Below are 57,671 nucleotides of genomic sequence, written 5' to 3' on the forward strand. Positions count from 1 at the left end.
CTAGGAGGCCGCTGAACAACGCCGGTTTTGGGGTTGACGCTCGGCTGGGTGTGTCGGCCGGGCGCCCGGCTGGGTGTGGTTTCTGGCGTTCGAGGGCGTGGGTGGGCGGCGCTGGGCGTGCCCGGGGTGGTGCGGGGCTGTGTCGAGGGCTTCCGCTGTGGTTTCCGGGGGTCAGCCCGCCGGGGTGAGGGCCCAGGTGCCGGTCGGGGTACGCGTGAGGCCGAGTGTGAGTAGCCGGGTGAGGTTGACGGTTGCCATGCGTAGGTGGAGCCACTGGTCGCCCGCGGCCTGGCCGCGGTAGCGCAGCCGGCGGTGGCGGCCGTGGCCGATGAACCAGGCGATCGAGCGTTCGACCATGGGCCGGTGCTGCCGGTAGGTCTCGCGCAGGGGCTGGTCGGTGGCCCACTGCTCGCGGGCGGCGCGCAGGACGGTGTGGTGGGGGTGCAGTTCGAGGGCGCGTCCGGTCCTGTTGGTGGTGCAGCGGGCGCGTAGCGGGCAGCCGCGACAGCCCGCGCCGAACGTGACGTGGCGTTTCGGGCTGATCTTCCTGGTCAGCCCGTTCGGGCAGGTGACCGTGCCGGTCTGCTCGTCGACGGTGAAGTCGTCGAGGGTGAACCCGCCTTCCACCGCGGGGCGCAGCCCGACCGGCCTGCTGACCAGGGTGTGCCCGGCCTGGGCCAGGTCGGCCCGGGCCTGTCCGGTTCCGTAGGCCGAGTCGCCGAGGATCTCCAGGTCGGTGGCCGGTTCGTCGGCGAGCAGGCCGACGGCGACGGCGGCTTCCTGGTTGTCCTCGCCGGTTGCCTTCGTGAGCTTCCCGTCGGTGAACAGGCCGGTGTCCGGCTCGACGACGACGTGGCCCTTGTAGCCGTCCTGGCGGTGGCTGACGGTCTTGTGGACGTGCCGCGCCTGCGGGTCGACGGTGGAGATCACCCGGTCCGGGGCGACCTTCCGCGCGATCCGCCACCGCCCGTCGGTCCCGTCGGAGCCCTCGGCCGGCTCGACGTCCTGCCCGGCGACCAGCGCGAGCAGGCCCAACGCCCCGGTGGCCGTCTCGTCGAGGTCCCGCGCCTCGGCGAACGCGGCCAGCACGGCGCGCGCGTCGCTGACCAGCGCCGAGACCAGGCCATCGCGGGCCGCCGGGTCCTCCCAGTCGATCCGCGGCTTGCCCGCCTGCGCGTAGTCATGCGCCGTGCACCGCTCGGCGACGACCTCGCCGGCACCGGGGACCTGCCGGACGGCCCGGCGGATCGCCCCGACCAGCTGGGTGACCGTGTCCTGGGTCGCGACCGCGTCATCCAACACCATCGAGTCCACCGCCCGGCGGGTCTTCCCCGCCAGCACCCCGGTCTCGGCGACGATGCCCCGCACCGCCTCGAAGATCCGGTTCGGCCGATCCGACCGCGCCAGCCGCCCCCGCCAGTACGTCAACACCGTCGGGTGATAGCCCTCATGATCCAACGGCAGCCCGCAGGCGACCTTCCACCGCAGGTCACACCGCAGCGCCTCCATCGCCTCCCGATCGGAGAACGCGTGCAGGCTCTGCAACACCAGCACCGACGCGGCCACCTCACCCGGCACCGACGGCCGGCCCGTCACCGACGGGAACAGATCCACGAACAGACCCTCGTCGAACATCACCCGACGGTGCTCCGCCAGCAGCCGGTACATACTGCCCGCCACCACCAGATGCCCGACCAGCGCATCGGCGTCCAGCAACTCCCGGTCCGACCGGCTCCTCCCCAACACCAACCAATGATCCCAAACATCATGATCAGCGCCGGGGAGGCGCGCCGACGTTATTCAGCGGTCTCCTAGAGGATGTCTGACACCCCACAGGTTGCGACACCCCAGAGCGGCCGAGGGATGTCGCTGCGTCGGCCTCACTCTCGGCCGTGTTTCGTCGGGGTTCCGTTCCGACGTCTGACTGCTCGCAGGCTTTCCGACCCCCGGGGGGTCGGAAAGCCTGCGTGTCTGTCGTGATCCGGTGCGGCCACCAGCCACTGGGCACGACGCTTGGGTGGGCACGGCAGGCTGGCCAGCACGATCACCTCTGCCGGGAACCGGAACCCGGCGAACTCGGAAGCCAGAACCACGGGACGGACAGGACGACCCACCAGTCGATCATTCCTGAGCGGCTGGCCCGACCGCTGCGCCCCACCAACGCAACAGAGCCCTCGGTGGGCGTCGTATCGGGCCGGCAAAAAGTCTTGCTCTCCGCGCCCGCGGCGGTGTCCACCGGCGTGCAGCCGATCATGGAGCGGCCGCACGCCCCCGAGTCCCTCGACCTCGACCGCGGCGACACCCGCCCCCCTCCGCGTCTAGGCCGTTTCGCCGAGCAGCGCCCGGGCGAGCAGCGTGGCCGTGGTGCTCCGCCAGCGTTCCGGCGACCAGCCGAGGGTGCCCGTGGCGACGATGTAGTTCTCGGCGCTGGTGATCAGGAAGGCGAGATCGGCGGCGTCCTCGACGGTGAGCCCCGGGCGGAGCGCCGCGCGGTCGGCGAGCAGGCCGGCGAGAGCGCGGAACGCGGCGCGGCGCTGGCCCTCGTTCACGTCCCACTGCGCCGCGAGGTCGGGATCGGCGCCGACGGTGCCGCGGACGACGGCGAGCAGCGGCGCCACCCGCCCCATGATCTCGCGGCCGCCGTTCGTCCAGAGCTCGATCACCCGGACCGGGTCGGGCTCGGCGGCCAGCTCCTCGAGCCACGGCCGGTCGAGGAGCGCGACCGGCTCGTCGTCGCCGACGGCGGCCACATCGAGCGCTTCCTTGAGCAGCGTCGCCTTGTTCCCGAAGTGGAAGTAGACGGTCTGCACGGCGACGCCCGCGCGCGCCCCGACCTGGTCGAGCGTCGTCGTGCCGTAGCCCTGGTCGAGGAACAGGTCCGCCGCCGCGGCGACGATCCGCCGCCTGGTCAGCCTGGTCTTCTCGGCCCGACTCGGCCTGTCGTTGACGGGACCACTCACTCGCTAGAGATTACTCTAGTGAATTGCTAGAGTCGACTCTAGTCAAAGGAGGGGCCATGCCCGACCTAGCACCGATCCACCACGTGAAGATCCCGGTCAGCGACGTCCGCGCCAGCAGCGAGTGGTACCTGCGGGTGCTCGGACTGGAGGTGGCGATCGAGTTCACCGAGGACGGCGAGCTCCGTGGCGTCGCCCTGGGGGCTCCAGACGGCACCACCCAGATCGCGCTCCGGCACGACCCCGAGCGCGCCGCCGCCCTCGCCGGCTTCGACCTCGTCGCGCTCGGCGTCCCGACCCGGGACGGCGTCCAGGCCTGGGCCGACCACCTGGCCGCCATCGACCAGGAGCACGGCGGCCTCGTCACCGGCCACCACGGCGGCACCGTCCTCGTCGGCCTCCACGACCCCGACGGCATAGAAATCCGTCTCTACGCCAACTGACCGATCACAGACCGAGAAGGAGAATCTCCATGCGACACACCGACTCCGGCGGCGACGGCGAGCCGCTCGTCCTGATCCACGCAGCAGTCTTCGCCGACTGGTTCGTCCCGTTCGAGCGCGAGCCGGCCGTCGCCGGCCTGCGCCGGATCCGCGTCACCCGCACCGGGTACTCGGACCCCGCACCCGCCGAGCCGCTGTCGGTGGCCGACCACGCCGCCGAGTGCGCGGATCTGTTGCGCCGCCTCGGGACCCGGCGGGCCCGGGTGCTCGCGCACTCCTCCGGCTGCGTGGTCGCGCTGCAGCTGGCGCTCGACCACCCGGAGCTGGTCAGCGAGCTCGTCCTGGTCGAGCCGCCGCTGATCGACCCGCTCCTGCCGCCGCGGGACCGGGCGACGGTCGCCGCCGCGATCGGCCCTGCCCTGGGCGCGGCGATGGGCGCCGCCGCCCAGGGCGACCTGCGCACCGCCTTCGACACCTTCCTGGCGGCGGTGTGCGGACCGGAGCACCGGTCCGTGATCGAGTCCGCCCTCGGCCGAGCCGGCCTGGAACGCGCCGAACGCGACTGCGGCTACTGCTTCGCCGGCGAGGTGCCCGCGCTCGCCGCGTGGCACTTCGACGAGGAGCTGGCGCGCCGGATCGAGCAGCCGGTCCATCTCGTCGCCGGCGGCGAGAGCCCACCCTTCACCCATCGCCTCATCGACCACCTCGCCACGATGTTGCCCGACACCCGCACCACCGTCGTCCCCGGCGAGAACCACCTGCTCCCCCTTCGCGCCCCTGCCGCCCTCGCCACCCTCCTCCCCACCCCGACCCCTGCCCCCTAACCGCTCCGACCGTGCGGCGCGCGTTCCCTCGACTCAGATCTGGTGCGCCGTCCCTCCCGTGCTGCTCTCGCCGCGGGAGGGACAGCGCACCACCCGACGCGTCGACCAGAACCAGGACCGTGAACACGCGATGCCCGCGCGGCCGTGACCAGCACCACCGCACCCACCACCGCACCCACCGCCGCGCCGCCCGGCCGCCGCTGTCGCCCTGCCTGAGGAGAACCCGCCATGGCCCGATTCCTGTTCGCCACGGTTCCCGCCGTCGGCCACACCCTGCCCGCACTACCCATCGCCCGCGCCCTGATCGAACGCGGCCACACCGTGCGCTGGTACACCGGCGTCGCCTTCGCCGACAAGATCACCGCTGTCGGTGCGAGTTTCCACCCGATCACCGATCCCGGCTTCGACTACAGCCTGGACGGGCTCGACCAGCGCTACCCGCGGCGCCGGGAGCTGTCCGGGCTGAAGAAGCTGCAGTTCGACATGGTGCAGGGGTTCTCGAGACCGGTGCCGAGCCAGGTTCGGGACCTGCGGGCACTGTTGCGGGAGGAGCCGGCTGATGCCGTGATCGCCGACACCGGGTTCATCGGCGGGGTGTTCCTGCGGGAGCTGGGCGGACCGCCGCTGGCCGGGTTCGGCGTGAGCGTGCTGCCCTTCACCAACAGGGACCTCGCGCCCCTCGGCATGGGTCTGGCGCCGGCCCGCGGCCCGCTCGGCCGGCTGCGCAACCGGGCGCTGGCCAGCTCCATCCGACGGCTGCTGCTTCGCCCGGTAACCGCCGAGCTCAACCGGACCCGGCGGATGCTCGGCCTGCCCGCGTCGTCCGCCGCGATCTTCGACTATCCGCTGGCCACCCAGCTCTACCTGCAGTTCAGCGCGCCAAGCTTCGAGTACGCCGTCCCCGACGTGCCCAGCCAGGTCGCCTTCGTCGGACCACCGCGGCAGCCGGTCGACCCCGGCTGGCAGCCGCCGGCCTGGTGGCCCGAGCTGTCAGGGCGGCGGGTCGTGCTCGTCAACCAGGGGACGGTCGCGACCGACGCCGACCAGCTGATCCGGCCCGCGCTGGCCGGGCTCGCGGGCGAGGACGTGCTCGTCGTCGCGGCCACCGGAGACGGCGACCCGGCGGGGCTAGCGCCGCTGCCGGCGAATGCACGGGTGGAGCGGTTCATACCGTTCGACAGGCTGCTGCCGCACGTCGACGTGTTCGTCACCAACGGCGGCTACGGCGGTGTGCAGCTCGCGCTCTCGCACGGCGTCCCGATCGTCGGCGCAGGCAAGACCGAGGACAAGATCGAGGTCAACGCGCGGGTGGCCGCGGCCGGTGTCGGGGTGAACCTGCGCACACAGACCCCGGAGCTGGGCCAGATCCGCGCGGCCGTCGCGGCGGTACTCGCCGACTCCCGGTACGCCACCGCCGCGCGCCGGATGCAGGCCGAGATCACGAAGGCGGGACGCGAGATCCGCGCGGCCGAGCTGCTCGAACAGCTCGCCGGAGGGCCGGCGCTGGAGCGGCCCTGGACGGCCCAGGCCGGTGCCGAGGGCGAAGGCGGCCTGCACCACCGAGTAGGTGCCGCCGGCTGAGCGTCGCTCGGCAGGCATCCCCCTCCTCCGGCAGCGGTTCCTCGACCGGCCTTGGGCCCGGGGCTACCCGGCGGGTCGAGGCGCGATGCCTGAGGCTCGGCGGTCATGCCGCCTTCGCGGCCCTGCGGGCGCGGCGGGTGGCCCGGGCAGAGCGGACCAGGTAGGCCGGCGTCGGCGGTACCCAACCCAGCTGGGCGGCGGTGCCCAGGTCATCGGCCGGCCAGGGGCCGCGCTATGTCGTCTCTGGGCGGAACGGTCGTGACCACTCGGCGAATCGCGGCGTCGCGGTCAAGCGACGCGATGATCTCGGTGTACTGCTTCTGGAGCGCGGCCAGCAAGTCGAGGTTCGCTGAGGGCGGATGCGTCTTTCCGTTGCTGAGCACGCCCGACCTCCGTCCGGTTCCGAGCACCTCCGAGTTCGGACGCCCAGCAAGGCCGACCTACCGCAGGACAGCCCCGAGTGAGCTGCACCGCGGCCGGGAAGGCGGCCGTCGGTAGCACCCGAAAAGTAGAGCGCCAACGCATTCCACGAAGAACGAGTCCCGGCTGGCCGACTCGGGGTGGTGCCAGGTGGGTAGGCAGCGGATGTGGTGGTGCTGGAGGTCGCCGAGGAACTGCGGCCGCTGCTGTACGGGTCCTGGCGACGGGCGCGGAAAGGCGGTCTGGTCGGCGGGCTGTCTCCGGATCCGGACGCCACGCTGGGGCACGTCGTGCAGTCGATCGGGGTACCGCTGACCGAGGTCGGAGCGCTGCGGCGGGCCGATGGTGCGGTCCTCGGCCAGTCCAGCCGGCCCGGGCCGGACGAGATCGTGCGGGTCGAGCCGCCGACGCGTCCCCAGCCGCTGGCCGAGCCACGGTTCGTCCTCGACGTACACCTGGGCGCGTTGGCCCGTCGGCTGCGGCTACTCGGCCTGGACGTGGCCTACCGTAACGACGCCGCCGATGACGAACTCGTCGCCCAGGCGATCCGAGAACGCCGGGTGCTGCTGACGCGGGACCGGGGCCTGCTGTTCCGGCGAAGCCTGCCGCGCGGCGCGTATGTCCGCGGCGACCGGCCCGACGACCAGGTACACGATGTCCTTGACCGATTCGCGCCGCCACTGGCGCCACTCACCCGCTGCGTCTCCTGCGGAGACGAACTGCGGTCAGTGCCGAGGGAAGCCGTCCTCGACAAGGTCGAGCCCGGCACCCGCCGCACCGCGGCCCACTTCACCCGCTGCGTCGCCTGCGGCCAGATCTACTGGCGCGGCGCCCACGCCCACCGCCTCGACGCGCTCATCGCCACGGCCAGCACGGGTCGACACCGGTAGCCGATACCGGGCGCTCGCGCGCGTCGCGCCCCCGGAAACCCCAGCCCACCGCTGGATGACCAGCTTGGTCAGGCTGCCGCGCCCAAGGCGCCGGTCTGGCACCGTGGGCTTACCGGGCTGCGGCGAGGGTGGGCAGCGGCCCGCGAGCCAGGTACGTCACGCTGTCAGGCACACCGCGTCGCGCCGTAGCGCCGTGCCTGTGTCAGAGGTTCCACACCCGGGCGGCCTTGCCCGCCACCATCAGTTCTCGCTCGTGCGCGGGGACGCCGGCCATTTGCTCCTCGACAATCTCGCGGGACCGCGGCCAGCTCGTGACCGGGTGGGGGTAGTCCGTCGACCATAGGATGTTCTCAACCCCGAGGCGGTGGCGCAGCAGGTGGACCGCGTCCGCCTCCTCGATGAACGTCAGGCTGACCTGTCGGTGGAAGTACTCGCTCGGCAGCCCGTTGATGGCGGGGAAGTCGTAACCCTGCCGCTTGACCATGTTGTCCACGGCCGACAGCCACCAGGCGACCCAGCCGAGGCCGGGCTCGACGAACACCACGCGCAGGCCGGGGTGTCGCTCGAGGACACCACCCATGATCCACATCCCGAGCGCCTCGGAGGCGGACAGGGCGGCGAGCGGCACCATCACGCCCTTCTGCGGCGTCGGGTCGCGCCGGACCAGGTCGTCCAGGTTCGTGTTGAGGCCGGTGTGGCAGCACACGGGCAGGCCGGTGTCCTCGATCGCGCGGAACAGCGGCGCGTACCGGTCGTCGGGGTATTCCGGCAGACCGAACTCGTTGGGGAACACCGGCAGCTGCAGCGACTTCGCGCCGAGCACGGCGACGCGACGCACCTCGGCGACGGCGGCCTCGATGTCGTGGATGGGGATCTGGTAGGAGATCACCAGCCGTTTCGGGTCCGCGCTGGCGTAGTCGCGCAGCACCTCGTTGAACGCGTAGGTCGCCTCGGCCGCGCCCTCCTTCAGGTCCCCGATGTAGCGGAAGGCGCTGACCTCGGAGTAGACGACCTCCGCGTCGACACCGTCGGTGTCCATGTCGGCCAGGCGGGCGGCGCCGTCGCCGTAGCCGGGACGGGTGAACACCGCGTTCTTTCCGCCGACCGCGCCGTCCGTGTAATGGCGGGCCGGCTCTACGCTCTTGTCGATGTTGAAATATTTCGGGCCTGTCGGAGCAGTTACTCGGCGAGCGATGAAAGGGAGAACCGAAAGCTTCGGGACGGCGAACATCATGCCTTACCCCGGTGAGGCAATGATCGTTCCAAGGACGATCAATCAGGTTGGGAAGTGCACGCTGGGGGTGTGAGCGAGGCGTCTTGGGTCGGGGAAGCCGAGGCTGGTGTAGCCGGGGGCGCGTTTGGTGAGTGATGCGGCGAGTACAGCGGTCAGTTCGTCGTGGTAGTCGTGGACTTCGGCGGTGGTCTTGCCGTCGTGGGGGCGCAGGATGCGGCCGGTGTACTGGACGAGGCGTCCCTTGTAGGAGACGGGCGCGGCGAGGAACAGGGTGTCCAGGGCGGGGCAGTCGAATCCTTCGCCGGCGTAGGGGCCGGTGGCGACGGCGAGCAGGGGCGGACCGCCGGGTTGTGGCGTCAGGCGAGCGAGCGCGGCCGTCCTGTCTTTGGCACCCATGCCGCCGCGGAGCACGACAGGGTCGTGGCCCATGTCGCGCAGCGCGTCGGCGATTTTCTGTAGATGTGCGGTCCAGGTGGTGAGGACCAGGCAGTTTCTGCCTTGAGCCAGGGCGGCGGCGACATCCGCGGTGACTTGGCGGATGCGCTGGCTGTTCGCGATCAGGTCTTTGTAGATCTCGGCCATCCCGCCCGGGGCGGTCGGGTCGGCGTCGCCCGCGTAGCGGTAGCCGGTGGGGTGGACATGCAGCACAGGTGTTGGCCGTCCGTCGGGGGCGCTGCCGGGCAGCATGGGGATGCCATCGGCGGGCTCGTGGGGGCCGGTGATGGTGTGGCGGACCGGGCCGACGTGCAGGGTGATGAGGTCGTCGAGCTTGTCACGCCGGTATGGGGTGGCAGTCAGGCCGAGCCAGCGTCGGGCCGGGATTTGCTTGACCGCGTGGGTGAAGGCTGCGGCCGGAACGTGGTGGCACTCGTCAGCGACGACGAGGCCGTAGCCAGCGGTCAGTTCGGCGATGTCCTCGCGGCGGGCGAGGGTTTGCAGAGTAAGGATGTCGACGGTCCCGCGCAGTTTGGCGCGGCCGCCACCGAGCTGTCCTGCCTTGATCCCCAGGAACTCGGCGATCCGGGTCCGCCATTGGTCCGCGAGTGCCTTGCGGTCCACCAGGACCAGGGTCGGTGTCTGGTGAGCGGCGATGACCGCGCAGGCCATCACGGTCTTGCCGGAGCCCGGCGGCGCGACCAGGACGCCGAGGTCGTGTTCGGTCAGCTTCGTGAGGGCTTCGTGTTGTACGGCGGTGAGTGTGGCGGTGCAGGTAAATGCGTGTGCGATGCCAGTGACCCGTTCGTCGGTGACGTCCAGCCGGCTGCCGGCCTGCTCGGTGAGCGAAGCGACGGTGGGGAGCATGCCGCGCGGCAGGATCAGGCCGCCGTCGAGGGTCTCGTCGTAGCTGTGCAGGAACCGGGGGATGCCGTAGGTGGAAGCGCGCATTCGCTGCCGTTCCTGGAACAACGGATTGTGCATGGAGGCAGCGTGCCGCAGCGTCGCGGCCAGGCCCGGGGTCAGCTCCGACTGCTCGACCCGGATGCCAGCTCCGAGCCGGGCGTGGAGGACAGCGGCGACGGCGGGCCGGGTCACGGTTGAGGTGGGGGAAGCGAGCGTGGTGGCCTCGGCGGCCACGGCGACCCGTCCGACGCGGTCGACGGCACGTCTGAGTTCCTGCGGGGTCATCCGGCCGAGCGTGGACAGGTAGGCCCACTGGTCGGCATGCGGCTCCAGGATGGCCAGGTCCAGGAAGACGGTTGCGCCGTTCTGTCGGGCAGGTTTGAACAGCGGCGCAGCGATCAGGTTTCCCATGCCCCCTGTCGGGAGCATGTCCTGTGACGGGAACAGCCGGTCGTAGCTGGCCAGGCTCAGCCGGCCGCGTAGCGCCATCGCCTCCCGCAACAGTCCGCTACCCAGGCGGCGGGCCGTCTCGGCGGGGACCGGCGAGGTGAAGAACACCCACGCGTGCGCGCCCGTACCCGACCGGGACACCTCCAAGGCGACAGGGACCTGGAGGGCGCGGCCGGCCTTGATGTACATCAGCGCGTCGAACATCGCCTCGGGCCCGTCGAAGTCGGCGGCCAGCCACCAGCAGCGGTCACCGTCCAGCAGCGGGTACACGCCGACGTGCATCTCGCCTTTCAGATGGGCGGCCAGAACGTCGGCGGTAAGCGGAAGGTAGTCGCGGTCCTCGTGTCGGACGCCCTTGCGCCATCCTCCGCGCACCGCCGGGACCCAGCCCGACTTGCCAGTGCGGCGGTTGTCGAACCGGACCGCGTACACGTCCGTGCGGGCGGCGAACAGTGCCCCGAAAAACGCCACCTTCGCCGCGGGCGGGGAGCCGTTGTTCACCAGCCCTGGAGGTGCTTCGAAGAAGGCCGCCTGCGTGGGGCCGGGCGGGGCCGCCTGCTGCGGGGTGAGCTTCAGCAAGCGCAGTAGGCGAGTATTCTCGGCCCGCAACCGCGCCAGCTCAGCCTCGACCTCCGGTGGAAGCTCCGCCACAGTCACAAACTAGTCGTCCCCGCACGCGCGGGGATCTTCCAACGTGAGTACGCCGGTCCGCGATGGGTGCTCGCGGTCGTCCCCGCACGCGCGGGGATCTTCCCAGGGGTGAGGCAGACTCAGACATGGGTCTCCCGTCGTCCCCGCACGCGCGGGGATCTTCCGGGGCTCATGATCTGCGATCCGCTCAGGTCCCGGAACACCCGGTACAACTTCCCGTCGTATTCGCTCTACCCAGAGACCTGAGCTATCGCGGGACCCGTGCCTGCGGCGGGTGGCCGGGCAGGCCGTGCTCGGCGAGCGGGCCGAGGCGCAGGGCCGCGTCCGCGCACCGGCAGGCGAGCTCAGGCAGGGCGCCCAGCGCGCTGCGCCACGCGCCAGGTACGCCACCGCGGTCGCTGTCGTGCAGCAGGATCGTGGCGCCGCCGCGCAGGTCGGGCCCGACGGCGGCCAGGACGGACAGCGGCGTGGCGCCCGCCTCCCAGTCACGTCCACGCGCCGTCCAGAGCACCGGGGTCAGCTCGAGGCGGCGGGCGGCGGCGAGCACCGCGGCCGACAGGATGCCGTGGGGCGGCCGGACGAACCGGGGCGGGCGGCCGGTCGCCGCGGCGACCAGCTCGTGGGTGCGGGCAAGCTGGTCGTAGGTGGACAGCGGGCCACGCAGCAGCATCGGCTTGCGGTCCCAGCCGTGGATGGCCAGCTCGTGCCCGGCGGCGGCCATGTCGACGACGAGCCCCGGCGCGCGGCTGACCGCGTCGCCGAGGACGAAGAAGGTCGCGCGGATCTCGAGCTCCTCGAGGACCTCGAGGAAATGGGGCGTGGAACGCGGGTCCGGCCCGTCGTCGAAGGTCAGCGCCACATGGTCGGCGGCGCCGAACCCGGCAAGGGCGGGGGTGAGCCGGCCACGGACCCCGCGCAGCGCCGTCACCGCGGGCAGCCCGTAGCCCAGTCCCGCCACCACGGCGGCGCCCGCCACGGCCGGCCAGGAAACCACCGCGCCGACCGGCAGCCCCAGGACGCCGACGAGCGCCCGCCGCGCCGGGCCGCGCGGCCCGCCCGCGATGGTCACCGCCTCGCGAGACGCAGTCATCGGGTCGGTCACCGAATCGGCCACCATGTATCGCACTGTGCCATGGCTATCGCGAATAGCCCCTCATCTCACCACCCGGCGCGCCCAAAGCGACACGGCAGTCGCCCTTGCCGCACGGGGCGGCGACGAGCGCGGCGAGGATCAACCGCCCAGGCCGGCGGACGGCGATGGCTGCCGGCGGCGCGGCGAGGTCAGACAGCGCTGGGCGCGTCGGCGACCTCGGCCTCGGTGGGCATGGACGGGCCGGCCCCGAACCGGCCGACCGCGAGGCCGGCGGCCGCGTTCGCCCGTTCGAGGGCCTCCGCCGGGGCCACTCCCGCGGCCAGCGACGCGCCGAGCGCCCCGCAGAAGCAGTCGCCCGCGCCGGTGGTGTCGACCACCGGCACCCGCCGGCCGGGCACGGCAAGCACCTCGCCGCCGATCCGCGCCAGCGCGCCGTCCGCTCCCAGGGTCACCACCACGTCGCCGAGCGGCGTGCCGTCCGGAGCGGCCAGCCGGTCGCCGGAGCGCAGCAGTTCCTCGACCCCCCGCGCGGCGCCGCCCACGCCCGTTCCGATGCCCACCAACTGGGCGAACTCGGTCTCGTTGACGACCAGAACGTCCACGGCGGCGAGCAGCTCCCGGCTCGGCACGCGAAACGGCGCCAGATTGAGAATCGTCGTCGCGCCGGCGGCGCGGGCGGCGCGCGCCGCCGACTCGTTGGTCTCGGCCGGGATCTCGCCCTGCAGCAGCACGACGTCACTCGGGCGGATCGCCGCGTCGGTCACTCTCGTCGGGCTCACAGCCGCGTTGGCGCCGGCGACCACGATGACGGTGTTCTCGCCATCGTCGGCGACCGTGATCAGCGCGGTGCCCGATGGGCCGCGCTCGGTCCGGACCCACGCGGTGTCGATGCGTTCGGCGTCGAGGAAGCCGGATAGCACGGTCCCGAAGCCGTCGGCGCCGACCGCGCCGACGAGCACCGTCGGGGCGCCGAGCCGGCGGGCGGCCACGGCCTGGTTGGCGCCTTTGCCGCCGGGCACCTGGTGCACCGAGCCGCCGGCGAGTGTCTCGCCGGGCGCCGGCAGCCGAGGCACCGTCACCACCACGTCCATGTTGATGGAACCAATGACGACGACCCGCCCGCGCTCAGCCACGCCTCATCCTCGCCCGCCTGCCTGGCCGGGCACATGCGGTGGCCTTCACATGAGCCCAGCCCGTCCGGCCCACGCGGCCGGGGTCGGGCACGGCGTGATCAGGCCGCGGTGGCGAGGTCGTGCAGCGCCGTGACCGTGCGCCAGTTGCGGGTGGTGGCCGTGACCGCGAGCCGGCGCTCGATCGCGGTGTTGTTGAGCTTGGTGCGCCCGTAGCCGTGCGGGCAGTGCAGGTAGACCTCCCGCCCGACGACGGCGACGTCCTCGCCCTCGGCCGTGAGCGCGGCGAGCCCGGCGACGCGGGCCTTGTCAGGCTGGTCCGCCAGGAACGTGACGTGCAGTTTGGTGGGGTCCGGCTCACGGTCAAGGAACGGGTTGCCGGCGGCCAACGCGGCAAGTTCGTCCCGGTTGCGCAGCAGGACCGTGGTGCGCACGCCGATCTCCCGGTCGATGCGGGCCTCGATGTCCGCCGCTAGCGCCGACCGGGGTGCCTCGGTGCCGAACAGCACGTTGCCGGTCCGCAGATAGGTCGAGATCCCCGCATACCCGAGTCCGGAGAAGATGGCGTGCAGGTCAGCCATGCCGACCTTGACGCCGCCAACATTGATCCCGCGCAGCAGCGCCGCGTAGGTGGTCACCAGCCTCCTTCCGGCCCCCCACGCGGCACTCTACGAGCACGAGGCACCCGCTCTCGGCTAGTTCACCGATCCGACAGAATCCGCGCGGACCCCCTAGCGCCGAGGCGCAGCCGCCGAAGCCGCCCCGGCGGCCCGGCCGGTGGGCTCGCCCGCGCTGGCCGGGCCGGCAGGGCTTCCCGGGCCCGCGGACCGCCTCGAGCCGGTGCCAGCCGACGCCGAACCCGCCTCGCCCACCGCGGCACCGCCCGGCGCCGGGGTGACGCCCCGCGCCGCGCCCGAACTGTTCCGCGCAGCCCCCGGGGCCGCACCGGTCGCGCTCGCCGCCTTGGTCACTCCGGCCGCCTTGGTCGCTGTGGTCGCCTTCGTTGCCTTGGTCACGCCGGCCGCCCTGGTCACTTTGGCGGCGCCAGCAACCCCAGTCCCCTTGACGGCGCCAGTCACACCGTTCCCCTTGGTGGCACTGGTCCCCTTGGCGGCGCTGGCCGCGCGACTCCCCTTGACGGCACTCGCCGCGCCGGTTGCCCCACTCCCCTTGACGGTGTCAGTAGCACCGCTTCCCTTGGCGGCACTCGCCGCGTCACTCGCCTTGACGGCGGCGGCTCGTTCGGTGTCCTGGCGCGCGGCGGCCGCCGGGGCCGAACTTGCCGTGGTTACGGCGGCGGTCGCGGGAACCGCCGCGGCCGCGGCGGCCCTGGCGGCCACCGGCGTCCGGAGTGCCGGCGGCTGGCGCGCCTTCCCGCGCGCCGCGGCCGCCGGCGTCGCATCCGACCTGGGCGACGGAATCTCGGCCGACGTCGCATTTCCGGACCGGCCGGCTCCAGCCGCCGACGTGCCGGCCGTGGCGCCTCGTGCCCTGGCCGCGCCGGTCCTAGCCGCGCTGGTCTGGGTTGTGCTCGCTCCCGTGGCCCTCGTCGCGGCCGAGCCAGTCCCCGCGGCGCTCTTCGTCCTGGCCGTTCCCGTCCCGGTCGCACTCTTCCCAGCCGCGCTCTTCCGGGCGGCGCTCGCCGCGGCGGCGCCATGGGTGAGCGTGCCTCGGGCCGCGGCGTCGCCGCTCGCCGCCACGCGAGGACGGGGCACCCCGCCGGCCCGGCCGCGGCTCCCGTCCAGCATGCGCTGGACCGCGAGATCGGCGAACGCCGCGATCGTCAACGCTGGGCCCACGCCAAGCGGCCCGGGCAGCGCGGCGCCGTCCAGGACGTACAGGCCGGGGTGATCGAAGACCTGGCCAAGCCCGTCGACGACGCCGTCGCGCGGGTTGTCTCCCATCGGGGCACCGCCGAGCGGGTGCGCGGTGACCCGACGGCGCGGCGTGGCCAGCGGGTGCGACTCGAGCCGGCCGCCGAGGCCGTCGGCCAGCCGCGCCATCGCCGCGCGCATCCGCTCGGCGTCCACATCCCGGTCCGCGCCGGCGCGTTCGAGGCCGAGCCGGTCGCCGTCCAGCCGCAGCACTCCGTCGGCCGCGGGCCGGCCCATGGCGAGCAGGGGCAGGACGGCTTCCCCGTCCGCGCCGGCCTCGGCGAGCCGGGACAGCTGTCCGCGCAGGTCGTCCGGTCCACCGCGCAGCCGCTCGGCGGCCCAGTCTCGGGCGAGCCGCAGTGGATGGACCAGGCTGCCCCGCAGGCCACCGCCACCTCCGCCGGCGGCGGCCCGGTGGCCCGCCAGTAGCCAGGAGACGAACGTGGGTACGCCGGCGTCCTGGATGTGGAAGCCGGGCTCGCCGTCGGGCCCGTCCGGCACCGCCACGGCCGAGGTGACGGTCGGGGCGGCGCCCAGCGGCCAGAGAGAGCCATCCTCGCGGCGGGCGCCAGCCACCAGCCCGAGCGCGTCGCCGTTGCCGCTGAAGCCGTGCCCGAGCATCGGGCTGAGCCCCGGCAGCGCGGCCCGGCTGCGTAGCAACAGGTAGGTGGAACCGAGCGCGCCCGCGGCCAACACGACCCGCGCGCAGCGCACCGTACGCGCCGGCAGCATGGCCAGGTCACGCGACGTGCCGTCGACGGCGCCGTGGTGCTCGGCGTAGGTGACGACCCAGCCGCCGCCGTCGTCCGGCGCGATCGCCAACACCTCACAACGCGTGCGGATCTCCGCGCCGTGGTAGGCCGCCGCCGACAGGTAGGTGTGGTCCAGGCTGTTCTTGGCCCCGTGGTTGCAGCCGAGGACGCAGTCGCCGGCGAGCTGGCAGGTCGCGCGGGCGCGGCCGTGCACGTTGCCGTAAGGGGCTTCGGGGAGCGCGAGCCCAGGCGCGGTGACGCCGAGGGCGGCGAAGCTGACCGCGAGCGCCGGCTGCCGCCATTCCAGCCCCATCCGCTCGGCCGCGGCGCGCAGCGCGGTGGTCCGCTCGGTGGCCTCGTAACCGGGGCGCCCGGCCGGGAATGGCGCCGCGCCGAGCATCTTCTCCACCGCGTCGTAGTGCGGTTCGAGGTCAGCGCGGCTGATCGGCCACGGCCGACCGGCGGCCGCCCGGCGGCGCGAGCCTGCGCCCGCCGACCCGCCGGCGCCGCGGGTCCGGCTCGCGGCTTCGGCGCCAGCGCGACCGCCGGTCGCGGCCCCCCCGCGGCTCGCCCGCGCGTCGGGTTGCACGAACCAGCGTTCGTCGGCGCGCATCAGCGCGTTCGCGAAGACCAGCGAGCCGCCGCCGAGCCCCGACGACACCACCGCGTCGAACCCGCCCAGCGACCAGATGTCGAACAGGCCGTGCCTGCCCTCGCCGGGGTTCCAGTATTCGCGGGCCACCTCGCGCGGCGTACGCGGGAAGGCGCCCGGCGGGTAGGCCCGGCCTCGTTCGAGCACCAACACATCACGGCCGGCCTCGGCGAGCCGGAACGCGGTGACCGATCCACCGAAGCCCGACCCGACGACGACCGTCTCGACCTGCTCTGGCGCGGACTTGCGGACCATACGCCCTCGGACCCTTCGCTGCGACAATCGGTCACCATCAATTCGGCACGCACGGTAGTCGCCCGATTGCCATCTGTCGAAGAAGGGGAGGTACTGACTGGTCGCGTCCGCTTCCGGGCCACGCTGACATCGGCGGGTTCGAGGAGCGGGCGCCCACGACGGCGCTCCGGCGCCGCCCGTCCCAGGATGGTCAAGCTGGCGACAGAGCGTGACGCTGGGACGCATGGATACGCGCACGGCCAGCCGCGCACGGCCAGCATGGCGTGCCGGCGGCGCGGGACCGCCATGAGCCCGCGAGTCGCAGGAAGGCCCGTATCGTGCGCGCCAGACTTTCATCGATGTCGGCGGGGCTGGCCGCTACGGCCCAGAAACACCCGGAGCCGGCCGGGAAGTCCCGGTCGGCTCCGAAAGGTACTGGCCGCTCGTGACGGCCGTCATGCATTTCTCGCGCAACGCCCGTGGACGGGCGGCGTCGCGGATGTGTCGCGGGTAACTCGGGGTCTGTCTCTTTGGTGCCGGGTTGCCCGGCACTTGGTTGGCCGGTCTCGCGCGCCCGCCCGTGTCGTGGGTCACTCGGCCCGGTATCCGGCGGGCCTCGTTGCCAGCCGCCCGAAAGTGGATACCGCCGGTATTCGGGAAGGCGCCGAATACGAGCCGGCCGAAACGCCCGGCCCCGCGCCCCCGGCCACCGCCATATGCGGCGGCCCGGCAGCGCGGATGACGCCGAGGTCCTACAGGGACGAGCCCTGGCGGACGAGGATGACCTCGAGCTCGTGGCGAGCGTTCGGCGAGAGGGCGTCCTGGGCGAGGTAGGTCTCGAGGGCCCGGCGCTGGCGGCGGGCGACCCGGCGGGCGGCGGCCTGCGACCGCAGACGCGTGATGGTGGAGGTGTCGTTGCTCATGTCGTTCTCCTGGGGCAGGTGTGACCGCGACCGCATTTCCCCGGCGGCCGCAAATCCATTGTGAACCATATTTCTGGGCTTTTCGAGGACGGCCGGGAGTGACCTCTGACGCATACCAGACAAGCCAATTGGCACCGGCGGCCGGCGAGTGGTCCGGGCCACATTCCCTTCTTTCTTACCGACGCCAAGGAATGAGTGGCACCGGTCACAGGAGACAAAGCGGCTGACTGGCATCGATTCTCTGGCCGGCTGCCGCCCGGCCATGCCAATAGGTTGTTCGCGCAGGTGGCAGGCCTATAAAGCGCCCGGCGGCGCCGCGATCCTCTCGCCGCTCCGCGCCGGCAGGCCGCCGCCGAGCCTCACCGGAGATTCTGACCCGCCCCGCCAATGACCCTCGACCGTGGGATCCGCCAGCTATGACCAGTCACTCGCCGGGCTGGCGCGGGAGCCTGAGCCGGCCGCCGCCGCGGCCAGCCCCGTGCCGTGACCTCGGACACGGCGGGCGCACCGCCGGCCGCCCCTCGTCCGGCTCCCGGCCAGGTGCCGCGCGGCGCGCCGATGACCACAGCGGGCAGCCTGGAGTCACCGGGGCCCATAGGAGGACAACAAAACGTAACCAGCTCGACACGGAGGTGAGATTTACAGTGCCGTAGATGTTCGTAGACAGGATTGAACCAGGAGCCGGAGCCGGTGGTCCGCGGCGACGCGGCGTCGATCCGACAGGAGGCCAGGTGCGCGACCAGCTGCGGTGGGCGGCCGAGGTGATCGCCGCCGCCAACGACAAGGATCTGCTGAGCATCAGTGCCGCCGACGACGCCCCTGAGCTGTCCCGGCACAGCGCGCATCGGCTCGCCGCCGGCTGGCTGCCCGCGCCCCGCGGACCCGCGGACCGGGCGAGTCGCTGGCACCGCCCGACCCGGCCCGTTTCCGACGGGGTGTGAGCTCGGACCAACAGCGGCCGAAGCCGACCACCCCGGGGTCGGCGCCGATCCGGCCGGACCGGTCCGGTTGGCACCGGTCCGGCCGGCGCCGGTCCGGTCCGGCCGACCTCGCCCAGCCCCCTGCACGCTGGGCCGCCCAGGCGCCGGCGATCGCGGCGGCGCCACCAGGCGCATCCACGCTGAGCGAGGGGCCTGTCAGATGTCTCGGGCTGCCTCGCCGCCTGGCACGAGGGGCAGGCCCATTCCTGTGCGGGCCTGGACCACGCCGTCTGGTTCCACCGCCCGGCGCGCCTCGACGACCGGGTGCTCATGGTGGATGTCACCCCGCACGCGGCCGCCAACGGTCGCGGCGTCCGCACCGGGACGATCCACAGCCACGACGGCCGGCTCTTGGCGAGCCTCACCCGGGCGTGCCTGTTCCGGGACCTGCGCCCGGACGCCGCCGCGTGGCGAGCTGCTCGTGCCCGCACGGGGCTCCGGCACCACCGGACGCACGTCGGCTCGGGCCGGCTGTCCGGTGACCGCTTCGGGCGCCGTCTCGGCCGGGGAGAGAAAGCGCAGGTCGGGGCCGGTGACCCGGCCGAACCGGAGCGCGCGGACGTCCGCCAGGTAGCTCATCCGGGTTCGCCATGGTGGGCGGTCGCCCTGGCGAGGCAGCTCTCCCGCGTCGCGGAGCACGTAGCCGGCGTTCAGGCCGAGCAGTGACGACCCGCTGGCCGCCCCGTCGGCGGAGCCGGCCGGGATCGCGCCGTTCGCCGCGCGCGCGGCGCCGTCGGCCAGGCTCGCGCCGTCCGGCCCGGCACCGGCTCCGGCCGGCGCGGCGGGGCGGCCTGGGACGAAGATGCGGTAGCCGCGCCGGTCGAGGTGGCGCAGCAGCCGGCCGAGGTGCTCGGCCACCAGGTCGACCTTCAACGTCCAGGACGCGTTGATATAGCCGAAGGCGAAGACGAAGTTGGGGACGCCCTCGAGCATCATGCCCTTGTAGACCCGCTGCCGCGGCACGCGCACCGTCTCGCCGTCGACGGTCAGCGCGATCCCGTCGAACATCCGCAGCCGCAGGCCCGTCGCGGTGACGATGACATCGGCGGCGAGCTCCCGGCCGGACCTCAGCTGGATGCCCCGCTCGGTGAAGGTGTCGACATGGTCGGTGACGACCTCGACGTTCCCGGCCGAGATCGCCCGGAACAGGTCGCCGTCCGGCGCGACGCAGAGCCGCTGGTCCCACGGGCCGTAGCTCGGGGTGAAGTGCGTGGCGACGTCGTAGCCGTCCGGCAGCGCCCTGGCGACCCCGGCCAGCAGCTCCCGCCGCACCATCTCGGGGCGGCTCCGGCTGAGCCGGTATATGAGCTGGTTGCGCAGGATGTTGCGCCAGCGGACCAGCCAGGCGGCCCACCGGCCCGGCAGCACGCGCCGCAGGCCGCTCATCAGCGGGTCGACGGCGGGCAGTGAGGCGACATACGTCGGCGAGCGCTGCAGCATCGTGACGTGCGCGGCCCGCTCGGCGAGCGCGGGTGCGAGCGTCATCGCCGTGGCGCCGCTGCCGATCACCACCACCCGCTGACCGGTGTGGTCCAGGTCGTCCGGCCAGTGCTGGGGGTGCACCACCCGGCCGGGGAACGCCGCGCGGCCGGGAAAGTCCGGCTCATGGCCCCGGTCGTAGCGGTAGTAGCCGGTGGCGCCGACGAGGACGTCACAGGTCAGCCGAACGTGCCGTGGCCCGGCGTCGCCCGAATCGTCAGGGCTGCCCAGGCCGTCCGGCCCGTCCGGGTGCCGCGCGCCGGCCGCGGCGGGGGCGGCCGGTACGCCCGGCGAGGCGTCCGCGGTGAGCTCGACGTCGACGGTCCAGCCGGCCCGCGCGCTCGACCAGCTGGCCGCGACCGCCCGATGGCCGTACCTGACCAGTTCGTCGACCCGGTGGGCCCGCGCGGTCTCGGTCAGGTAGCGCAGGATCGAAGGCCCGTCCACGATCGACTTCTCGCCCGTCCAAGGCCGGAAACCGTAGCTGAGGGAGTTCATGTCCGAGTCGGACCGGATGCCGGGGTAGCGGAAGAGGTCCCACGTCCCGCCGAGCGTGCCGCGGGCCTCCAGCAGGGCGACACGGCGGCCGGGCTGGCTGGACAGCAGGTGGGCGGCGATGCCGATGCCGGACAGCCCGGCGCCGATGATCAGAACGTCGATGTGCTCGCCTGGCAGCCTGGCCGCCATGATCACTCCCATCGCCAGCCCATCCCCAAGATACGGGCCACCCCGGTGGGCGAAGCCGCCGGCCCCGAGGACAACGGCGTCGCCACCGATCCCCCGGCCGCAGGCAACACCGCCAGGTCGGGCGGCGAGCCCGCTGACCAGGCCTTCGAGGCTTGGACCGGCGCCCGTCGCCCCGATTCTGCCCGCTTCAACCGGGCAGCCTCGTTGTCGGCGGCATGTTCAGCGATTGTTTTTCATACGCTCGCGCGTCGTCGCGAGGACGCTCGCTCGCTGTCGCGGCAGGCTCGCTCGCCGACGCCACACGCTCGCGCACCGGCGCCGTCGTACCCGGCGTCATCGATCAGGCCCGCCGGCCGACAGACATCCCATGGGCTCGGATGTCCAGCCCAGCCACAGCTGGTGACGGCGCATTGGCGCAATACCAACCCAGCCACCTCGCCAGCCCGGTCCCAGCCAGACCACCGCGATATGCCAGGGCCCGGAACCACGCGGGGAGGGCGCTCAGCGCCCGACACGGGGCGAGCGCGCCCAGCGCCTCGCCCCGACAGACGGGACCGGTCAGCCGATCTCGTCAACCGATCTCGTCAGCCGGGCTGGTCAGCCGGGCTGGTCAGCCGGGCTGGTCAGCCGGGCTGGTCAGCCGGGCCCGTTGGCAGGGCTGGTCAGCCGGGCTCGCCGGCGGGCGCCCCCGGCAGCTCTCGCTCCTGCCGCTGGCGCAGGTACTCCTCGAAGCTCAGCGGCGGCGGTACCGGCTCGCCGCGGCCCGCGGCGCGCAGCTGGGTGACCAGGCTGGAGACGTACCAGCGCCGGAAGTCTCGATGCGCCGGCGGCGAGGCCAGCGTGAGCAGCCGCGCCTCCCGCGCGTACCCGTCCGCCTTGTCGAGGGCCGCCAGGTACTCCTCGCCCGCGTCGGCGATGCTCGCCGGCAGCCACAGCTCCAGCTGGGTGCGCCGCTGCCCGGCGGCCGCCGCGGCCAGTGCCTGCCGGCGGATCGCCTGCCTCGCCTCGCCGAACCGTTCGGTCACCGTCCGGATCAGCTCCGCCAGCTCCGGCGGGACGGGGGCACTCTCGCCGTTGATCTCGCCCACCGCGGCCAGGGTGAACTCGCGGACGAGGTTGTCGACATGGCTCTTCGCGGCGAGCAGCAGGTCGGTCGAGACGTCACCGAGGCTGACGCGGTAGCGCGGCGGCGAGCCCAGGCCGTGCCCCGTCGAGGCGGCGTCCGCCGACGCCGTCGCCACGGCCGGATCGGCGCTTCGGCCGCCGCCGGGCCCGGGCTGTACGGCGGGGACGGCGGCTCCGTCCAGGCCTGCCCCCTCCAGGCCGGTCTCGACCGGGCCGGAGGGGTGCGGGCTGGCCCGGCCGTCCGGTTCGCCGGCGCCGGCCAGGTCGACCTCGGCCCAGACGACCTTGCCGTGCCGGTTCACGTCCGTCCCCCACCTCGCCGCGATCGCGGCGACGAGCGCCAGCCCGCGGCCGGTCATCGTGTCCGCGCTGCTGCGGGCGCGCAGGGGGGCCACCTGGCTGGTGTCGGCCACCTCCACACGCAGCGACGAGCCACGGGCGACGAGCCGCAGGTGGACGGGAGGCTCGCCGTGGAGCACGGCGTTGGTCAGCAACTCGCCGGCGAGCAGCTTGATGTCACCGGCGAGGTCACGCATGGGCAGGGTCGCGCGGGCCAGCCGGCTGGAGATCTCCCGACGAGCTCGCGGCACGGCTTCCGGCGCGCCGTCGACCCGCAGCGCCATCAGCACCTCACTGCCAGAGGCCTCGGTGCCGTCAGACGCCCCGTCGGCACCCGAATCCGACCCGCTCGCGGTGCCATCGGCGTTTCCACTGCTGTCGATCACATACGTCCCCAGCTCGGCAGATCGGCCGAAGGAGCTGCGATCATGTCCATCCAGTGCGCCTCCGGAAGCCATTGGCGGCAATGTCGGCCGTGCGGTGCCTTGCGTACCCCAACCGCACGACGACAAATCACCATGCCCAAAACATGACAGGCAGTCCGATCCCAGGACAGGAAGCTAGCTACCCCTTTTTGGCGCGCCCACGGCTGGCCAGTCGCACCGCCGGGTGGTCCGCCCGCTGACCCCGGCCGGCGGCCCGGCGACGGTCAGGACGGCGTGGCGACGGTCAGGACGGCGTCACGACGGCGACGGCGCCGCGCAGGGTGAGCGTGGCGCTGGACGGGCCGACCCGCAGCGTGAACGTGCCAGGCTCGGTCGACCAGCCGCCCGGACCGTCGCCGTCGGTGGCGGGTCGCCAGTACTGGAAGGCGCGCGGCGCGATCTCGACCGAGATGGTGGCCTTCTCACCGGGAGCCACGTCAGCCGTCGCGAAGCCGGCCAGCCACAGCGCGGGACGCTCGACGGCCGAGTCCTCGCGGCTCAGGTATGCCTGGACGACCGTGCGACCGGGACGGTCACCGCTGTTGCGCACGGTGACCCGCACGCGCACGGCCTCGCCCGGGGCGACGGCCGCCGGGACCGCGAGCGACTCATACACCCAGGTGGTGTAGCCGATGCCGTGGCCGAACGGATAAGCCGGCCCGCCCTGCGGCGGCGCGGCCGGCAGGGAGCCCTCCGCCGCCGCCGGCTCATCAGGCGACGCCGCCGCGGTGCGCCGGGACCAGCCCCGGTAGCCGACGTGAAGGCCCTCGTCATAGTCCAAGGCGCCGTCGACCGGTGTGACCGACCAGGCCGGGCAGTCCTCGGCCCTGGCCGGCCAGCTCGTCGGCAGCCGCCCGCCGGGCTCCACGCGGCCGAGCAGCACGTCGGCGAGCGCCGCGCCGAACTCCTGTCCCGGGAACCAGGACAGGAGCACGGCCGGCACCTCCTCGCGCCAGGGCAGGAGCACCGGCGCGCCCGCGTTGACGACCACGACTGTGCGGGGGTTGGCGGCGGCCACCCTGCGCACCAGCTCGTTCTGCCCGGTCGGGAGGTCCAGGCCCGCGCGGTCGACGCCCTCGCTCTCGACCCGGTCACTCGTGCCGACGACGACCACCGCCACATCCGCCGAGGCGGCGAGCTCGACGGCGGTCTCGAGCTCCTCCGCGCCAGGCGGTGACGGGTCCTCGCCCAGCAGCGCGAACGACGCGACCGGCATCCCGGCCGGCGGGTCGTGGCGCAACGTGACCAGCACGTCCTCGCCCGCCGTCAGGTCCATGCCGGCCCACCAGACCGGCGGGCGCAGGATCGCCGCGACGATGTCCCCGTCGGGCGGCTCGAGTGTGTCGTCGTAGAGCACGGTCTCCGTGCCGGTGCCCGTGCCCGTCGCCGTGGCCGTACCGGTGCCGCCGGCGGCCGCGGCGCCGACGCGGGCGCGTAGCGAGAACCGGCCCATTCCCGCGAAGCCGAGCGGGTGATGGCCACTCGCGCGCGCGGTCAACAGCGCCGTCACCTCCACCCTGGCGGAGCTGGCCAGCACCGGGTCGTCCATGAACATCAGCCGGCCGGACAGCCGCCGTTCGCTGCGCAGCAGCTTCCCGGCCGCGTCGAAGAAACGGACCCGCAGACCCGGCTCACCCGACTCCGGGTCGCGCGCGCCCGCGGTCGACAGCGGCGCGGGCCAGGGCTCCGCGCGCACGCCAGTGGCGGTGACGACCTCGCCGCCCTCGCCAAGCGCGGCGCGCAGCCCGTCGGCCGGGCCGACCAGGTACGGCGGGAAGACGGTGGCACTGCCACCGCCCTGCCCGCGGGGCAGCGTGGCGTTCGGCCCGATCACGGCGACCCGGCGTGTCCCGCCGGACGCGCCGGGTGCGCCGGCGCCCGTCAGCGGAAGCAGCCCGCCCTCGTTGCGCAGCAGCACCATTCCGCCCGCGGCCGCCCGCCGCAGCAGGTCGCGCGCGTACGGTCCGGCGGGGTCGGCCCCCGTGCCGTCAGCCCCCGTGCCGTCAGCCCCCGTGCCGTCAGCCCCCGTGCCGTCAGCCCCCGTGCCGTCAGCCCCCGTGCCGTCGGCCGCGCCGGCTCGGTCGCCACCGCCCGCGATCTCCTCCGCGCCGGCGGCCTGATCGGGCCTGGCTGGGTCGGCGAGGGCGCCGACGCGGGCGGCGAGGCGCAGCAGGCGGCGGGCCTTGTCCTCGACGAGCTCGGCGGGGACGCTCCCGTCCCGCACCGCGGCGACCAGAGCGGGGCCCCACGGGCCCCACGGGCCCGGCATCACCAGGTCCAGGCCGGCCAGGGCGGACGGGACGGTGGAGCGGGTGGCGATCCAGTCCGAGACGACCAGGCCGTCGAAACCCCACTCGTCCTTCAGCGGGCCGCGCAGCAACGGGTTCTCGGTCATCGTCGCGCCGCCTACGCTGTTGTAGGCGGCCATGACCGCCCACACGCCGGCCTCACACACCAGCGCCTCGAACGGCGCGAGGTAGACCTCGCGCAGCGCGCGCTCGTCCACGCGGACGTCGACGGTGAACCGGTCGGTCTCGGACTCGTTCGCGACGTAGTGCTTCACGGTCGCCGCGACGCCGCCCGCCTGGATTCCGCGTACCAGCGCGGCGCCCAGCCGCGCTGTCAGCAGCGGGTCCTCGGAGAGGCACTCGAAGTGGCGGCCGCCCAGCGGGCTGCGGTGCAGGTTGACGGTCGGGCCGAGCACGACGTCGACGCCCTTCGCCCTGGCCTGCGCGGCGAGCAGCCGCCCGACGCGGCGCAGCAGCGGCTCGTCCCAGGTCGCCGCGAGCGCGGACGGGCAGGGCAGGTTGGCGGACGGCTCCCGCTCGTCGGCACGCTCGCCGCGCACGCCGGCCGGGCCGTCGGAGAGCACCATCGCCCGCAGGCCGGCCTCGGGCGATGGCCACGTCCGCCAGAACGACGCGCCGGTGAGCAGCCGGACCCGCGCTTCCAGATCCAGCCGGGCGAGCGCCTCCGCGACCCGCTTCTCCAGCACGTCCGCGGTGCCCGTGACGCCCGCGCCGGCAACGTCCGCCCTGGCGGCGCCCCCGTTCACGACGTCCCTGGCCCGTTCACGACGTCCCTGGCCACTGTGTCCTCCACACCCACACCCCGCGCGATCCGACCTCACCGCCACCGGGCCGACGGGTGGTGGGCTGGTCCCGGCGGAGTCGGCCCGCCAGCGGCGGGCGGGGTGTGCGGATGTTCCGATACCACCTTCTACACTTCAGTAGCTGGAGAGTATTGTCAGGCCCCAAACCGTCACCGGACATGCCTGTCTCCACCAAACCGTCCGCACAGCTACGCAAGGCCCCGCAATGGTCGCATGGTCACCGGCGAAGACGCCCACCGGGCCGCCGACGGCCATGCCAGGCCTGACAGCGGTCGTGTGACCGGCGGTGGCGACCGCCAACGCCTGACATCGTGTACGCCCGAGTTCCAGCCGCCGATCCGGGGGTCCGCCCGCAGTGCCTACGTCTCTGGGCCTGGTGTTAGTTGACCTGCTGCCAATTGACGGAGTGCCGCTGGGCACGGCCGTTCGCCAGCGGCATGGGCGACGCGGGCTGGCTCGGCACGCGGGTCCCGGCGCTGGCGGGGGGCGTCAGGACCGACTGCAACGTCCAGCGCCAAGCCCGCAGCGCGAGGCTCTCAGGCACGTCCACGTGCTCGAAGCGCACCGTCTCGCCGGCGGCGACGGGACGCTCGACCGTCGCCCCGCCAAGCAGCCCGATGGGCACGTGGTCGGGCTCGTCGGCGATCAGCACCGCCTCGCCGCGCACCTGGAAACCGCCGATGGCCTGCCCGATCGACTCCCCCGCCGCCAGGTCGCGCTTGGCCACCGCCGCGACGCTGGCCCGCGGGTTCGGGCCGTTGTTGAAGGCGACGAGGTCACCGCGCAGCAGCCGGTCGATCGTCAGCGGGATCTCCAGGTTGCACAGGTGGAACGGGCGTTCCAGCAGGACGTATGGCGAGTCGCCGAGCCTGACCTTGTAATAACGGAGGAACTCGCCGAGTTCCTCGGTGAAGGTGGCCACGACGAACACGCCCGGGTTCCCGTGCTCGGGCAGCACGTAGTCGCTGAGGGGGTCCCCGCCGCGTGCCGCGGCCGCCTCGGCGAGCTGGAGGGCGCCCGTCCGCACGGTGTCGGTGCGCGGGCCGAGCAGGCCGCGGCGCGCGATCGTCGCGCCGAGCCCGTTGGCGACGAGCGCCTGCTCTATCTGCAGCTTGGTGCCGTCGGTGAACGAGGTGACCTGGGTCAGCGAGATGCCCTGCCGCCGCGCCCAGTAGTCCATTTCCGCCGGCGTCGGGTTGTGGTTCAGGAAGCCCTTGATGTTCCCGTAGACCAGCGGGGTCACGCCCATCTGCCTGGCCTCGTGCGCGAGCAGCGCGAGGGTGCCTGGCTGATCGCCCTGGGCCTCGATGATGGGGCCGAGGCTCGCCAGGTACGAGCCCGAGGTCACCTGCAGCTCGGCGTCCATGGTGATCACCGGCAGCCGGGCCTCCAGGACCGCGGCCGCCACCTCGGTCCCGTGGACCGCGTCCCCTGTCGTGATCACGACCACGTCGGAGTGCGCGATCAGGCGCTCCACCGAATGGGTGACCCGACCGTCCCAGGGGCCGACGGCGTCGTCGAGCGGGCGCCGGGTGAGCACCCGCGACAGCCGCAGCCGGGACGACCGGCCCAGCATGTGCGCGAGGCCGCGCGCGATGTACCCCGTCCCCACGACGCCGACCCGCACCTCCGCCGACGGCGTCGGGGACGCCACACCGGGCGCCGGCCACACGATGGACGAGGCGGACCGCATCGTTCTCATAGTCATGTCAGCACTCGCAGTCATCAGAATGTCGCCGTGGGCATCGATGCCGTCGGGCTGGGGAGCGCTGGCTGCCTCACCCGGACACGTGAGCCGTTGGGCACTGGTGACGTTCCTTCCATGACGGTGACGCCGCCCGGGGGCGTTTCCCGGCCGTCACGTGAGCAGGACAATCGAGCCCTCGCCGGGCGGCTGGGCGACGAGTTCCCCCTGGTCGGGGGCGAAGTACCGGCCCATGGCGTCCCTGCCGGCAAGTCGCGCCGGCAGGTCGGCGAGCGTCACGTCGGGGTAGAACGTGACGGCTCCCGAGCCGTCTGCGCGGGCCCGGGTGATCGAGCGGAGCGTGCCACCGGAGGCATCGACGGTCGTCACGCCCCCGGGGTCCGGGAGTCCGTGACGCCGCAGCACCCGGTGGCTCGCGCCGAGCAGCCTCGGGGTGGGCAGCGCGGCCGCGGTGTCCAGGCTCTGCCTCCCCCAGTGCGCCAGGAACGCCCCGTCGCCGACGTTCCACATCCCGTGCGCGCCGTAGCAGTAGGCCGCCGCGCCGGCGAGCATCGACACCCAGTAGGCGAACAGCTGGTCGGCGGGGCCGAAGTCGTCGCGGATCCCCTCGTACCAGGGCTCCAGGTTGATGAACGGCCGACCGGGGAAGCGCCGGGCGACCCGCGCCGGCCACTCCCACAGCAGCGGCCGGCTGGCCTGGTCGTGGCCGGTCTGCACGGTGACGGCGGCGAGCAGGCTGGCGCGGTCCAGCGCATCCGCGCTGGTCTCGCCCGGGATGACATGCGCGAGCACCGCCCGGTCGGTCGAGGCGACGAGCGTGCCGAGCACCTCGTCCCAGCCCTCGCGGCGGGCCCGCGCCGCGGCGGCGTGCCGGCGGCGGACGTAGCGGGCGCGCAGTGGCCGCAGCGCCCCCTTGAGCCGGCCCGGCAGGCGGGCGCGGGCGGCACTGCGCCGCAGGTCGTCGGTGGACCGGTCGGGCAGCAGCGCGTCCTCCCTGCCGATCCACAGGTTGGTCTCGCCGGACAGGCAGTACAGGACATCCAGGTCGTCGAGCCGGTCCACCAGTCGCGCCCACCACGCGGTGGCGCCGGAAACGCCGAGCCAGGCCAGCTGGTGGCCCCAGCAGCCGTAGACGACGGCCGTGAGCCCGACGGCGTTGAGGCGCTCGATACGCCGTCTCGCGTGGTCGAGGTAGTGCGTGTTCGGCCGGCCGTCCGCGAACCAGGGCGGGCCGTGGCTGCTCCAGGCACTGGCATTGTCCGGGCCCACCTCGGGCGGAATCCCGACGACGAGCTGGACGGCGCTGAACCCCTGCGCGGCCCGTAGCCCGGCCAGCTCGGCGAACCTGTCATCGGACAGCCTGCTGGTGAGAGCGAACCACCAGCTGTCGGCCAGGAAGCAGGGCACGCCCTCCGGGGCGGACACCGTTCCTGGCAACGACATGTTTGCAGTCAACTCCCGTCACACAGGTCGCGAGACGGCGGGGTCGGGCATAACGGGCCCTCGCGACAATGTATGACGGTCGTGGGCAGCCGCACTGTACCCGCGTGACCTGGCCCGACGCCGAGGCGCGCCTCTTGACCGGGTTCGTCCTACCGTGGTACAGATTCGGACCTGTCAGTCGGCTGACAGTGCCGACGACCGGAAGTCAGCCGGCCGATCCGGCCAGCGGCAGCGGACCACCCTGCCCGGCCATCGCCCGCGCATCGCCGTTCCGCGGCCCGCCGCCGTTGGACGGCCCGCCGCCGTTGGGCACGTCGCGCGCCCCGCCGGCGTCCGCGCCCTCGCGATCGGTGTCGGGCAAGACGCCGCCGGGTTCGAGGATGTCGCGGACGACGGAGCGCAGCTCCGCCCGTAGCTCCTCGGTCGGCGTCTCCGCAAGGACGTCGCCGGTCATCACGAGCCCAAATATCACGGCACCCAGTGCGAACGACAGCCGTAGACGCCGCGCCTGCGGTATCCCCGGGTCGGTCAGCAGGCGCCGGGCGCGTTCCTCCATGTCCTGGTTCGCGCCGTCGTGCTCATGGTCTTGCAGTCCCTCCAGAGCCGCGTGGTTGCGCAGGTGGAACATGAAGAGCTGGCGGTTCTCCAGGATCAGGTCGACGAACTCGTCGATCATGGGCACCCAGTCGGCCGGACGGACCCGATCCGCCTCGATCCGCTCCAGCCCCGCCTTGCCGATGTCGTGCAGCCGCAGGTGCAGCGCCAGCAGGATGTCGTCCTTGCTGGCGAAGTGGTAGTACAGGGCCGCCTTGGAGAAGTTCATCCGCTCGGCGATCTCACGCAGCGAGGTCTTCTCGTAGCCGTTCGCGGTGAACAGCTGAAGAGCGACGTCGAGGATCTGCTCCCGAGTGCTCTTCTCGCCCGCGGGGCGCGCCGGCGGCCTGGCCATCAGCCAATCTTACCTGTCGGCAGGCCGACAGTGCCTCCCCAGCGATCCATCAGAGCCTCCCCACCGATCCGTCAGACCCGGATGCACGCGAGTCCGTACCCCACCGCCGATTCCGATCGGCCGACGGATCGGCGGGACCCCCGCCGAGCAGGCCAGAAGCGCGCCGGTCAATCGTAACGCAGAACTTACTTGACGACCGGCAGGTTATACGCTGTCCTTACCGTGCGGCAAGTAACCACTCTAGGGAAAGAGCACCGGATGGTCCAGACCATGATCGAGGCCGAGGGCCTCACCAAGCGCTACGGCGACACGCAGGCGCTCGCCGGGATCGACCTGAGCGTCCCGGCGGGGACGATCCTCGGCGTCCTCGGCCCCAACGGGGCCGGCAAGAGCACCGCCGTCCGGATCCTCACCACGCTGGCGAGGCCGACCAGCGGCTGGGCCAAGGTCGCCGGCCACGACGTGGTCGCCCAGGCCGGCGAGGTCCGCCGCCGGATCGGCGTGACCGCGCAGGACGCGACGCTGGACGAGGCGCTGACCGGCCGGCAGAACCTGCGGATGGTCGCCGAGCTCGCCGGCCTGCGCCGCGCCCAGGGCGCCACCCGGGCGACCGAACTGCTCGAGCGGTTCGAGCTGACCCACGCGGCCGACCGGCCGGTGCGCGGCTACTCGGGCGGCATGCGCCGCCGGCTCGACCTGGCCGCGAGCCTGGTCGCCAGGCCGCCGGTGCTCTTCCTCGACGAGCCGACCACCGGCCTCGACCCGACCAGCCGCGTCCGGATGTGGGACGTCATCCGTGAGCTGGTCGCGCAGGGCACCACCCTGCTGCTCACCACCCAGTACCTCGACGAGGCGGACGCTCTGGCCGACCGGATCGTCGTCATCGACCACGGCCAGATCATCGCGAACGGCACCCCCAGCGAGCTGAAGTCCGCCGTCGGCGGGACCCGGCTCGAGGTAACCCTCACCGACGCCCACCACGGCGCGGTCGGGGCGCTCGCGCCGCTGGTCGCGGGGCGGGTCGACGTCAGCGCCGACGGCCGGAGGCTGCGGGCCGCGGTCAACGCCGGCGCGGGCGTGGCGACGGCGGTGATCCGCGCGCTCGACGCCGTCGGCGCCGTCGTCGACGACGTGGCGGTGCACCCGCCGTCGCTCGACGACGTCTTCTTCGCGCTCACCGCCACCGGCGCCACCGCCGCCGCCACCGGCCAGCCATCCACCGACAGCGCCGACCCCACGGACAGCGGTGGCGCGGCCGACGCCGGCGAGCCGGCGGCGCCTCTGCCGCGTACGCCGGCCATGGCCACGGGGCTGCCGGTCGCCACCTACCCCGACAAGATCAAGGGAGCCTTGTGATGACCCAGCTCGCGCCGGCGCTCGACGCCGCCCCGGGTCTCCCGGCACGGTCCGGGACGTTCTCCCGTCCCTTCCGGGACGTCGCCGTCCTCACCCGGCGCAACCTCATCCACATCGCCCGCGAGCCGCTGCAGCTCTCGGACGTCCTGATCCAGCCGGTGCTGTTCACGCTGCTGTTCATCTACGTGCTGGGCTCCGGCGTCTCGCTCGCTGGTGGCTCGTACAAGGACTTCGCGGTCGCCGGGCTCGTCGTGCTGAACCTCACCACCTCGGTGATGGGAACCGCGGTCGGGCTCACCACCGACCTGAACACGGGCACGATCGACCGGTTCCGCGCGCTGCCGATCTGGCGGGCGGCGGTGCTGGTGAGCCGCTCGGTGGCGGACATCCTCTCGGCGGTCCTGTGCACGACGATGGTGCTGCTGACCGGGCTCGTCATCGGCTGGCGCCCGCACACCTCGGTGCCCGAGTTCATCGCCGGCTTCGCGATCCCGCTGCTGTTCTCCTACGCGCTGATCTGGGCGACGGCCTGCCTCGGCATGGTCACGGAGGGGCCGGAAAGCGCGCAGGGCATCGGCCTGGTGATCCTCTTCCCGCTCGCGATCGTGTCGAACGCGATGGTCCCGACCTCGGGGATGCCGGCGTTCGTCCGCACGATCGCCGACTGGAACCCGGTCAGCGCCGTAGCCGCCGCGATGCGCCAACTCTTCGGCAACCCCAACCCATCAGCCGCGGCGCACGCCTGGCCGATGCAGCACCCGATCGCCGCGGCGATCCTGTGGTCGGTCGCGATCCTGGCCGTGACCGCCCCGCTCGCCGTCCACCTCTACCGCCGCCGCACCACCGACTAGTGGGAGCTACCGGTCACGGGTCTGACCGCGCTTCTTCAGCACCAGCCCCTCCGCGGGGTCCCCGCCGATTGGCTGCCAGTCTCGACAGGTCGGGCGTGCCGACAGGCACCGAGTCCCTACCTAGCCAATCGGTGGGGAAGGTCGGGCGCCCGGCGCCTTGCGGCGCATCGACCACATTTGCGGGGAGCGCTCGACCTCGACGCCGACGTCCCAGGAGACGCCGGGGCTGCCGGTCGAGCGGCGGAAGGAGGCGACCGTGCGCCGGGAAAGCTCCGGGTCCGCCGCCGCGGCCGCGGCGAGGTCGAAGGCCGTCTGGTCGACGGCCGCGTCGTCGACGGCGGCCCAGGCCATGCCGAGCTCGACCGCGCGCGTCCCGGTGATCGCCGCGCCGAACAGACCCAGCGCGGCGGCCGCCTCCCGGCCGGCCGTCCGCGCGAGCAGCGCGAAGTGCCCGCCACCCGGGTGCAGGCCGATCCGCAGGAAGCCGGACAGCAGCCGGGCGTCGCGGCCGACGACCCGCAGGTCGGTGGCGAGCGCGAGGTTCATCCCCGCGCCGACCGCCGCCCCGCGGATCGCGGCGATCGTGGGCGAGCGCAGCTCGCCGACCCGCAGAAACGCTTGGTAGATCGCCTCGATGCTCTTGAAGTGCGCGTCCTCGGCCGGGTCCGCGCCGGCGGCGGCGAGCACTGCGCGGTCGGCGCCGGCGCAGAACGACGCGCCGCCGCCGATGACGACCGCGCCGACCTTGCCGTCCGCGTCCGCCTCGTCGAGGGCCGCGACCAGCTCGGCCGCCATCTCGACGGTGAGGGCGTTGCGCCGGGCCGGTGCGTCCAGGGTCACGACGGCGACACCGTCGCTGGCCTCGTAGCGGATCTCGCTCATGGTCCGTCCTGTCGACGTCGGGAACGGGCTGGGCTGCGACGACGGGTAAGCGGGTAAGCGGTGTCGGCCACCGACCCAATCCGCCTAGGCACGCTACCGACGCCGATCGCGACATGTCAGCGGGACGCGGCCACCTCGTCCACGAGGCCCCAGCGCAGGGCGGTGGGGGCGTCGAGGAATGCGCTGGTCAGGACCGTCCAGGCGGTTCGGCGCCGCCCGATCCGCCGCGTGACGCTGACCGTGCCGCCGGCGCCCGGCACCAGGCCGAGGCGCAGCTCGGGGAGCTGGATCGCGACGTCCGGGGCGGCGACGACGCGGTCGGCGAAGGCCGGGATCTCGATGCCTGCGCCGACGCAGGCGCCATGGATGTGCGCGACGGTCCGGTGGGGGCAGCGGACGATCTCCGCGCCGGCGCTGGCGCCCGTCCTGACCAGGTGTGCCCTGGCCAGGTCGGGGGCGGTGCCGAACTGGGTGAGATCGCCGCCCGCGCCGAACGCCGGCCCGGCGGCTGTGAGCGCCACCTCGGTGAGGGTGTCGTCGGCCGCCGCGGCGCGCAGGGCCGCGACGAGCGCGTCGCGGGTCACCGTGTCGAAGGCGTTGCGGGCCTCCGGCCGGTTGAAGGTCAGCACCAGCCGGTCGCCGTCGCGGCGGGCGAGCAGCGGCTGGGCGCTGGGCCGGTGCTCGCGCGGCGGGCGCGCGGCGAGCCAGCGGGCGAAGTCCGCGCCGGCCAGCAGCGTCGAGTACGCCAGCGACTCGGCGACCAGCCCGTCCAACGGCTCGAGCCGCCCGGACATCCGCAGCAGCCCGACGAGCGCCACCGCGGCCTCCGGGTGCTCGCCGACCGCCCGAACCAGCGTGGCCACGGCCGCGTCCACGTCATCGCCCGGCGCCAGCACCTCGGGCAGCAGCACGTCGAGCCCCGCCTCGGCGGGACTCGACGGGGAGCCCGAGCCGGCACCAGGACGGTCGGCCCCGGGGCCGACGCCGACGAGCACGAGCGGTGGGCGACGGGCAGTCAGTGCCGCCACCTCGTCAGGGCGCGCGTCGGCCAGGTCGACAAGGAGGATCGGCACGGGGAAGACGTCGGCGAGGTCGGCCGGCGACAGTGACCGGACGAGGTCGAGCGCCGACGCGGCCGGCAGCGCCTGCGCCTGCGCCCCCAATGCCGTGCTCACGGCCATACCGTATGCCCGGTGGGGTGAAGAAACGGCGCGAGGGCGGTGACGGTGGCGGCGACCGGAGCACGGGCGGCTCTCCCAGACGTGCTGTCCGACTGGGCCGCCGACCTGCGCGCGGGCCGGACAGGGACCACCAGCTGGGAGTACGGCGTCGAACCGGGCTGGGCGGCGAGCGGGGCGATGGCCCTGACCGGGCATCCCGACGCGGCCCCGCTCGGGCTGACCGTGCCGTTCGTGGCCCGGCTCGACGCGGCGCTCGCCGTCATCCGGGCACTGGCCGCCGAGCTGGGGCATCCCTTTCGCGCCCCCGCCGGCGCCACTCCCCTGCCGGCTGATGGGCCTCCGTCCGCGCGAGGCTCCGCCACGGTCGCGCGAACTTCGGCCGTGCACCCGGCTGATGGGCCTCCGTCCGCGCGAGGCTCCGCCACGGTCGCGCGAACTTCGGCCGTGCATCCGCCCGCGAGCGCCGGTCAGCTCCTCGGCGAGCGGGCCGCGGCCCTCGGGCTGACCCGCGGCGGGCTCTTCTCCGCCGGCCGGGCCGCCCGGCTGATCCGCGCCGCCGACGGCTGGCTTGCCGTGAACCTCGCCCGGCCGGACGACGTCGACCTGCTGCCCGCCTGGCTGGAGGGTGACGACCTCGAGGCCACCGACGCGGACCGCGCCGACAGTGCCCGCCCGGCTTCCGAGCGCGGCCAGGACGGCGCGCCGCCGCCGCGGGCACGGCCGTGGAGCGCGCTGGCCGCCGCCGTCGCCGACCGGCCGGTGACGGTGCTCACGGAGCGGGCCGAGCTGCTGGGGCTGCCGGTCGCGCTGGTCGTCGACCCGGCGACGGCGGCGGCCGATGCCCAGGCGCGGGCCAGGGGCCAGCGGTTCCCGTTCGCGCCCTTCCTCGTCGATGGCTGCCCGCCGGACACGCCCGCCGGCGGCGCCACCCGTCCCACGGCCGGCCGCCAGGCCGGCGCGCGCGGCGGCACGGGCGGCGTGGGCGGCGGCGTGCATGACGACGGCGGGTTCACCGTCATCGACCTGTCCTCGCTCTGGGCCGGGCCGCTGTGCGCGCACCTGCTGGGGCTCGCCGGCGGCCGGGTCGTCAAGGTCGAGGGCGCCAGCCGGCTCGACGGCGCCCGCGAGGGACCCGCCGCGTTCTACGACCTGCTGCACGCCGGGCACGCCAGCGTCACCGTCGACCTGCGCCGCGCCGAGGGCCGGGCCGCGCTGGTCCGGCTGATCGAGGGCGCGGACGTCGTGCTCGAGGCGTCCCGCCCGCGTGCCCTCGACCAGCTCGGCATCGGCCCCGCCGCCATGATCACCCGGAACCCGTGCCTGACCTGGGTGAGCATCACCGGCTACGGCAGGACCGGGCCGTGGCGGCAGCGCCCGGCCTTCGGGGACGACGCGGCGGCCGCGGCGGGCGCCGTCGCCGTCGACGCGGCCGGCGGCCCCGTCTTCCTCGCGGACGCGGTGGCCGACCCGGTCGCCGGCGTCCTCGCGGCCGCCGCCGCGCTCGCGAGCCTCGCCGCCGGCGGCGGCCGCCATGTCGACGTCGCCCTGCGTGAGGCTGTCGGCTCGCTGCTGGCCGGCCGTCCCGCCCTGCCCGACCACGACCCAGGCCTGCCCGTGCCTCCCGGTGGCGGGACGCCCTTCGTCGCCGCCGCGCCATGCCTGCGAGCTCCCGCCGGTCGCGCCGCCCCACCCGGCCACGACAACCACCGCCTGCTGGGCGCCCCGGTCCCCGGCGAGCACACATGCTGATCGTCAACGCGGAGATCGACGGCCGGGGCGGCCGGGCGGTACGGATCGACGGCGGGCTCGTCGCCGCGGTGGGCGACGGCGACGGCCGGGAGGGACCGCGCGCGCGGCGCGGGGAGGAGGTGGTCGACGCGCGCGGCGGAATGCTGCTGCCCGGGCTGCATGACCACCACATCCACCTGCTGGCGCTCGCCGCGCTGGCCTCGTCGGTGCCCGTCGGCCCGCCGGCGGTACGTGACGCGGCGGAGCTGGCTGGCGCGCTGCGGGCCGCGGCCGCGGGCGCGCCGCCCGGCAGCTGGGTGCGCGCCGTCGGCTATCACGAGTCGGTCGCCGGCGACCTCGACCGCCACGCGCTCGACCGGATCGTCGCCGACGTCCCGGTGCGGGTGCAGCACCGTTCCGGCGCGCTGTGGGTCCTCAACTCGGCCGCCCTCGCGGCGCTGCGCGTGCCTGCCGGACGGACGGCTGGCGCACGCACGGCTCGCGGGCACACGGCTCGCGGGCACACGACCACCGGGCACCCGACCGCTCGGCCCGCGGCTGGCGGGCAGACGGCCGCTGGGCCCGGGGCCGCCGGTGACGCCGCGGCCGGCCTGCCGGCGGACGGCCGCTTCTTCCGCGCCGACGACCGGCTCGGCCGGTGGCTGGCCGCGGCGGGGGCCGGCGGCGCGGTGGAACGGGCAGACCTCGCCGCCGTCGGCGCCCGTCTGGCCAGCCATGGCGTCACCGGCGTCACCGACGCGACCGTCACGACCGGCCCGGCCCAGGTCGCGACGCTGCGCGCCGCCGTCAAGGACGGGTCGATCCCGCAGCGCCTGGTGCTGATGGGGCCGCCCGACCTGGCCGCGACGGGGCCTCCTTCCGGGGCCACACATGACCGCCCCACGATCTGGTGGGATCTTCCGGGCAATCGCACGGAGGATGTCACCAGATCATGGCGCGGCACCGGAGGCCGGATCGGGTTCGGGCCGGTGAAGATCGTGCTGGATGACGAGCATGCGGTCGACCTGGACGAGCTGGCGGCGACGGTGCGGGCGGCGCGGGCCCGTGGCCGGCGGGTCGCGGTCCACTGCGTCACCCGGCTTCAGCTCGCTCTCGCGCTCGCGGCGCTGGACGCGGGTGGCGGCGCGCTGCCCGGCGACCGGATCGAGCACGGGGCGGTGCTGCCGCCCGATCTCGCCGAGCCGGTCGCCGCGGCCGGCCTTACCGTGGTCACCCAGCCGCATTTCCTCGCCGAGCGCGGCGACGCCTACCTGCGCGACGTCGATCCGGATGACGTGCCCTGGCTGTACCGGTGCGCCGGCCTGCTCGCCGCCGGCATCCCGCTGGCCGCCGGCACGGACGCCCCGTTCGGCGGCGCCGACCCGTGGGCCTCGATGCGGGCCGCCGTGCGCCGCCGGGCCCCGTCCGGCCAGGTCATGGGCCCCGGCGAGGCGCTGCCCGCGGCCAGGGCGCTCGCCCTCTACCTCGGCGACCCGGCTGACCCGGGCGGCCCGCCGCGCCGGGTCGTCCCCGGCGCGCCCGCCGACCTGTGTCTGTTCGCCCAGCCCGCCGGGGCGATGCTCGCCGACCTCGACCCCGGCCCGGCCGTCCTCACCCTGGTCGCCGGCGCCGTCGTCCACCGCGCCGGCTGAGGCGCCGGCTGATCACCGAGCCGCTCGGTACCCACACGCCACCCCGACGTGGCATACCGGTTGTTCTGCGGCGTTCCCGCCAGGTCGGCTGCCGGACACTGGCAAGACACGTAAAGTCCACGTCATGGTCAACGGCTTTCTGCTGCACGGCCCAAGATCGGTCGCGCGGCGGCTGGGCCCCGCCGGTACCGTCCTCTCCGAGGCGGCCAGACGCGCGCCCGGGCCGGACGCCGCCAGCGCGGCGCGGGCGCGGACCGCCCTCCACGCGCGCTACCGCCGGTTCGTGCGGCTCCTCGACCCGCCGGGACCGCATGGCCGCGCGACCGAGGTCAGCACGCTGCCCGGCGCCCTGCGCCGCTTCCTGGAGCACCCCCGCCCGCCGGTGCTGATCGGCGTCGTCGCGACGCTTGGAGCGGCGCGCGCCACGCGCGGGGACTTCCGCCGGTCCGACGCGGCGGTCGCCGTCGGCGCCGCGGCGGCGCAGCCCTTCGTGGAGTGGGCGATCCACCGCTTCATGCTGCACGCGGCGCCAGAAGGCCGATACGGCCGCGCCGCCTACCAGGCGGCCGGCTGGGGCCACGCCCAGCATCACCGGGACCCGGCGAACCTGAACTCGATGTTCATGCGGGGCCAGGACGTGCTCGGCGCCGGAGCGGTCGCGCTCGCGGCCGGTGCCGTCGGCTCACCGCGGCTGGCCACCGGGATGTTCTGCGTCGGAGCGGCGGTGCTCGCCTACGACTGGACGCACTTCCTGATCCACACCCGCTACCAGCCACGCTCGGCGTTCTACCGGCAGGCCTGGCGCAACCACCGGCTGCACCACTTCCGCAACGAGCGGTACTGGCTCGGCGTCACGTCCTCCGTCGCCGACGTGGTGCTCCGCACCAGCCCGGCGCGCGACGCCGTCGCCGTCTCCCCCGCCGCGGCCCGCCCGGACGTCCATCCCCCGCGCGGTGGCGGTGCGGACGTCGACGGGGCGGACGCCGGTCCTTCGCCGGCGACGACCGCCCCTGCCGGCCCGGAGTAGCTACATCCCGGTCTTGCGGAAGTCCCAGCTGACGATCTTCTCCGGGACGAGCTTGAGCCAGGCGTGCCGGCCGTCGTAGTGGAACTTCCCGTTGCCGTACTTGTCGCCGAACAGCCGCTCGGGCTCGGCGAGCAGGTCGGCGGCGGCCGCGTCGCCGGTGCGCGGCACCTCGCCGACCACGGCGACATGCCCGATCAGCTCGACGCCGCGCAGTTCGCCGAAGCCGTGGCCGGTGTCGATGATGACCGAGACGCGCGGGTCACGGTTGAGGTCCGTCCAGCGCTGGCTCTTGACGATGCTGTTCAGCCAGAACGCCGTGCCGTCCCAGACGAACCACAGCGCCGAGGTGTGCGGGGCGCCGTCGGCGCCAACGGTGGAGACGCGGCAGGTGCGCTCCTCGGCGAGAAACGCGTCGATCTCGGCGGGCGCCATCGCTATCCGCCGCCCGCGTCGCTGCTGACGCGGGGTCGCAGGCGCCGAGCCTTCCGCCGCGGTGTCGACACTCATCGTCGTCCCATCCCTTCGTCAACCCGCCCGGCCGGTGCCACCGGCGTGCGGGAGGTTCGCTCCCGTTCGCGAGAATAGTGCTCTCACCAGCTCCGGCGCTCGTCCCAGCGCCTCGGACATCCCACGGTCCGGCTGTCAGACGACGTCGGCCGCGACCCGGTTCGGTGAGACGTTCGCGCAACCCAGCCGCCGCTGGTCGCCGATGATGACGGCGCGGACCTCGGCGCCCGGTGCGGCCGCCGCCTGGATCTGCTTCACCGCGTCGTCGAGCCTGCTCGCCGTCCGCCCGCAGATCAGCACGTTCGCTCCGTCGGCCGCGAGCCGAAGGGCGACCGAGAGACCGATCCCGCCGCCACCTCCCGTGACCAGGGCCGTCGTGCCTTCCAAGGATCGCGTGCCTTCCAAGGGCCCTGGCGCAGCCATCGGCGTCCTCAGTCTCCCGTCATCACAGGTGGTTGATCGGCGGTGGCGAGTGGCGACGCCCGCAGACCGGTGGGTGAGGCCCCGACCACCGGCGATCGATGAAGCGTGAGCGGACGGCGCCCGCGGGCTGGAACGGCCTGGACTGGGACGGCCTAGAAGACGAGCGCGCCGCGCAGGATGCGGCCGGCCTCCAGGTCGGCGTAGCCCTCGTTGACCTGGTCGAGGGTGTAGGTCTTCGTGACCAGCTCGTCGAGCTTCAGGATCCCGGCCCGGTACAGGTCGAGCAGCTTCGGGATCTGCACCCGCGGGCTGACCGAGCCGTACATACAGCCGCGGATCTGCTTGTTCATCATCGCCACCATGAACAGGTTGATGTCGGCCTGCCCCTGCGCCATCGGCGCCACCGAGGTGATCACGCAGGTGCCGCCCTTGGCGGTGAGCGTCAGCGCCGGCTCGAGCAGGCTGCCGAGCATGACGCCGAAGGTGCAGATCACCACGTCGCACATCGCGCCGCCGGTGAGTTTCCCGACCTCGCCGATCGCCTCGTCCAGCGACGAGTAGACATGGGTCGCGCCGAAGCGCAGCGCCTGCTCACGCTTGAACTCCACCGGGTCGACCGCGATGATCTTACCCGCGCCGGCGATCTTCGCGCCCTGGACGGCGTTGACGCCGATGCCGCCGACACCCAGGACGGCGACGCTGTCGCCGGGCCGGACCTCGCCGCGGTTGACGGCGGAGCCGAATCCGGTCGCCACCCCGCACGAGACCAGCGCGACGGCGGTCCATGGGATGTCCGGGTCGACCTTGACGACGGACGACTCGGCGAGCAGCTGGTACTCGGCGAACGCGCCGAGCTGCGAGTAACGGGCGACCGCCGTGTCCCCGAACCGGTGCGCCACCCGGCCGTCCGTGATCATTCCGAGGTCGAACAGCTTCGCCCCCACGTCACACAGGTAGGCCCGCCCGGACCGACAGGGCTGGCAGCGCCCGCACGACGGGACGAACGACATCGCGACATGGTCGCCGGGCTCGACCGACGTGACGCCCTCGCCGACGGCGACGACCTCGCCGGCGCCCTCGTGGCCGCAGACGACCGGGTAATGCGGCATCGGCATGTCGCCGGTGCGGGCGTGCTCGTCGGAATGGCACAGGCCGGTCGCGCGCAGCTGGATGAGGACCTCGCCGGCCCGGGGCTCGTCCAGCTCGATGGTCTCGATCTTGTAGTCCTGGCCGGGGCCGAACAGCAGCGCCGCTCGTGTGCTGACCATGGCAGCCGTCCTCTCATGAGCCGTCCGACCGCGCGTGTCACCGACGCGGCTGCCCGCCACTCCCGCGTGGCCCGTTCCGGGACCCGGGCCGGTCTCCGTCGGGGCGGGTTGCCTCATGCCCCGGAAGACGTTCTCGCGTGGACCATCGCGCGATCCGAAAGACCCCGGCTCGGTGGGAGTCCTGACGGTTAGTCAGAATGGCGCACCCCGCTACCGGATGCGACCAATCTCCTCGGATGGGCCGCCGACCGCGCACCGCGGGCCGGAGCGCCTGTCCCGCACACAGAGGGTGCCCAGCGGGCTCAGCCGCACCCAGCGAGCGGGCTCGTCCCGCACGATGACGTCATGGACGCGGCGCTCGAGGGCCTGCGGGCCTGCTGCCGCGGCGCCCCGGACGCCCGCGCCGACGTCAAGCGGGTCATCGGCGCCCACTACGGCACCTACGACCACATGACCATGGACAAGAGCGCGTTCGGCGACGAGGCCCGCGAGGGCTGGCTCGCGTTCTCCGAGCGCCCCGACCCATCCTGGGTCTGCGAAGACCTCCGCACCGGCGGCCGTCTGTAGCCCGACCGGCCGTCGGCGACGTCCTCGGACGGTCGTCAAGCGGTTATCGAGCGGGCGAGCCCGGCGCCGCAGTCCTAAGGCCAGCCGGTCCTAAAGCCTCGCGGTCCCGAGGCACCAACGCTACGTGTCGTCGCCGTCCCCGGCGGCGTCGCCCTCGGGGACGGCGTCGGGGCGGTGAACGGCCAGCCAGGCGTCCACGTCGGCCTTCCGCCAGATGCGCATGTGATCAGCCGTACCGGCCGGTATGGGGAATGACGGGCGCCGGGTGAGCTGATACGCGCGCGTTCGGCCCACCTTTAGGCGCTTCATCAGGTAGCCGATGGTCACGAAGCTCTCCACTGCGCGGACAGTAGATCTGATTGGTGCGACACTGTCGGGTGCGACAGAGCCGGGAGCGTCAGGAGGAGCCGTGCCCAAGCAGGACTCGACGTCCAACCAAGACCAGGCAGCCGAAGGCGAGCCAGGCGGGAGACTCCCGTCAGCGAGCATCGACGAGCCGGCGGCGCAGGCGGAAACGCCGAGCGACGGCGGTGGCGCCGGTGATGCGCCGACGGCGCCCAGCAGGGCGGCGCACCCCGCCCTGGAAGGCGCGGGCGAGCCCGCTCAGCCGCCGACCGCGCCGCACGACACGAGGGGCCCGCGGTCACGCCGCGCCGGGCTGGCCATCCGCCTCGGCCCGCACGGCGCTCGGCCGGCCGGCCCGCCGCGGGCGGGCGCGGCGCCCGAGGCCGACGAGATTCCCTGGGCGGACGAGGTGGCGGCGGCGGTAGCCGCGGTCGGCCTCGCGCCGCCGCCCACCGACGAGCGGACGGACGCCGACGAGCAGCAAGAGACCGTGGCACCCGAGGACGACCCCGCGACCGAAGGCGTCTCCGCGTCAGCTGGCGCCGACGAGCCCGCGGCTGTCGTGGACCGGGCCGGCGTCTCCGGGCCGGAAGCCCTCGCCGACGCGGAAGACGACGCGGCGGTGGGAGGCGACGCGGCGGCCGGAGGCGACGCGGCCACCGAAGACGACATGACCACCGCGGACGACCCGGCTACGGAGGACGAGACGGCCACGGAGGATGACACCGAGCCGGAGGACTTCGCCGCGTCGTTCTTCTGGCGCTCGGCGGTCCACGACGGGCCGGCGACCCCGTGGCGCTCCCTGTTCAGCTGACGGGACGGGTCACCAGGGTGGGGACGGACAGCGCTCACGTGTTCATCACCGGGAACGACGCCCAGAACGACACCAGTAAGGACGGGGAGAGGGCCATGGGTAGCGCGGCGCGGGTCGTCGTGCCGGACGCCGGGGGTGCCGCCGAGGCGGGGCGGTCCCAGCTGGTCAGCCTGGCGCTGCCGGACCGGGCCGGGCTGCTGCTGCGGCGTGCCCCCGGGACCGCGGCGCCGGAGCACGCCGGCCGTCTGGTGGAACGGCGGTCCCGGGCGGTCGTCGGGGACGTGCGGGCCGACCTGCACTTCGTCGAGCTGCAGCGGGGGGAGCTCGTCCGGGTGGCGCTCAGCATGGCGAGGCTCGCGCACGTCCGGACCGTCGTCGTGTGCCCGGCGGGCGTCTCGCCAGGGCGGACGGCGCTGGCGCTCGCGGTCGCGGGCATGCTGCGGCAGCGGCGGATGAGCCCGGCGCCAGTCGTGACATGCGCCGTGTGCCCGCCCCTCGGGGACGGCAAGACGGCCATCCCGCACGAGGTCCGCGTCGCGGCCGCCGGCCAGGTGCAGGAGCGCCTCGTCTGGGAGATCGTCGCCTGGGACGACGTTCCGGCCTGGCTCGCGGGCCTGGGCACGAGCCAGCGCGCGCCAGGCCAGCCAGCCGGGAGTGGCCGTGACGGCCGTCCCTGAGCTCGGCCGGCCCGGCTCGCCTCCGCCGAGCTGCTCACGGCGGCGCCGAGCTGTTCGCGGCGGAGTTTCGCGCCTGTCCCGTTTTGCGGGCCCCCACGACGTTCGTGAAAGAATCAGCAGGTCAATGGGTCGAGGGCCTGCGCCCTGACCGGTTGGCGCGACAGGAACGCCGAGGGAGACACCATCGGCGACGGGGCGGCGCGGCCAGGCGGGCGGCCCGCGGCGAAAGGCGGGCGAGCTCGTGGACACCGCACTCGACGCCGCGGACCAGCCGCGCACGCAGGCGGCTCTCGCCGGAGTCCAGCTGCTCGCCGCCGGGTACCTCGGGCTCAGCGTGGTGGCGCTGCTCGGGGCCCTCGCGCTGCGCGGCCACGCACCGATGGTCTACGCCGCGGCCGGCGGCCGCGTGCTGTCCGGCGTCGTCGTGGTCATCCTCTCCCAACGCGCCGCCCACGGGATCCGCCGGGCGTTCCAGCGGCTGCGGATCGTGTCCGCCATCGTCACGGTCACGGTCGTACCCGTTCTCGTGATGCCCGGCCTGCCGGGCTGGCTGAAGCTCGAGCACGCCGCCTGCGGCCTGCTCATGCTGACGGTCGTCCGCATCGTCAACGGCCGCCGGTCGGGGTCGGCCTTCGCCACCGCCGTGCCCGACCGGGCCGACAGCGCGCGCCAGCCCGGCCGGCACCGCCAGCCCCGCCAGCTCCGCGTTCACCACGAGTCGCGGCGGCCCTGACCGGGCGGAACGGCCGCGGCGAGGACCCATCGGACGATCCTCAGCTCCCGCTGGCCGCCAGAAGGCGGAACGTCCAGCCGTCCGGTCGGCCGAGGCGCCTCCACCGATCAGTGGAGGCGCCTCGGCCCAGCCTGCCTCAGGAACCGACCGACTCGTCCGCGAGATCGGCGACGAGCTGGGCCACCTGGTTGCGCAGGAGCTTGCCCGTAGGGGTGTACGGGAGCTCGTCGACGAAGACCACCTCGTCGGGGGTGCGGGAGCCGCGCAGGCGGGCGCGGACGTAGTCACGCAGCTCGTCGGCGGTCGCCGTCTCGTCGGGCAGGGCGACGACAGCGGCGACGATCCGCTGCCCCCACGTGTCGTCGGGCGCGCCGAACACGGCGACGTCGCGCAGCTTCGGGTGGCGGCCGAGGACGTCCTCGATCTCGGCCGGGGCGATGTTCTCGCCGCCGCGGATGATCGTGTCATCGCTGCGGCCCGTGATGAAGACGTAGCCGTCAGCGTCGAGGTAGGCGCCGTCCTTGGTCGGGAACCAGCCCTCCTCGTCCAGCACCGAGCCCAGGCCCTCGTACTCGCCGGAGACCTGCTCCCCGCGCACCCACAGCAGACCGGGCTGGCCGACGCCGGCCGGGTTGCCGGCCTCGTCACGGATCTGGAACTCGACGCCCGGCACCGGCCGGCCGGCCGAGCCGAGGCGGGCACGCACCGCGGCGTCGTCTGCGGCGAAGGCGTCGCGGTGGTCGTCGGGGCCGAGCACGGCGATCGTCGAGCTGGTCTCGGTCAGGCCGTAGGCATTGACGAAGCCGGTGTCCGGGAAGGCGGCCAGCGCGGCCTCGAGCACCTGGCCGGGCATGCGGGCGCCGCCGTAGGCGAGCGAGCGCAGGTGCGGGGCCTCCGCGGGCTTGCCGCCGAGCACCTCGACGACGCGCACCAGCATCGTCGGCACCAGCATGACGTTGGTGATCCGCTCGGCGCGGACCGTGTCGAGCCAGGCCTGGGCCTCGAAGTTCGGCAGGTAGCAGATCCGCCGGCCGGAGTAGAAGTTCGTCAGCACCGTGCCGACGCCGGCGACGTGGTACGGCGGGACGCTCACCAGGATCGCGTCGTCCTCGTCGGCCGAGGCGAACTCGACCGTCTGCAGGACGTAGGAGATCAGGTTCGAGTGCCGCAGGATGACCCGCTTGGGCGCGGACGTGGTGCCGCTGGTGAAGAGCAGGACGCCGGTGGCGTCCGGGTCGACGTCCGGCGGGTCGAGGTCGGCGAACGGGTCCGCGCCGGGCGCCGGGGTGGCGGAGGCGGCGAACCACTCCTCGGTGGTGACGATGCCCGCGACGCCCTGGACGCCGTCGACGGCGCCGCGGTAGGCCTCGTCCGCGATGACCAGGACGGCGCCGAGCTGGGCGATCTGGCCACGCAGCTGCTCGGCGGACAGGCGGTAGTTCAGCGGCGCGATCGGCACCCCGGCGGACGCGGCGGCGAACAGGACGACGGGGAAGGCCGGCCCGTTGACACCGATGAACGCGACCCGCTCGGCCCCGGACGCCTTGATCGCGGCGGCGCCGGCGGCGACCCGGGCGCCGACCTCCTCATATGACAACCCGCCGCCGGAGCGCGAGCCCAGGGCGATTCGCTCGCCATAGGCGCCGCGGGCCATGTCCAGCAGCATCGCGATCGTCATCCGCACTCCCGCTCGTCAAGGGCCACAGACAGGCCGAGCGGCTCCCCGGCGGCGCGCCCGCGGCGCGACGCGGAAAGCCTGCTCAGCCCCGGGTATCGGTGCCTAGACGCTTGCACCCCGTGGTCAGGGCGCGCAACCGTTCGCAGCGATCGTCACAGGCATTCCAGCGCGATCGTCACAAGTCTTCCAGCAGGTGCCGCGGGCCGCCGGACGGAACAGATCGCCATTCTACGATATGCGCCACCCGACGCCCCCAGAGACGCATGGGCAGCGGCCACCCGGAGACCAACAACCGCGGGACCGATCCGCTCGACTGGCCAGCCGGACGCAAGGAGAGATGGCGCCACCCGGGACCCGCGGAACGGACCGGCCGCGGCCGGCACGCGCGCCAGCGGCCAACCCCCTGATAAGAATCAAGTTCTAGGCGGGCGAAACCCTGACCACCGCGGCCTGTCGGGACGTGGATGGTCGGGCGACGTCCGGTTGATTGCCGTTCTCTTAAGTGAGAATGTGGTTCTGGCTTCGGTCTGGTGGCCTCCCTGGTGCCCAGGCCGCCGGCCGTGCCGCGGCCAGTCATAGCCTTGGCCGCTGTCGCCGCCACCGTCGCCGTCCGCGGCAACGGCAACGGCAACGAGGCCAGGACGCCACGAACCAGCGACGCCCACGAACCAGCGACGCCACACCAGCGCGTCAGCGCCCGCGAAGGAGCAGCACATGTCCGTCGACGTCGAACGGCGTGGCCCGGTCACCATCGTCACGATCAACCGGCCGAGCGCCGGCAACTCGCTCGACGGCGCCACCATGACCGGGATCGGCTACGCCTTCGAGGAGGCGGCGAAGGACAACGAGGTCCGCGCCGTCGTCCTCACGGCCGCCGGCGAGAAGATCTTCTGTGCCGGCATGGACCTCAAGGCCTTCGTCACCCCGGGCGCGATGGAGGTGCAGGGCCCCGGCCTGGGCATCTTCATGCGGCAGGCGTACCCCAAGCCGATCATCGCGGCGGTCAACGGCGCCGCCGTCGGCGGCGGCTTCGAGCTGGCGCTGTTCTGCGACCTCATCGTCGCCGCCCAGACCGCCAAGTTCGGCCTGCCCGAGGTCTCCCGCGGCCTGGTCGCGGCCGGCGGCGGCACCCGCCTGCCGACCCGGATCCCGCTCGCCTTCGCGCTTGAGCTCGGCCTCACCGGCAAGCCCGTCATGGCCGCACGGCTCTACGAGGTGGGCCTGGTCAACCGGGTCGTCCCGGCCGCCGACGTGCTGACGACCGCGCTCGAGCTCGCGGACGCGATCGCGGACAACGGCCCGCTGGCCGTCCAGTGCACCAAGGCCCTGATGCACGGCGAGGTGCCGGCGGCCGACTGGGACGGCATCGGCAAGGCCGTCGCCCCGGTCTTCGCCAGCGAGGACGCCAAGGAGGGCGCGACCGCGTTCGCCCAGAAGCGCAAGCCGAACTGGGTCGGCCGCTGACCAGGCACTGATGGTGGCGAGCCGGGCCCGTGTACCGGGCCCGGCTCGCGCCAGCGCCCGCCGGCACCCCGCCATACTGGCCCGGTGGAACCCATCGCGCCGTCCGGGCGGCAGCTGGAGCTCAGCCATGCCGACAGCACCGTCACGATCGTCGAGGTCGGCGGCGGGCTGCGCGACTACCAGGTCGGCGGCGTCCGGGTGCTCGACGGCTACCCCGTCGACGCCATGGCGCCGCACAGCAGCGGCCAGCTGCTCGCGCCCTGGCCGAACCGGATCGCCGGCGGCCGCTACCCGTGGGGCGGGAAGACCCAGCAGCTGCCGATCAGCGAGGTCAAGACCGGCAACGCGAGCCACGGCCTCGCCCGCTGGTCGGCCTGGGATCTGGAGCGGACCGGCCCCGCCGCGGCCACCGCGTCGTTCGTGGTCCGCGCCCAGTCCGGCTACCCGTTCACCGTCGCCGTCACCGCCGCCTACGCGCTCGGCGACGACGGTCTGACGGTCACCATGACGGCGACCAACCTGTCGGCGGCCCCCGCCCCGGTCGGCATGGGCGCCCATCCGTATCTGCTGGTTCCCGGGCCGGGCGGCGCGCCGGTGCGCGCCGACGACGTCACGCTCACCCTGCCGACGGAGCGGGTGCTGCTCGTCGACGACCGGATGATCCCGGCCGGGACCCAGGACGTCGCGGGCGGGCCGTTCGACTTCCGCGCCGCGCGCGCGGTCGGGCCGCTGGCCATCGATCACTGCTTCGCCGGGCCACGCCGCGACCCTGACGGCCGCGCTCGCGTCGTCCTCGCCGCGCCGGCCGGCGGCGGGTCCGTCACCGTCTGGATGGACGAGGCCTGGGACTACATCCAGGTGTTCACGGGCGACACGCTCAGCGTGGACGAGCGGCGCCGCAGCATCGCCGTCGAGCCGCAGACCTGCCCCGCCGACGCCTTCAACTCCGGCGAGGGGCTGCGCGTCCTGGAACCCGGGGAGAGCTTCGGCGGCTCCTGGGGCATCTCCCCCGTCCTGTGACACCGCCGGGGCAATAGCCGCGGTATCCCACGCCAGCCCCGGTTCGCTCCGTGCTACGCCGACTGGCCACGCGGGACTCGTCCAGGTCGCGCCGGGTCGAGGCGGATGTGGGTCAGAAGTCGCTGCCGCCGTCGACGTTGATGTCGGCGCCGGTCATGTAGGAGTTGGTCCGGGAACTGACGAAGGCGATGACCGGGCCGATCTCCGCCGGGTCGCCCGCACGCGGCAGGAACGCCGGATGCGCGAAGTCCTCCTTGATGACGCGCATCGCGTCGGCGAGGCTGTCCGGATCGATCCCGCGGCTGGCGGGCAGCGCCCGCAGGTAGCCCTTCATGCCCTCGGACAGGAACGAGCCGGGCGAGACCGTGTTGACGAGGATGCCGTCGGGCGCGAGCGACTGTGCCAGGTTCTTGCTGACGCTGGTCAGCGCCGCCTTGGCCGCGGTGTAGGCCACCAGGCCGGGCGACTGCCGGCGGGTCGAGTGCGCCGACACGTTGACGATCCGAGCCCAGGCGGCGGCGCGCAGCAGCGGCAGCGCGGCACGCACCGTCCGCACGGCCGACAGCGTGCCGATGTCGAACGTCGCGACCCACTCCGCGTCGTCGGAACCCTCGAACCCCTTGACCCCCACCTCGACCGGCCCGGCCGCGTTGACGAGCACGTTCAGCTCACCCCAGCGGCCGCCGACCTCCTCGAAGGCCGCGGCCACCGACGCGGCGGCGGTCAGGTCGGTGACTGTCCCGAACGCCTCGGCCGCGCCGAGCGCGAGCGCGCGCTCGACGGTCTCGTCGAGCGCCGCCTTGCCGCGGGCGAGGACGGCGACGCGCGCGCCCTCGCGGGCGAAGCTCTCGACGGCGGCCCGGCCCATCCCCTTCGAGCCTCCGCTGACGACGACGGCCGCGCCGCCTAATCCAAGGTCCACCGGATCTCCTTCCCGCGCGCCGCCGCGCGGCGCGGTCGAGTCTCGCGACAGGTTCCTCGGCCGAGCCCCAGCCTGCTGTGAGGCGGCCGCGCCGAGCTCCGGGACGGGGCCCCGCTCAGTTGATTTTCTCGAAGATGGCGGCGATGCCCTGGCCGCCGCCGATGCACAGGGTCTCCAGGCCGTAGCGGGCGTCGCGGCGGTGCATCTCGTGCAACAGGGTGGCGAGGATCCGCCCGCCGGTCGCGGCCACCGGGTGGCCGAGCGAGATACCGGAGCCGTTGACGTTGATCCGCTCCCAGTCGGCCTCGGTCACGCCCCACTCCCGGGTGCAGGCCAGCACCTGCGCGGCGAACGCCTCGTTGACCTCGATGAGGTCCAGGTCCGAGAACTTCAGCCCGGCGCGGTCCAGTGCCTTCGCGGTCGCCGGCACCGGGCCGATGCCCATCGTGCGCGGCGGCACCCCGGCGACCGCCCAGGACACCAGCCGCGCGAGCGGACGCAGCCCGAGGCGCTCGGCCTGTTCGGGATGGGTGACGATGCACGCCGACGCGCCGTCGTTCTGACCGCTGGCGTTGCCGGCGGTGACAGTGGCCTCCGGGTCGGCCTTGCCCATGATCGGCCGCAGCTTGGCCAGGGTTTCCAGCGAGCTGTCCGGCCGCGGGTGCTCGTCGGTGGTGACGACGACGCTTTCCCGCTTGCGCGGGACGGTGAGCGGGATGATCTCGTCGTCGAACCTGCCGGACCGCTGGGCGGCGACGGCGCGCTGGTGCGAGCGCAGTGCCAGCTCGTCCTGTTCCGCCCGGGGGATCGAGTACTCCTTGCGCAGGTTCTCCGCCGTCTCGATCATCCCGCCCGGGACGGGGAAGTTCCGGCCGCCCGCGGTGACCCGCCCGCGCGCGAGCGCGTCGTGGAAGGTCAGCCCGCCGCCGCGCACGCCCCAGCGGCTCTCATGGGAGAAGAACGGCGCGTTGCTCATGCTCTCCGCGCCGCCGGCGATGATCAGGTCACTGACGCCGGTCTGCACCTGCATCGCCGCGGTGACCAGGGTCTGCACCCCGGAGCCGCAGCGGCGGTCGACCTGCAGGCCGGGAACCTCGACCCCAAGCCCCGCGTCCAGCGCCACGACCCGGCCCAGCGCCGGCGCGTCCATGCTCGGATAGCAGCACCCGAACAGCACGTCGTCGACGTCCGCCGCCGCAAGCCCCGTCCGCTCCACCAGACCACGCACGACGGCGGCGCCGAGCTCGTGGACGGCCAACGGCCGGAGCGAACCCCCGTAGCCACCCACCGGGGTCCGCACCGGGCTGCAGATCACCGCGTCACGCATTCATCCTCCACCGACAGTCCCGCGGTCGGCGGTCAGCCGACTCCTGGTCGGTCACACCGTGACGCGCCGGCGCACCGCGCCGCAACAGGTCTCCCATCCCGACGACACCGGAAGACAGATCATCGGGGTCGCCCCCGACCGGCGTTCGGCGGCGACCCCGACGGGCCCACCATACGCAGGTTATATACATTATTCAACTAACACGCTTGGCGCGGAGGCCTCCGGGACGGTCCTGGCACCGTGGCGAAGGCCGTCAGGATCGCCGCGCGGATAGCGGATGGCTGTTCGGCCCAGGGGGCGTGCCCGGCGGCGCTGAACACGATCCGGTTTCCGGCGGGCAGGGCCACGAACAGGGAGTCGGTCGCCTGCCAGGGGCGCGGGTCGTCCGAGCCGAGCAGCATGGTCACCGGTCGGCGCAGGTCGGCGGCAAGGGTGAGGAGATCCACCGTGTCGCGATCCGCCCAGAGCTGCCGATAGGCCGCGGTGTTCACCCCGACGTGCGGGGGGCGGGTAGCCCACAGCGCGGCGGCGTGCTCGATCGCCGCGGGACCAGGCGAGAAATCAGGCCGCCACTGCAGCAGGCACCACTCCCGCTCCTCGGCTGGGTTGCGTTGGCGACTGCCAAGCTCCATCCACCGAGGCAGGTCCGCGCCCAGGCGGCGCTCCCGCTCGGAGACGTATCCATCCCGAAATCCATCGCCCGCACCGACCCCGGCGACGTAGACGACGCCGGTGACCCGATCGGGAAAATGCGCGGCGTAGCGCAGGGCGAGCTCGGCGCCCCAGGAGTGCCCGACCACGCCCCAATGGTCCACTCCTAGCGCGGCCCGCAGCTGCTCCAGATCGTTCACAGCCTGCTCGATGGTGAACCGCCCACCGCCGCGGTCGGTGGACCGTCCGCAGCCGCGCTGATCGAACCGGATCACCGTGAACACGTCATCCAGCAGCGCGGCAAGGGGCGCGAGGTAATCCCACAGTCCTGGCCCACCATGGCACAGCAGAAGAGGTGGTCCATCACCACTGACCGCGGTCCACAACAGCGTGCCGTCCGACAGCTCGACCACAACAAGATCCTAGTGTCTGTGTCCGAGCCGGCGGGGCGTGGAAGGCGTTCGCGAAGATGAACGCCGCCTCTCGGAACAGGATGGCGCCGCGCCCGCGCGAGGCGGCCGCAAGCCGGCCTGACGTCGACACGACGGCGCGCCAGGGGCCGGATCTCGGCCGTCTGACGCACGGCGCCGGACCTGCGACCAGCGCGGCCTGCCGGAGCGGGTCAGCCGGGTGGTTCTGGCTGGCCGGGTGCTGATCCGCTGGCGGGCGGGCCGGTGCCGCCGGCTGCCGGGGCGCTGTGATCGTACTCGTCGTCTCCGTGGTCCTCTCGAAGGAGGGCGTCATCGAAGAGGGCGTCGGAGCGATCGCCGGGCCAGGCCGCCTCGGGGCAGACGGACACCTCGGCGGCGTGGCAGTCATCGACGGGCAGCCGGATCGGCTCGCCGTCGTGTCGAGCGTCGTCCACGTGGACCGGAGGTTCCCAGATTCCGCGGTAAAGATGGTCGAAACTGCGGTGTAGCGGATTTCGGCGGGGCTTGCGCTGAGGATCAACGGAGTAGGGCGGGACGAAGTAGGGATGGCCGTCCGGGCCCATCATGACGGCCCATTCTCCTCGATGCACAACCCGGTGGTGAAAACCGCACAGTAGGACGGTGTTGGAAAGATCCGTCCTTCCGCCGCACATCCACGGAATGATGTGATGGGCGTCGGCGAACGCGGTTGTGCGCGTGCAGTTGGGAAAGGCACAGCCGCCGTCCCGGACGGCCAGGGCACGGCGTAGCCAGGGCGGGACGATCCGGCGGGTCCGGCCGAGTTCCAGCGGCATTCCCTCCTGGGACAGGAGGATATGGGTGACGTCGGCGTCGCAGCAGATCCTTTCCAGGACGGCGCGGGAAAGCGGCAGGCCGTGGCCGGTGGTGGCCGGGAGGGCGCCGTCCTGGCCGAGCAGCCCGTTCAGGGTGGTGGTGACGGCGACGTGTGGCCGGGTGCCCCGAGCAAGCGGCAGGGCGCCACTGGCCAGGACCCGTTCGGTGATCTCGATCAGAGCATCGGCACGTCGCTGGGCGACCGTGCGGTGGTCCTCGGGGTTCTCGCCGAGCGGCTTGGGCTTGGACAGTGGCTCCAGCGCGGCGCGCAACGCCGCGGCACCCTCAGCATCCAGTGTCCCGTGCAGACGGGTCGTGCCGTCGGGCTGGTCGGTCAGGTGCAGCTCACGGCGCCGCGCCTGGTCACCGGTGTCGCCAGGGTCCGAGCCGGGCGGGTGCAGCTGGTCACGCAGCCGATCGCGGATCGTACGACCGAGCGCCGCCAGATCACCGGCATCCAGGACCTCCGCCTGGGCGAGCAGGAACTCCTCCGCCCAGTCCCGCTGCTCCCCCGGCGTGTCCGACGGCAGCGCCCGCAGCGCGCCGACGATGACGGCGGCCTGGTCCTGACTGATCGCGGCCCGGGTGAGAGCCTGGCCGGTGCGGAGGTAGGCCGCGTCGAGGTCGCGGGCCAGGTCCACGGTTCGGCGGGCGTCAGCGGGGCGCGCCTTCAGCTGCGAGCGCACAAGCTCGACGGTCGAGGGCAGGTCCTCCTCCCCGAACACTCCCCGTAGGTCCCGCCCACCCAGGTCCCGCACAACCGCGAACAGCACCCCGGCCAGCAGCCTCCGCCCCTGTTCCACCCCGTCGAGGAACTCCAGCACCTCCAGCTCCGACAGCGCCCACAGGTTCACCCCGGCCAGCGCCTTCAAACCACCGACCACCGCGTCCAGCTGAGCCAGCGCGTGATGCCGCCCGCCAGAACCAATCCCATTCCCGCCAACGAAAAAGCCGCCGCCGAAATCCGGCGTCGCACCGTTTTCGCACCCGTTTCCTGCCACACCGCCGCCGACGGTCGGCGAGTCGGGATGGATTCCAGAATTTAGGCCGGCCGGTACCTGCGCCGACCGGTCTTCCGGTTCCTCGGAGACGGGCAGCTCGAGCATGCCTCCACGGAACCACATATTCGAACACCTGTCCAGCTCTCGCCATTTCGGCGAGCGCCACTGGCGGCATTTAGAAACCCGAAGGTAGATTCCTGGAGATCTAAGCCGGGAATGCCAAAGAATCAGCGGTCGATGCCATCGCCAAAGGTATCCCGAGGTCAAAGGCGCGCATCTGCCATCTGCGTGGCGATCGATGGCCTACTGCCCCGCGCCGAGGTCTCGGGCTCGGAAGCCGGACTACAGCATCGGCAACAAGCCCTCCGCGCAGCGTCGCCGCTAGGCAGATGACGACGTGGCGGTGGCCAGCGCGGTCACGACCGCGCCATGGAACTTCTCGACGGCCGTGACGACCGACGTGATGAAGGTGTCCTTGCCGCGGCCCCGTTTCGACCCGAGCGGCCAGCTCGCCGAGACCACGAATCGACGGATCTCATCCGGCGGGGCCATGAGCAGCACCGTAGGCCGGCGGCGGATCGTGGACAGCGTCTCGGCGCGGGTGCTGGTCTCGGCCCCGCTCGGGGCAGCGGCGTACACGGCCTCGGCCCGTAGGCGGCCGGAGGCACCGTCGAGCCGGCCCAGCAACCAGTCGACGGCCGCACCCGGAGGCCGCCTTGGCGTCGGTTCGACCGGGAAGGAGCAGGTCACTTTGCTGGTGCGCAGGTTCGCTGTCAGGGTCAACGGCCCGGTGACCCCGGTCAGGGACAGCGACGCCGTGAGGCTACCCAGTCGGCACAGCTCATCGCCGAGGTACTCACGGCGCCGGAGGCGGTCCGTGCCGGCATGCACCAGCGGGACCACCGCCCGTCCCGCCAGACCGCCGAGGTGCAGGCACAGGTAGCTGGTCAGCTGGTCGAAACGCTCGAGGACGTTGGGCAGATCCTTGTCCGTCGCGCGCAGCGTGCCCTGCAGGACGCCGTCACGTATCCGCACCCAATGACGCCCCATGTCCTCGAAGATCTGCGCGCCGGAACGGGGATGCTCGAGGTACCGCAGCAGTTCCCGCAGGATGTAGGCCTGGGAGTTATCTGCGACGCCGTGCTGGGCGAGCAGCTGGCAGTGGTAGCGGATCTCTGCCCAGGAGAGATGGGAGAGGCCAACGTCGTCCGGTGCCGCGAGACTCTGCTCGAGCGGGTGGCCTTCGCCGACCGAAGTGATCTGGTTGGAGATCGTCAGCAGTCCGTCGAACCCCTCGTCGCGGGCGATCCGCAGGTAGGCCGTGAGCTGGCGGTCATTGAGGAGGTTCTTGCCGGTCTTGACTTCGACCAGGCCGGTCCATGGTCGCTGGCCCGGCCGGTCAACCTGGATGACTCCGTCAGGACGGTACGCACTGCCGTTGAGAGCGAAGGACACCTCGGTGAAGGTCGTCAGGCGGCCGCCGCGTGGCGCTCGCATCCGGTCGCGGAAGATGTCGCCCAGTTCATCGACGCCCGCCAGCACAGCCAACAGCGCGGAGGTCGCCCGGCGCTCCTGCTCCTGGGCACCGCCGATGCCAGCCACCGGGAACAGCCGGGCCTGCTGCCACCCGCGCGCCACGCCGGCCAGTGGGGCGGGCGTGGACGGCGTGGCGAGGATGGAATCCGCACCAGGGATCTTGCGGATGTCGATCTGCTCGGTGGGCGGGTCGATGACGAGGTCGTCACCGTCACCCTCAGAGTCGCCGGCCTCGCCGGACATGAAACCGGGAGTCGCGACGTCGGCGCCGGTGGCGGCGTCGAGGCCATAGTCGGCGATGAGCGCATCGATCCCGCCGTCATAGCCCTGCCCCACGGCCCGGAACTTCCACTTTCCGTCCCGCCGGTAGATCTCCCCGAACACAAAAGCGCGCTCGGTTGTCGCGTCCGGGATGTCGAAACGCAGCAGCTCGGTGGAGTCGGAGCTGCGCATCAGTCGTAATCGCAGAAACGCCAACTGACCGAAGACGCCGCCCGTCGCCGGGTCCATGCTCGCGGCGAGCACGACCTTCTCGATGCTGTCCGCCAGGTCGTCCACATCGACTTCAATGACGTCGGCGAAGCCGGTGAACCGTTCGGAGGTGAAGGACACCTTGCCGCGCAGCCGGACCGCACCGTCACCGCCCGCCTTCTGGTTGTAGAAGACGAGGTCGTCGTTGGACCGGGCCTGGCCGTCGTCGCCGACGAGCACGGCGCTCACATCGGCGTCGAGTCGACGGCCCAGTTCGACGCCCCATTCGAGCATCACCGAAACGGACCCGAGCTCGTCGGCGAGCGCGCTAAGGGTGACGTTTCCCCCCCTTGCGCAATGCCGCGACGTTGGCAGCGCACATAGCGCGTCATGGTAGGGCAGCCAGCACCGCTTGGAGCCACCGGGCCACGATCGTGAGGACGGGGACCTGCGATCGCATGTCATGCAGCTGCGTCGGGCCGATGTGAAGTTTCAATGGCCATCGTGACGGCTGCGGCCCGCACCCGGGCGATATTGGCGTGCGGGCCGCATTCGCGTCGTTGGCCTACCTGTGACCGAGTCGCCGGTGCGCGAAGTCGGCCGGGACGGGGGTCAGACGGGTAGCAGGGTGTGCCCCGGCGAGGTGGGGTTGAGGCCGGCTGCGAAGCGTTCGGCGCGTTCGCGCAGGGTGTCGGCGGCGCCGTCGCGGCCGAGCATGATGACGTACTCGCCCGCGAGAATGCCGCGCAGCACGTCGGCGGCGACCTCGTCCAGCGGCTGCAGCGGCAGCTCGTGCCCCGCCTTCGCCGCCGCCTCGGTGAGCGACTCGATCGTCAGCGCCGGGGTTGCCCGCGGCGCCTCCCTGGCGAGCTCCGCCGGCCGGTTGCGGTCCGAGGTCCACAGGCCGGTGGCGAGCAGCCCCTTGCCGGCCGGCAGGAACAGCGACACCCCGATCGGGTGCCCCTGCTCGGTGAGCTGCGCGCCGAGGCACTCGGTCAGCGTCGCCACCGCAGCCTTGCTCGCCGCGTACACCGAGGCACCCGGCATCGGCGCGACCGCGCCGTCTCCGGACGAGGTGTTCACGACGTGCCCCGGCTCGCCGGAGGCGATCATGCGCGGCAGAAACGCCCGCACCCCGTTGGCGACGCCGTAGACGTTCACTCCGAACGTCCAGCGCCAGTCGTTCGGTGTGGTCTCCCATGCCTTGGCCGACGGCGGCCCGACCCCGGCGTTGTTGACCAGCACATGGGTGCGCCCGTGGCGGCGGAACACGTCGTCGGCCAGTGCCTCGACCGACGCCGGGTCGGAGACGTCGGTGACGACGCCGCTGACCTCCGCGCCGGTAGCGGCGGACAGCTCCGCGGCGGTGGCGTCCAGCGCGCCCTTCTCGATGTCGGCGAGCACCACGACGGCGCCGGCCCGGCCGAACGCCTCGCCCAGGGCGCGGCCGATGCCGGCCGCCCCGCCGGTGATGACGACGACCTTGCCGGCGAAGTCCGTGAGGGTGGCGCTCATGCCGTCCCGCTTTCCTCGCCCGAGCCGCTCGCCGAGCCGTGGATCTCCTCCGGGTCGGGGCCGATCCGGTCCACGACCGGGGCCAGCGCCGCGAGGTCGAACCCGTACAGGTCGACGGCGTTGAGGCCCAGGATGCGCCGTGCCTCCGCCTCGGGGACGTCGCCGAACCGCTCTCGCAGCCACTCCCGGGTGTGCGGCCAGGTGCCCTCCGGGTGCGGGTAGTCGTGGCCCCACATCAGCCGGTCGACGCCGACGTCGTGCCGCCGCGCGACCTCGACCTCGCCCATCACCGAGCTCGCGAGCCAGATGTTGCGCCGGTAGTAGTCCGACGGCTTCATCGTCATCCCGTCCCGGAACGTCGACGGCCCGTACTTGCGAGTGGGGTGGTCGCCCTCCCACTTCGAGTCCATCCGGGTGAGGACGTCCGGCACCCACCAGGCACCGTTCTCCGCGATCGCGTACCGCAGCGTGGGGTGGCGCTCGAAGACGCCGCCGAGCAGCAGCGCCCAGAACGGCCGGGCGGCCCACCAGTAGGCCTCCATGGCGTAGATCGCGAGCAGGCCCGGCCCCCAGGTGTAGTCGGTCGGGCCGACGCCGGAGTGGGTGTGCACCACCACGCCCGCGTCCGCGCACGCCGCCCACAGCGGGTCGTAGACCGGGTCGTTGTAGGCCGGGTAACTGCCCCACTTGGCCGGGATCATGATGCCGCCGCGCAGGCCGTGCTCGGCCGTCCACTCGACCAGCCCGACCGCCGCGGCGACGTCGTGAAGCGCCGGCACGATCGCGACGCCGTAGCGGCGGTGCGGGTCGTGCTGGCAGAACTCGGCCAGCCACCGGTTGTGCGCCCAGGCGCCGGCCATGACCAGCTCCGGGTCGCAGTCGCCCGACAGGCCGAGCCCCGAGCCGAACGGCGACGCCGAGACGCCGCCGACGCCGGCCGCGTCCGCGTCCGGGAAGACGACCTCGGCGGCCACACCCTCGCCGTCGAGCTCCTTGGTACGCACCACCGGGTCCCAGGACCCGGCCATGCCGCCGTGGCCGCCGATCTCGGAGTCCCACTCGGCGAGGAACCTGCGGTGCTCGTCCTGGTTGATCAGCTGGGACTGCGTGACGTCGT

46 protein-coding genes and 1 pseudogene (1 of these 47 running past the window's edge) are annotated in these 57,671 nt (G+C 73.4%); 17 read left to right on the forward strand and 30 right to left on the reverse strand.

The window, feature by feature from the left end; translation table 11 throughout:
* Positions 1-171 precede the first annotated feature (171 nt).
* On the reverse strand, positions 172-1,746 hold the full coding sequence (locus BCD48_RS06340; RefSeq protein WP_071046611.1) for an IS1182 family transposase: 1,575 nt from the start codon (positions 1,744-1,746) through the stop codon (positions 172-174).
* A gap of 572 nt (positions 1,747-2,318) precedes the next feature.
* Positions 2,319-2,960 (reverse strand): TetR/AcrR family transcriptional regulator, encoded by a 642-nt coding sequence (locus BCD48_RS06345; RefSeq protein ID WP_071047363.1) that lies wholly within the window; start codon positions 2,958-2,960, stop codon positions 2,319-2,321.
* 56 nt (positions 2,961-3,016) lie between these two features.
* On the opposite strand from BCD48_RS06345, the gene BCD48_RS06350 reads away from it, so the two are divergent.
* The 3 genes from BCD48_RS06350 (at position 3,017) to BCD48_RS06360 (ending at position 5,805) form a co-directional block, all read left to right on the forward strand.
* A complete protein-coding gene (locus tag BCD48_RS06350; RefSeq protein WP_071047364.1) occupies positions 3,017-3,400 on the forward strand; it encodes a VOC family protein in 384 nt (127 codons plus the stop codon).
* Between the two features lie 29 nt (positions 3,401-3,429).
* Positions 3,430-4,224 carry an alpha/beta fold hydrolase gene (locus BCD48_RS06355; RefSeq protein WP_071047365.1) on the forward strand — a complete coding sequence of 265 codons (795 nt, stop codon included), beginning with the start codon at positions 3,430-3,432 and terminating at the stop codon, positions 4,222-4,224.
* A gap of 228 nt (positions 4,225-4,452) precedes the next feature.
* Positions 4,453-5,805, forward strand: coding sequence for a glycosyltransferase (locus BCD48_RS06360; RefSeq protein ID WP_071047366.1), 1,353 nt, complete (start codon positions 4,453-4,455; stop codon positions 5,803-5,805).
* Positions 5,806-6,014: 209 nt separating this feature from the next.
* Here the strand turns inward: BCD48_RS06360 and BCD48_RS51085 are convergent, their stop codons facing one another.
* Positions 6,015-6,188, reverse strand: a complete 174-nt coding sequence (locus tag BCD48_RS51085) for a hypothetical protein (protein WP_157910443.1) — start codon at positions 6,186-6,188, stop codon at positions 6,015-6,017.
* 204 nt (positions 6,189-6,392) lie between these two features.
* Here BCD48_RS51085 and BCD48_RS06365 point away from each other — a divergent pair, with 204 nt between their 5' ends.
* Positions 6,393-7,115: a Mut7-C RNAse domain-containing protein gene (locus tag BCD48_RS06365; RefSeq protein WP_071047367.1), complete on the forward strand. Its 723-nt coding sequence runs from the start codon at positions 6,393-6,395 to the stop codon at positions 7,113-7,115.
* A 202-nt stretch (positions 7,116-7,317) separates the two neighbouring features.
* On the opposite strand, the gene BCD48_RS06370 is transcribed toward BCD48_RS06365, so the two are convergent.
* From BCD48_RS06370 to BCD48_RS52075, 7 genes are all read right to left on the reverse strand, one after another.
* Positions 7,318-8,349, reverse strand: coding sequence for an amidohydrolase family protein (locus tag BCD48_RS06370; protein ID WP_071047368.1), 1,032 nt, complete (start codon positions 8,347-8,349; stop codon positions 7,318-7,320).
* Between the two features lie 42 nt (positions 8,350-8,391).
* Positions 8,392-10,797, reverse strand: a complete 2,406-nt coding sequence (locus BCD48_RS54770; RefSeq protein ID WP_071047369.1) for a DEAD/DEAH box helicase — start codon at positions 10,795-10,797, stop codon at positions 8,392-8,394.
* Between the two features lie 241 nt (positions 10,798-11,038).
* Entirely contained in the window at positions 11,039-11,881 is an 843-nt protein-coding gene (locus tag BCD48_RS06380; protein ID WP_241841557.1) for a polysaccharide deacetylase family protein, read from the reverse strand.
* 191 nt (positions 11,882-12,072) lie between these two features.
* The gene (locus BCD48_RS06385) at positions 12,073-13,017 is read right to left on the reverse strand and encodes a ribokinase (protein ID WP_083418251.1); all 945 of its coding nucleotides are present in this window, start codon (positions 13,015-13,017) and stop codon (positions 12,073-12,075) included.
* Between the two features lie 98 nt (positions 13,018-13,115).
* The gene (locus BCD48_RS06390) at positions 13,116-13,652 is read right to left on the reverse strand and encodes a DUF1697 domain-containing protein (protein WP_071047370.1); all 537 of its coding nucleotides are present in this window, start codon (positions 13,650-13,652) and stop codon (positions 13,116-13,118) included.
* 93 nt (positions 13,653-13,745) lie between these two features.
* Positions 13,746-16,547, reverse strand: a complete 2,802-nt coding sequence (locus BCD48_RS06395) for a GMC oxidoreductase (RefSeq protein ID WP_071047371.1) — start codon at positions 16,545-16,547, stop codon at positions 13,746-13,748.
* 731 nt (positions 16,548-17,278) lie between these two features.
* Positions 17,279-17,449 (reverse strand): hypothetical protein, encoded by a 171-nt coding sequence (locus tag BCD48_RS52075; protein ID WP_198543124.1) that lies wholly within the window; start codon positions 17,447-17,449, stop codon positions 17,279-17,281.
* Positions 17,450-18,180: 731 nt separating this feature from the next.
* Between BCD48_RS52075 and BCD48_RS06405 the strand changes: the two genes are divergently transcribed.
* Together BCD48_RS06405 and BCD48_RS45635 are read left to right on the forward strand one after the other, a co-directional pair.
* Positions 18,181-18,390 carry a hypothetical protein gene (locus BCD48_RS06405; RefSeq protein WP_071047373.1) on the forward strand — a complete coding sequence of 70 codons (210 nt, stop codon included), beginning with the start codon at positions 18,181-18,183 and terminating at the stop codon, positions 18,388-18,390.
* Positions 18,391-18,693: 303 nt separating this feature from the next.
* Positions 18,694-19,095 (forward strand): hypothetical protein, encoded by a 402-nt coding sequence (locus BCD48_RS45635; RefSeq protein ID WP_349307999.1) that lies wholly within the window; start codon positions 18,694-18,696, stop codon positions 19,093-19,095.
* A gap of 753 nt (positions 19,096-19,848) precedes the next feature.
* Here the strand turns inward: BCD48_RS45635 and BCD48_RS53265 are convergent.
* The 6 genes and pseudogenes from BCD48_RS53265 to BCD48_RS06435 form a co-directional block, all read right to left on the reverse strand.
* Positions 19,849-20,607: pseudogene (locus tag BCD48_RS53265) on the reverse strand (flavin-containing monooxygenase); the annotation flags it as partial.
* A gap of 650 nt (positions 20,608-21,257) precedes the next feature.
* On the reverse strand, positions 21,258-22,445 hold the full coding sequence (locus BCD48_RS06415) for an ATP-binding protein (protein ID WP_071047374.1): 1,188 nt from the start codon (positions 22,443-22,445) through the stop codon (positions 21,258-21,260).
* A 283-nt stretch (positions 22,446-22,728) separates the two neighbouring features.
* Entirely contained in the window at positions 22,729-25,539 is a 2,811-nt protein-coding gene (locus BCD48_RS06420) for a beta-glucosidase family protein (protein WP_071047375.1), read from the reverse strand.
* A 436-nt stretch (positions 25,540-25,975) separates the two neighbouring features.
* The gene (locus BCD48_RS06425) at positions 25,976-27,304 is read right to left on the reverse strand and encodes an SAF domain-containing protein (RefSeq protein ID WP_083418253.1); all 1,329 of its coding nucleotides are present in this window, start codon (positions 27,302-27,304) and stop codon (positions 25,976-25,978) included.
* A 150-nt stretch (positions 27,305-27,454) separates the two neighbouring features.
* Positions 27,455-28,744 carry an apiosidase-like domain-containing protein gene (locus BCD48_RS06430; RefSeq protein ID WP_071047376.1) on the reverse strand — a complete coding sequence of 430 codons (1,290 nt, stop codon included), beginning with the start codon at positions 28,742-28,744 and terminating at the stop codon, positions 27,455-27,457.
* Positions 28,745-28,949: 205 nt separating this feature from the next.
* Positions 28,950-29,693 (reverse strand): TetR/AcrR family transcriptional regulator, encoded by a 744-nt coding sequence (locus tag BCD48_RS06435; RefSeq protein WP_071047377.1) that lies wholly within the window; start codon positions 29,691-29,693, stop codon positions 28,950-28,952.
* 258 nt (positions 29,694-29,951) lie between these two features.
* On the opposite strand from BCD48_RS06435, the gene BCD48_RS06440 reads away from it, so the two are divergent.
* Positions 29,952-31,049, forward strand: coding sequence for an ATP-binding cassette domain-containing protein (locus BCD48_RS06440; RefSeq protein ID WP_083418254.1), 1,098 nt, complete (start codon positions 29,952-29,954; stop codon positions 31,047-31,049).
* Positions 31,049-31,900 carry an ABC transporter permease gene (locus BCD48_RS06445; protein WP_071047378.1) on the forward strand — a complete coding sequence of 284 codons (852 nt, stop codon included), beginning with the start codon at positions 31,049-31,051 and terminating at the stop codon, positions 31,898-31,900. The genes BCD48_RS06440 and BCD48_RS06445 overlap by 1 nt, the downstream gene beginning before the upstream one ends.
* 120 nt (positions 31,901-32,020) lie before the next feature.
* Here the strand turns inward: BCD48_RS06445 and BCD48_RS06450 are convergent, their stop codons facing one another.
* Together BCD48_RS06450 and BCD48_RS06455 are read right to left on the reverse strand one after the other, a co-directional pair.
* The gene (locus BCD48_RS06450) at positions 32,021-32,782 is read right to left on the reverse strand and encodes an enoyl-CoA hydratase-related protein (protein ID WP_071047379.1); all 762 of its coding nucleotides are present in this window, start codon (positions 32,780-32,782) and stop codon (positions 32,021-32,023) included.
* A gap of 116 nt (positions 32,783-32,898) precedes the next feature.
* Positions 32,899-33,963 carry an enoyl-CoA hydratase/isomerase family protein gene (locus tag BCD48_RS06455; protein WP_083418255.1) on the reverse strand — a complete coding sequence of 355 codons (1,065 nt, stop codon included), beginning with the start codon at positions 33,961-33,963 and terminating at the stop codon, positions 32,899-32,901.
* A gap of 45 nt (positions 33,964-34,008) precedes the next feature.
* On the opposite strand from BCD48_RS06455, the gene BCD48_RS06460 reads away from it, so the two are divergent.
* From BCD48_RS06460 to BCD48_RS06470, 3 genes are all read left to right on the forward strand, one after another.
* Entirely contained in the window at positions 34,009-35,712 is a 1,704-nt protein-coding gene (locus tag BCD48_RS06460; protein ID WP_131803818.1) for a CoA transferase, read from the forward strand.
* Entirely contained in the window at positions 35,706-37,343 is a 1,638-nt protein-coding gene (locus BCD48_RS06465; RefSeq protein WP_071047381.1) for an amidohydrolase family protein, read from the forward strand. Before BCD48_RS06460 ends, BCD48_RS06465 begins: the two co-directional genes overlap by 7 nt.
* Positions 37,344-37,467: 124 nt before the next feature.
* Positions 37,468-38,370, forward strand: coding sequence for a sterol desaturase family protein (locus tag BCD48_RS06470; RefSeq protein ID WP_071047382.1), 903 nt, complete (start codon positions 37,468-37,470; stop codon positions 38,368-38,370).
* Here BCD48_RS06470 and BCD48_RS06475 read toward each other — a convergent pair whose 3' ends face one another.
* The 3 genes from BCD48_RS06475 to BCD48_RS06485 all read right to left on the reverse strand — a co-directional run bounded on the left by BCD48_RS06475 (position 38,371) and on the right by BCD48_RS06485 (position 40,568).
* Positions 38,371-38,877 (reverse strand): pyridoxamine 5'-phosphate oxidase family protein, encoded by a 507-nt coding sequence (locus BCD48_RS06475; RefSeq protein WP_071047383.1) that lies wholly within the window; start codon positions 38,875-38,877, stop codon positions 38,371-38,373.
* A 135-nt stretch (positions 38,878-39,012) separates the two neighbouring features.
* Complete coding sequence (locus tag BCD48_RS06480) at positions 39,013-39,264, reverse strand: SDR family NAD(P)-dependent oxidoreductase (protein WP_071047384.1); 252 nt, start codon at positions 39,262-39,264, stop codon at positions 39,013-39,015.
* 188 nt (positions 39,265-39,452) lie between these two features.
* Positions 39,453-40,568, reverse strand: a complete 1,116-nt coding sequence (locus BCD48_RS06485; RefSeq protein ID WP_071047385.1) for an NDMA-dependent alcohol dehydrogenase — start codon at positions 40,566-40,568, stop codon at positions 39,453-39,455.
* A 345-nt stretch (positions 40,569-40,913) separates the two neighbouring features.
* On the opposite strand from BCD48_RS06485, the gene BCD48_RS06490 reads away from it, so the two are divergent.
* Entirely contained in the window at positions 40,914-41,135 is a 222-nt protein-coding gene (locus BCD48_RS06490) for a Clp protease/crotonase-like domain-containing protein (protein ID WP_071047386.1), read from the forward strand.
* A gap of 120 nt (positions 41,136-41,255) precedes the next feature.
* On the opposite strand, the gene BCD48_RS06495 is transcribed toward BCD48_RS06490, so the two are convergent.
* The gene (locus BCD48_RS06495; RefSeq protein ID WP_241841558.1) at positions 41,256-41,462 is read right to left on the reverse strand and encodes a helix-turn-helix domain-containing protein; all 207 of its coding nucleotides are present in this window, start codon (positions 41,460-41,462) and stop codon (positions 41,256-41,258) included.
* Between the two features lie 82 nt (positions 41,463-41,544).
* Here BCD48_RS06495 and BCD48_RS06500 point away from each other — a divergent pair, with 82 nt between their 5' ends.
* The 3 genes from BCD48_RS06500 to BCD48_RS06510 all read left to right on the forward strand — a co-directional run bounded on the left by BCD48_RS06500 (position 41,545) and on the right by BCD48_RS06510 (position 43,704).
* A complete protein-coding gene (locus tag BCD48_RS06500) occupies positions 41,545-42,294 on the forward strand; it encodes a hypothetical protein (RefSeq protein WP_071047387.1) in 750 nt (249 codons plus the stop codon).
* A gap of 95 nt (positions 42,295-42,389) precedes the next feature.
* Complete coding sequence (locus BCD48_RS06505; RefSeq protein WP_071047592.1) at positions 42,390-42,971, forward strand: hypothetical protein; 582 nt, start codon at positions 42,390-42,392, stop codon at positions 42,969-42,971.
* A 241-nt stretch (positions 42,972-43,212) separates the two neighbouring features.
* Positions 43,213-43,704, forward strand: coding sequence for a hypothetical protein (locus tag BCD48_RS06510; RefSeq protein ID WP_071047388.1), 492 nt, complete (start codon positions 43,213-43,215; stop codon positions 43,702-43,704).
* Positions 43,705-43,840: 136 nt separating this feature from the next.
* Here BCD48_RS06510 and BCD48_RS06515 read toward each other — a convergent pair whose 3' ends face one another.
* Positions 43,841-45,382: a class I adenylate-forming enzyme family protein gene (locus BCD48_RS06515; protein WP_071047389.1), complete on the reverse strand. Its 1,542-nt coding sequence runs from the start codon at positions 45,380-45,382 to the stop codon at positions 43,841-43,843.
* 714 nt (positions 45,383-46,096) lie between these two features.
* Here BCD48_RS06515 and BCD48_RS06520 point away from each other — a divergent pair.
* Positions 46,097-46,846, forward strand: a complete 750-nt coding sequence (locus tag BCD48_RS06520; RefSeq protein WP_071047390.1) for an enoyl-CoA hydratase-related protein — start codon at positions 46,097-46,099, stop codon at positions 46,844-46,846.
* Positions 46,847-46,930: 84 nt separating this feature from the next.
* Positions 46,931-47,866, forward strand: coding sequence for an aldose 1-epimerase family protein (locus BCD48_RS06525; protein ID WP_071047391.1), 936 nt, complete (start codon positions 46,931-46,933; stop codon positions 47,864-47,866).
* A gap of 112 nt (positions 47,867-47,978) precedes the next feature.
* Here the strand turns inward: BCD48_RS06525 and BCD48_RS06530 are convergent, their stop codons facing one another.
* The 7 genes from BCD48_RS06530 to BCD48_RS06560 all read right to left on the reverse strand — a co-directional run.
* Positions 47,979-48,788 (reverse strand): SDR family NAD(P)-dependent oxidoreductase, encoded by an 810-nt coding sequence (locus tag BCD48_RS06530; protein ID WP_071047392.1) that lies wholly within the window; start codon positions 48,786-48,788, stop codon positions 47,979-47,981.
* Positions 48,789-48,903: 115 nt separating this feature from the next.
* Complete coding sequence (locus BCD48_RS06535; protein WP_071047393.1) at positions 48,904-50,115, reverse strand: acetyl-CoA C-acetyltransferase; 1,212 nt, start codon at positions 50,113-50,115, stop codon at positions 48,904-48,906.
* A gap of 197 nt (positions 50,116-50,312) precedes the next feature.
* Positions 50,313-51,179, reverse strand: coding sequence for an alpha/beta fold hydrolase (locus BCD48_RS06540; protein WP_071047394.1), 867 nt, complete (start codon positions 51,177-51,179; stop codon positions 50,313-50,315).
* A gap of 209 nt (positions 51,180-51,388) precedes the next feature.
* The gene (locus BCD48_RS06545; protein ID WP_241841559.1) at positions 51,389-52,915 is read right to left on the reverse strand and encodes an HNH endonuclease signature motif containing protein; all 1,527 of its coding nucleotides are present in this window, start codon (positions 52,913-52,915) and stop codon (positions 51,389-51,391) included.
* A gap of 498 nt (positions 52,916-53,413) precedes the next feature.
* Positions 53,414-55,504 carry a TerD family protein gene (locus tag BCD48_RS06550; RefSeq protein ID WP_083418257.1) on the reverse strand — a complete coding sequence of 697 codons (2,091 nt, stop codon included), beginning with the start codon at positions 55,502-55,504 and terminating at the stop codon, positions 53,414-53,416.
* A gap of 147 nt (positions 55,505-55,651) precedes the next feature.
* Entirely contained in the window at positions 55,652-56,554 is a 903-nt protein-coding gene (locus BCD48_RS06555) for an SDR family NAD(P)-dependent oxidoreductase (RefSeq protein ID WP_071047397.1), read from the reverse strand.
* On the reverse strand, positions 56,551-57,671 hold the 3' portion of the coding sequence (locus BCD48_RS06560; RefSeq protein WP_071047398.1) for an amidohydrolase family protein. It continues 115 nt past the right edge of the window; only the last 1,121 of its 1,236 coding nucleotides appear in the window; its start codon lies beyond the right edge, outside the window; the stop codon is at positions 56,551-56,553. Before BCD48_RS06560 ends, BCD48_RS06555 begins: the two co-directional genes overlap by 4 nt.

It is taken from the genome of Pseudofrankia coriaricola (assembly GCF_001854805.1).
In the GTDB taxonomy this organism is placed as follows: Bacteria; Actinomycetota; Actinomycetes; order Frankiales; family Frankiaceae; genus Pseudofrankia.

What these genes read in the sequence shown, in the direction of transcription:
- BCD48_RS06350 (WP_071047364.1), top strand. Translation starts at nt 3,017, where the DNA reads ATGCCCGACCTAGCACCGATCCACCACGTGAAGATCCCGGTCAGCGAC.
- BCD48_RS06355 (WP_071047365.1), top strand. Translation starts at nt 3,430, where the DNA reads ATGCGACACACCGACTCCGGCGGCGACGGCGAGCCGCTCGTCCTGATC.
- BCD48_RS06360 (WP_071047366.1), top strand. Translation starts at nt 4,453, where the DNA reads ATGGCCCGATTCCTGTTCGCCACGGTTCCCGCCGTCGGCCACACCCTG.
- BCD48_RS06370 (WP_071047368.1), bottom strand. Translation starts at nt 8,349, where the DNA reads ATGATGTTCGCCGTCCCGAAGCTTTCGGTTCTCCCTTTCATCGCTCGC.
- BCD48_RS06380 (WP_241841557.1), bottom strand. Translation starts at nt 11,881, where the DNA reads ATGACTGCGTCTCGCGAGGCGGTGACCATCGCGGGCGGGCCGCGCGGC.
- BCD48_RS06395 (WP_071047371.1), bottom strand. Translation starts at nt 16,547, where the DNA reads ATGGTCCGCAAGTCCGCGCCAGAGCAGGTCGAGACGGTCGTCGTCGGG.
- BCD48_RS52075 (WP_198543124.1), bottom strand. Translation starts at nt 17,449, where the DNA reads ATGAGCAACGACACCTCCACCATCACGCGTCTGCGGTCGCAGGCCGCC.
- BCD48_RS06425 (WP_083418253.1), bottom strand. Translation starts at nt 27,304, where the DNA reads ATGACTATGAGAACGATGCGGTCCGCCTCGTCCATCGTGTGGCCGGCG.
- BCD48_RS06430 (WP_071047376.1), bottom strand. Translation starts at nt 28,744, where the DNA reads ATGTCGTTGCCAGGAACGGTGTCCGCCCCGGAGGGCGTGCCCTGCTTC.
- BCD48_RS06435 (WP_071047377.1), bottom strand. Translation starts at nt 29,693, where the DNA reads ATGGCCAGGCCGCCGGCGCGCCCCGCGGGCGAGAAGAGCACTCGGGAG.
- BCD48_RS06440 (WP_083418254.1), top strand. Translation starts at nt 29,952, where the DNA reads ATGGTCCAGACCATGATCGAGGCCGAGGGCCTCACCAAGCGCTACGGC.
- BCD48_RS06445 (WP_071047378.1), top strand. Translation starts at nt 31,049, where the DNA reads ATGACCCAGCTCGCGCCGGCGCTCGACGCCGCCCCGGGTCTCCCGGCA.
- BCD48_RS06450 (WP_071047379.1), bottom strand. Translation starts at nt 32,782, where the DNA reads ATGAGCGAGATCCGCTACGAGGCCAGCGACGGTGTCGCCGTCGTGACC.
- BCD48_RS06455 (WP_083418255.1), bottom strand. Translation starts at nt 33,963, where the DNA reads ATGGCCGTGAGCACGGCATTGGGGGCGCAGGCGCAGGCGCTGCCGGCC.
- BCD48_RS06465 (WP_071047381.1), top strand. Translation starts at nt 35,706, where the DNA reads ATGCTGATCGTCAACGCGGAGATCGACGGCCGGGGCGGCCGGGCGGTA.
- BCD48_RS06470 (WP_071047382.1), top strand. Translation starts at nt 37,468, where the DNA reads ATGGTCAACGGCTTTCTGCTGCACGGCCCAAGATCGGTCGCGCGGCGG.
- BCD48_RS06475 (WP_071047383.1), bottom strand. Translation starts at nt 38,877, where the DNA reads ATGAGTGTCGACACCGCGGCGGAAGGCTCGGCGCCTGCGACCCCGCGT.
- BCD48_RS06485 (WP_071047385.1), bottom strand. Translation starts at nt 40,568, where the DNA reads ATGGTCAGCACACGAGCGGCGCTGCTGTTCGGCCCCGGCCAGGACTAC.
- BCD48_RS06490 (WP_071047386.1), top strand. Translation starts at nt 40,914, where the DNA reads ATGGACGCGGCGCTCGAGGGCCTGCGGGCCTGCTGCCGCGGCGCCCCG.
- BCD48_RS06505 (WP_071047592.1), top strand. Translation starts at nt 42,390, where the DNA reads ATGGGTAGCGCGGCGCGGGTCGTCGTGCCGGACGCCGGGGGTGCCGCC.
- BCD48_RS06515 (WP_071047389.1), bottom strand. Translation starts at nt 45,382, where the DNA reads ATGACGATCGCGATGCTGCTGGACATGGCCCGCGGCGCCTATGGCGAG.
- BCD48_RS06520 (WP_071047390.1), top strand. Translation starts at nt 46,097, where the DNA reads ATGTCCGTCGACGTCGAACGGCGTGGCCCGGTCACCATCGTCACGATC.
- BCD48_RS06535 (WP_071047393.1), bottom strand. Translation starts at nt 50,115, where the DNA reads ATGCGTGACGCGGTGATCTGCAGCCCGGTGCGGACCCCGGTGGGTGGC.
- BCD48_RS06550 (WP_083418257.1), bottom strand. Translation starts at nt 55,504, where the DNA reads ATGACATGCGATCGCAGGTCCCCGTCCTCACGATCGTGGCCCGGTGGC.
- BCD48_RS06555 (WP_071047397.1), bottom strand. Translation starts at nt 56,554, where the DNA reads ATGAGCGCCACCCTCACGGACTTCGCCGGCAAGGTCGTCGTCATCACC.